The sequence below is a fragment of the Siminovitchia sediminis genome (assembly GCF_042680885.1).
In the GTDB taxonomy this organism is placed as follows: domain Bacteria; phylum Bacillota; class Bacilli; order Bacillales; family Bacillaceae_C; genus Siminovitchia; species Siminovitchia sediminis.
Genome location: NZ_JBHUEO010000007.1, coordinates 1 through 57,671 on the forward strand (window position 1 = coordinate 1; position 57,671 = coordinate 57,671).

The 57,671-nt window shown below is 42.5% G+C and carries 49 protein-coding genes, 1 pseudogene and 1 riboswitch (1 of these 51 running past the window's edge); of the genes and pseudogenes, 32 read left to right on the forward strand and 18 right to left on the reverse strand.

All coding sequences use genetic code 11. The annotated features are described in order from the left end of the window. The 3 genes and pseudogenes from ACFSCZ_RS04275 to ACFSCZ_RS04285 form a co-directional block, all read left to right on the forward strand. Positions 1–255 (forward strand): annotated as a pseudogene (locus tag ACFSCZ_RS04275) (ectoine/hydroxyectoine ABC transporter ATP-binding protein EhuA); the annotation flags it as partial. Between the two features lie 506 nt (positions 256–761). Further along, a complete protein-coding gene (locus ACFSCZ_RS04280; RefSeq protein ID WP_380772528.1) occupies positions 762–1,235 on the forward strand; it encodes a N,N-dimethylformamidase alpha subunit family protein in 474 nt (157 codons plus the stop codon). 69 nt (positions 1,236–1,304) lie between these two features. After that, entirely contained in the window at positions 1,305–3,590 is a 2,286-nt protein-coding gene (locus ACFSCZ_RS04285; RefSeq protein WP_380772529.1) for a N,N-dimethylformamidase beta subunit family domain-containing protein, read from the forward strand. Positions 3,591–3,902: 312 nt separating this feature from the next. Here ACFSCZ_RS04285 and ACFSCZ_RS04290 read toward each other — a convergent pair whose 3' ends face one another. Beyond that, the gene (locus ACFSCZ_RS04290) at positions 3,903–4,763 is read right to left on the reverse strand and encodes an N-acetylmuramoyl-L-alanine amidase family protein (RefSeq protein ID WP_380772530.1); all 861 of its coding nucleotides are present in this window, start codon (positions 4,761–4,763) and stop codon (positions 3,903–3,905) included. An 11-nt stretch (positions 4,764–4,774) separates the two neighbouring features. Next, positions 4,775–5,818, reverse strand: coding sequence for a YARHG domain-containing protein (locus ACFSCZ_RS04295; protein WP_380772531.1), 1,044 nt, complete (start codon positions 5,816–5,818; stop codon positions 4,775–4,777). Between the two features lie 244 nt (positions 5,819–6,062). On the opposite strand from ACFSCZ_RS04295, the gene ACFSCZ_RS04300 reads away from it, so the two are divergent. The 14 genes from ACFSCZ_RS04300 to ACFSCZ_RS04365 all read left to right on the forward strand — a co-directional run bounded on the left by ACFSCZ_RS04300 (position 6,063) and on the right by ACFSCZ_RS04365 (position 23,018). After that, positions 6,063–6,629, forward strand: a complete 567-nt coding sequence (locus ACFSCZ_RS04300) for a TetR/AcrR family transcriptional regulator (protein ID WP_380772610.1) — start codon at positions 6,063–6,065, stop codon at positions 6,627–6,629. Between the two features lie 90 nt (positions 6,630–6,719). Next, positions 6,720–7,664, forward strand: a complete 945-nt coding sequence (gene speB, locus ACFSCZ_RS04305; protein WP_380772532.1) for an agmatinase — start codon at positions 6,720–6,722, stop codon at positions 7,662–7,664. Between the two features lie 44 nt (positions 7,665–7,708). Beyond that, on the forward strand, positions 7,709–9,064 hold the full coding sequence (locus ACFSCZ_RS04310) for an APC family permease (RefSeq protein WP_380772533.1): 1,356 nt from the start codon (positions 7,709–7,711) through the stop codon (positions 9,062–9,064). A gap of 52 nt (positions 9,065–9,116) precedes the next feature. Next, entirely contained in the window at positions 9,117–10,745 is a 1,629-nt protein-coding gene (locus ACFSCZ_RS04315) for an amidohydrolase (RefSeq protein ID WP_380772534.1), read from the forward strand. A gap of 266 nt (positions 10,746–11,011) precedes the next feature. Further along, complete coding sequence (gene nhaC, locus ACFSCZ_RS04320) at positions 11,012–12,454, forward strand: Na+/H+ antiporter NhaC (RefSeq protein WP_380772535.1); 1,443 nt, start codon at positions 11,012–11,014, stop codon at positions 12,452–12,454. A 109-nt stretch (positions 12,455–12,563) separates the two neighbouring features. Then, positions 12,564–12,800: a hypothetical protein gene (locus tag ACFSCZ_RS04325; protein ID WP_380772537.1), complete on the forward strand. Its 237-nt coding sequence runs from the start codon at positions 12,564–12,566 to the stop codon at positions 12,798–12,800. Between the two features lie 63 nt (positions 12,801–12,863). Beyond that, positions 12,864–13,910 carry an ABC transporter substrate-binding protein gene (locus ACFSCZ_RS04330; RefSeq protein WP_380772538.1) on the forward strand — a complete coding sequence of 349 codons (1,047 nt, stop codon included), beginning with the start codon at positions 12,864–12,866 and terminating at the stop codon, positions 13,908–13,910. A 40-nt stretch (positions 13,911–13,950) separates the two neighbouring features. Beyond that, positions 13,951–15,228 carry an NAD(P)/FAD-dependent oxidoreductase gene (locus ACFSCZ_RS04335; RefSeq protein WP_380772539.1) on the forward strand — a complete coding sequence of 426 codons (1,278 nt, stop codon included), beginning with the start codon at positions 13,951–13,953 and terminating at the stop codon, positions 15,226–15,228. Between the two features lie 21 nt (positions 15,229–15,249). Next, the gene (locus tag ACFSCZ_RS04340; RefSeq protein WP_380772540.1) at positions 15,250–16,335 is read left to right on the forward strand and encodes a C45 family autoproteolytic acyltransferase/hydolase; all 1,086 of its coding nucleotides are present in this window, start codon (positions 15,250–15,252) and stop codon (positions 16,333–16,335) included. Positions 16,336–16,615: 280 nt separating this feature from the next. Beyond that, positions 16,616–18,157, forward strand: a complete 1,542-nt coding sequence (locus ACFSCZ_RS04345) for a GNAT family N-acetyltransferase (protein WP_380772541.1) — start codon at positions 16,616–16,618, stop codon at positions 18,155–18,157. Between the two features lie 61 nt (positions 18,158–18,218). Continuing rightward, positions 18,219–19,286 (forward strand): ABC transporter substrate-binding protein, encoded by a 1,068-nt coding sequence (locus tag ACFSCZ_RS04350; protein ID WP_380772542.1) that lies wholly within the window; start codon positions 18,219–18,221, stop codon positions 19,284–19,286. A 70-nt stretch (positions 19,287–19,356) separates the two neighbouring features. Then, positions 19,357–20,979: an amidohydrolase gene (locus ACFSCZ_RS04355; protein WP_380772543.1), complete on the forward strand. Its 1,623-nt coding sequence runs from the start codon at positions 19,357–19,359 to the stop codon at positions 20,977–20,979. A gap of 15 nt (positions 20,980–20,994) precedes the next feature. After that, positions 20,995–22,338 (forward strand): APC family permease, encoded by a 1,344-nt coding sequence (locus ACFSCZ_RS04360; protein ID WP_380772544.1) that lies wholly within the window; start codon positions 20,995–20,997, stop codon positions 22,336–22,338. Between the two features lie 11 nt (positions 22,339–22,349). Then, positions 22,350–23,018 (forward strand): GNAT family N-acetyltransferase, encoded by a 669-nt coding sequence (locus ACFSCZ_RS04365; protein ID WP_380772545.1) that lies wholly within the window; start codon positions 22,350–22,352, stop codon positions 23,016–23,018. Between the two features lie 297 nt (positions 23,019–23,315). Here ACFSCZ_RS04365 and ACFSCZ_RS04370 read toward each other — a convergent pair whose 3' ends face one another. The 7 genes from ACFSCZ_RS04370 to ACFSCZ_RS04400 form a co-directional block, all read right to left on the reverse strand. Continuing rightward, on the reverse strand, positions 23,316–24,155 hold the full coding sequence (locus ACFSCZ_RS04370; RefSeq protein WP_380772547.1) for a polyamine ABC transporter substrate-binding protein: 840 nt from the start codon (positions 24,153–24,155) through the stop codon (positions 23,316–23,318). Next, positions 24,121–24,387, reverse strand: coding sequence for a hypothetical protein (locus tag ACFSCZ_RS04375; RefSeq protein WP_380772548.1), 267 nt, complete (start codon positions 24,385–24,387; stop codon positions 24,121–24,123). Before ACFSCZ_RS04375 ends, ACFSCZ_RS04370 begins: the two co-directional genes overlap by 35 nt. 302 nt (positions 24,388–24,689) lie before the next feature. Beyond that, positions 24,690–25,769: an ABC transporter substrate-binding protein gene (locus tag ACFSCZ_RS04380; RefSeq protein ID WP_380772549.1), complete on the reverse strand. Its 1,080-nt coding sequence runs from the start codon at positions 25,767–25,769 to the stop codon at positions 24,690–24,692. A gap of 453 nt (positions 25,770–26,222) precedes the next feature. Beyond that, entirely contained in the window at positions 26,223–27,317 is a 1,095-nt protein-coding gene (locus ACFSCZ_RS04385; protein ID WP_380772550.1) for a polyamine ABC transporter substrate-binding protein, read from the reverse strand. 80 nt (positions 27,318–27,397) lie between these two features. Beyond that, the gene (gene potC, locus ACFSCZ_RS04390) at positions 27,398–28,171 is read right to left on the reverse strand and encodes a spermidine/putrescine ABC transporter permease PotC (protein ID WP_380772551.1); all 774 of its coding nucleotides are present in this window, start codon (positions 28,169–28,171) and stop codon (positions 27,398–27,400) included. Then, the gene (locus ACFSCZ_RS04395) at positions 28,172–29,005 is read right to left on the reverse strand and encodes an ABC transporter permease (protein WP_380772611.1); all 834 of its coding nucleotides are present in this window, start codon (positions 29,003–29,005) and stop codon (positions 28,172–28,174) included. It lies immediately after the preceding gene. A gap of 80 nt (positions 29,006–29,085) precedes the next feature. Further along, positions 29,086–30,156 (reverse strand): ABC transporter ATP-binding protein, encoded by a 1,071-nt coding sequence (locus ACFSCZ_RS04400; RefSeq protein WP_380772553.1) that lies wholly within the window; start codon positions 30,154–30,156, stop codon positions 29,086–29,088. Positions 30,157–30,489: 333 nt separating this feature from the next. Between ACFSCZ_RS04400 and ACFSCZ_RS04405 the strand changes: the two genes are divergently transcribed. The 4 genes from ACFSCZ_RS04405 to ACFSCZ_RS04420 all read left to right on the forward strand — a co-directional run bounded on the left by ACFSCZ_RS04405 (position 30,490) and on the right by ACFSCZ_RS04420 (position 36,595). Then, positions 30,490–32,625 (forward strand): sigma 54-interacting transcriptional regulator, encoded by a 2,136-nt coding sequence (locus ACFSCZ_RS04405; protein ID WP_380772554.1) that lies wholly within the window; start codon positions 30,490–30,492, stop codon positions 32,623–32,625. A 215-nt stretch (positions 32,626–32,840) separates the two neighbouring features. Continuing rightward, positions 32,841–34,262, forward strand: coding sequence for an NAD-dependent succinate-semialdehyde dehydrogenase (locus tag ACFSCZ_RS04410; protein ID WP_380772556.1), 1,422 nt, complete (start codon positions 32,841–32,843; stop codon positions 34,260–34,262). A 215-nt stretch (positions 34,263–34,477) separates the two neighbouring features. Next, positions 34,478–35,134 carry a GNAT family N-acetyltransferase gene (locus tag ACFSCZ_RS04415; RefSeq protein ID WP_380772557.1) on the forward strand — a complete coding sequence of 219 codons (657 nt, stop codon included), beginning with the start codon at positions 34,478–34,480 and terminating at the stop codon, positions 35,132–35,134. Between the two features lie 108 nt (positions 35,135–35,242). Beyond that, positions 35,243–36,595 (forward strand): APC family permease, encoded by a 1,353-nt coding sequence (locus ACFSCZ_RS04420; RefSeq protein WP_380772559.1) that lies wholly within the window; start codon positions 35,243–35,245, stop codon positions 36,593–36,595. 146 nt (positions 36,596–36,741) lie between these two features. Here the strand turns inward: ACFSCZ_RS04420 and ACFSCZ_RS04425 are convergent, their stop codons facing one another. From ACFSCZ_RS04425 to ACFSCZ_RS04435, 3 genes are read right to left on the reverse strand one after another with little or no spacing between them, the layout of a single operon-like run. Next, a complete protein-coding gene (locus ACFSCZ_RS04425; RefSeq protein WP_380772560.1) occupies positions 36,742–37,284 on the reverse strand; it encodes a chromate transporter in 543 nt (180 codons plus the stop codon). After that, positions 37,281–37,889, reverse strand: a complete 609-nt coding sequence (locus ACFSCZ_RS04430; RefSeq protein WP_380772561.1) for a chromate transporter — start codon at positions 37,887–37,889, stop codon at positions 37,281–37,283. The genes ACFSCZ_RS04425 and ACFSCZ_RS04430 overlap by 4 nt, the downstream gene beginning before the upstream one ends. A 28-nt stretch (positions 37,890–37,917) precedes the next feature. After that, complete coding sequence (locus ACFSCZ_RS04435; protein ID WP_380772562.1) at positions 37,918–38,409, reverse strand: Lrp/AsnC family transcriptional regulator; 492 nt, start codon at positions 38,407–38,409, stop codon at positions 37,918–37,920. A 444-nt stretch (positions 38,410–38,853) separates the two neighbouring features. On the opposite strand from ACFSCZ_RS04435, the gene ACFSCZ_RS04440 reads away from it, so the two are divergent. After that, positions 38,854–40,407 (forward strand): gamma-glutamyltransferase family protein, encoded by a 1,554-nt coding sequence (locus ACFSCZ_RS04440; RefSeq protein ID WP_380772612.1) that lies wholly within the window; start codon positions 38,854–38,856, stop codon positions 40,405–40,407. 537 nt (positions 40,408–40,944) lie between these two features. Here ACFSCZ_RS04440 and ACFSCZ_RS04445 read toward each other — a convergent pair. Continuing rightward, positions 40,945–41,961, reverse strand: coding sequence for an LLM class flavin-dependent oxidoreductase (locus ACFSCZ_RS04445; RefSeq protein WP_380772563.1), 1,017 nt, complete (start codon positions 41,959–41,961; stop codon positions 40,945–40,947). A gap of 92 nt (positions 41,962–42,053) precedes the next feature. Here ACFSCZ_RS04445 and ACFSCZ_RS04450 point away from each other — a divergent pair, with 92 nt between their 5' ends. From ACFSCZ_RS04450 to ACFSCZ_RS04475, 6 genes are all read left to right on the forward strand, one after another. Next, entirely contained in the window at positions 42,054–42,353 is a 300-nt protein-coding gene (locus ACFSCZ_RS04450; RefSeq protein WP_380772564.1) for a 4a-hydroxytetrahydrobiopterin dehydratase, read from the forward strand. A gap of 89 nt (positions 42,354–42,442) precedes the next feature. Continuing rightward, positions 42,443–42,551, forward strand: a riboswitch (TPP riboswitch). Positions 42,552–42,611: 60 nt separating this feature from the next. Continuing rightward, entirely contained in the window at positions 42,612–43,229 is a 618-nt protein-coding gene (locus ACFSCZ_RS04455) for a thiamine phosphate synthase (RefSeq protein WP_380772565.1), read from the forward strand. Positions 43,230–43,234: 5 nt separating this feature from the next. Continuing rightward, positions 43,235–43,435: a sulfur carrier protein ThiS gene (gene thiS, locus ACFSCZ_RS04460; protein ID WP_380772566.1), complete on the forward strand. Its 201-nt coding sequence runs from the start codon at positions 43,235–43,237 to the stop codon at positions 43,433–43,435. Further along, the gene (locus ACFSCZ_RS04465; protein ID WP_380772567.1) at positions 43,432–44,205 is read left to right on the forward strand and encodes a thiazole synthase; all 774 of its coding nucleotides are present in this window, start codon (positions 43,432–43,434) and stop codon (positions 44,203–44,205) included. Before thiS ends, ACFSCZ_RS04465 begins: the two co-directional genes overlap by 4 nt. After that, a complete protein-coding gene (locus tag ACFSCZ_RS04470; RefSeq protein ID WP_380772568.1) occupies positions 44,202–45,215 on the forward strand; it encodes a ThiF family adenylyltransferase in 1,014 nt (337 codons plus the stop codon). Before ACFSCZ_RS04465 ends, ACFSCZ_RS04470 begins: the two co-directional genes overlap by 4 nt. A gap of 692 nt (positions 45,216–45,907) precedes the next feature. Further along, positions 45,908–47,533: a Na/Pi cotransporter family protein gene (locus ACFSCZ_RS04475; protein WP_380772569.1), complete on the forward strand. Its 1,626-nt coding sequence runs from the start codon at positions 45,908–45,910 to the stop codon at positions 47,531–47,533. A gap of 64 nt (positions 47,534–47,597) precedes the next feature. Here ACFSCZ_RS04475 and ACFSCZ_RS04480 read toward each other — a convergent pair whose 3' ends face one another. The 3 genes from ACFSCZ_RS04480 to ACFSCZ_RS04490 are packed head-to-tail and all read right to left on the reverse strand — an operon-like array spanning position 47,598 to position 48,599. Next, entirely contained in the window at positions 47,598–47,744 is a 147-nt protein-coding gene (locus ACFSCZ_RS04480) for a hypothetical protein (RefSeq protein WP_380772570.1), read from the reverse strand. 18 nt (positions 47,745–47,762) lie between these two features. Then, positions 47,763–47,918, reverse strand: coding sequence for a hypothetical protein (locus tag ACFSCZ_RS04485; protein ID WP_380772571.1), 156 nt, complete (start codon positions 47,916–47,918; stop codon positions 47,763–47,765). A gap of 57 nt (positions 47,919–47,975) precedes the next feature. Next, entirely contained in the window at positions 47,976–48,599 is a 624-nt protein-coding gene (locus ACFSCZ_RS04490) for a flavin reductase family protein (protein WP_380772572.1), read from the reverse strand. A 139-nt stretch (positions 48,600–48,738) separates the two neighbouring features. Between ACFSCZ_RS04490 and ACFSCZ_RS04495 the strand changes: the two genes are divergently transcribed. Next, entirely contained in the window at positions 48,739–50,043 is a 1,305-nt protein-coding gene (locus ACFSCZ_RS04495; protein ID WP_380772573.1) for a Zn-dependent hydrolase, read from the forward strand. A 152-nt stretch (positions 50,044–50,195) separates the two neighbouring features. Here the strand turns inward: ACFSCZ_RS04495 and ytxJ are convergent, their stop codons facing one another. Both ytxJ and ACFSCZ_RS04505 read right to left on the reverse strand, forming a co-directional pair. Beyond that, complete coding sequence (gene ytxJ, locus ACFSCZ_RS04500; RefSeq protein ID WP_380772574.1) at positions 50,196–50,531, reverse strand: bacillithiol system redox-active protein YtxJ; 336 nt, start codon at positions 50,529–50,531, stop codon at positions 50,196–50,198. Positions 50,532–50,693: 162 nt separating this feature from the next. After that, on the reverse strand, positions 50,694–51,773 hold the full coding sequence (locus ACFSCZ_RS04505) for a mechanosensitive ion channel family protein (protein WP_380772575.1): 1,080 nt from the start codon (positions 51,771–51,773) through the stop codon (positions 50,694–50,696). A gap of 186 nt (positions 51,774–51,959) precedes the next feature. Between ACFSCZ_RS04505 and ACFSCZ_RS04510 the strand changes: the two genes are divergently transcribed. The 3 genes from ACFSCZ_RS04510 to ACFSCZ_RS04520 all read left to right on the forward strand — a co-directional run. Continuing rightward, complete coding sequence (locus ACFSCZ_RS04510) at positions 51,960–55,136, forward strand: DEAD/DEAH box helicase (protein WP_380772576.1); 3,177 nt, start codon at positions 51,960–51,962, stop codon at positions 55,134–55,136. Positions 55,137–55,410: 274 nt separating this feature from the next. Beyond that, positions 55,411–56,877, forward strand: coding sequence for a catalase KatA (gene katA / locus ACFSCZ_RS04515; RefSeq protein WP_380772577.1), 1,467 nt, complete (start codon positions 55,411–55,413; stop codon positions 56,875–56,877). 311 nt (positions 56,878–57,188) lie between these two features. Beyond that, positions 57,189–57,671, forward strand: the beginning of a protein-coding gene (locus ACFSCZ_RS04520) for a threonine synthase (protein ID WP_380772579.1). The gene runs 747 nt beyond the window's last position; the window shows 483 of its 1,230 coding nt (coding positions 1–483); the start codon lies at positions 57,189–57,191; its stop codon lies beyond the right edge, outside the window.

The window sequence follows — 57,671 nt, forward strand, 5'->3', positions numbered from 1 at the left end:
GACGAAGTGACCTCCGCTCTGGACCCCGAGCTGGTCGGGGAAGTGCTTAATGTCATCAAGGACATCGCCCATACGAGCAATATGACGATGATTTTGGTAACACATGAAATGGATTTTGCCCGTGAGGTTTCTGACCGCGTCGTTTTTATAGACAAAGGAAAAATTGTGGAGCAGGGAGCGCCGGAAGAAGTTTTGGAGAATCCAAAAACCGAAAGGCTGCAGACGTTTCTTCAAACATTCCGTCATGGTTATTAAAACAGAAGATTGATATGCAGAAAAGCTGTACAGAAAGTCATGTATCATTGACCTTCTGTAACAGCTTTTTCCTTTTTATATTGGCTCTATACTAAATGTTGGGTCTCCGAACAATTTGCACAAAAAAACACACGCAAACATGCAGTTCTTTTATACTGGAATTGTGGAAAAACAAGCAAAGATTGAAGTTGCGTGCAAATGAATCTTACCATAAAAGTCCCCGGCCTTGAAGATGTATGGATCACTAAAGTAGAAGAAGTGGACGATCGCATTGCCCTTCGTGTAGAAAGGGTGTAAGGTTGCACAGAAGTCCAAGCAGCGGCAAGAGAATAAGTTGGTGGGTTATCGCAAAAAGTTTCATAAATGAATTTAAAATTTCAAAAATGAAAGTACATTTAAAAAATTAAAACTAAGGAAAGCGGAAAATCCGATTATAATATCTATTTTTGAACATTTTTGTTGGCGTGTTATTTGCAAAATATTAGAAATATTCAGGAGGGGGGTGAATGATGAATGTTAACATTAATAAATGGAAAGGAGGTGTACGTATGAAAGACATTTCTAATAATATTGGACTCACTAAGAGTAACGGTCGACTTTCGAACCCCAACGACTATCAGGACAAAGGTAACGATTGGTATGAATACTACGATAACAAACGACGTCATGAAATTCTTTCAATCCTTCGTAAACATCCTGAGATTATTAAAGAACATGAAGAGAATCCCCTAGGATATAGAAAACACCATAGCTTGTTGCTTCAAAGAGTCTTAAATTATTTCCGAATGCAACCAGTCTTGGGAAAATATTTTATCTATTCTGATGATTACTGGAAGGAATACCGAATTGCAGTGAACGTCGAACTCGGTCAAAGGCCCAAGATCCTGGAAGAACCGGTATTCGACTCTGAGGAGGAGGCTATGCATGCTGTGTTCTTGAAAAGAATAGAAGATCTGGAAAAACTCACGACAAGAAGCTGAAAGTTAATCAACTTTGCTTAGATCTCAAGAGTATTAAACATTTTTTCTTAGAACAGGAGCGTTAATAACATGTCAAAGATCAGTATTCGTGGTTATACCGATCGACCTAGCGTTGCATCGGGTGAATCGATTAAGTTTCATGTTTCGGCCGATTCTCCAGGTGAGTACCAGGTAGATATAGTTCGCCTCATTAATGGTGATACTAATCCGAATGGACCAGGGTTTAAAGAAGAAGTGGTTGAAGAAATCCCGAGTAGTATGTACCCTGCACGATTTCAACGTACTCAATTCGGAAGTTATATCGAGATTCCTGACAATGACAAGTTGCACATGCTGGGGTCCTTTTCAGTGCACGCATTTATTTGGCCGACAACGCCTTCGCGTGGACGCCAGGGAATTGTCTCACGCTGGGACGAGCAGAACCAATGTGGGTGGGCATTAACGATTGAGGACGGTTGCCTTGCATTTTCAATTGGTGATGGAAATGGAAATGTTGACCGTGTTATGAGTGATCGCCCCCTTTTTGAAAAAGTATGGTACTCGATTACAGTGGTATATGACGCTGATGCTAGAAAGCTATCACTCTATCAAAAATCAGTGATCAACCGTGTTAATAGCGTGTTTGGTCATGTCGTACCACTAGATTCAGACACCTCCGTTCAAATGAACACACAGATACATCCGCAAAATGCCAGGGTTCCAGTTTTAATTGCTGGTCTTACGGAAGCCAGATTTGGAGATGGTGGCCGAACATGGTGCATAGCTAATTACAATGGAAAGATAGATGCTCCTAAAGTCTACAACCGGGCTTTGAATGCTGATGAGGCACTCAGACTATCTAAGGGTGAAAATGTCGACCCTACCGCTCAGGCAGCCCATTGGGACTTCTCTTCAGGTATCGGAAGTAATGGTATTCCAACAGACCATGTTGAAGATATTTCTAGTAATAATCTCCATGGACAATGTGTTAATCAACCTGATCGTGGCATGACTGGTTGGAACTGGGACGGGCACGAAGATCACTTTATTCACTGTCCTGAGCAGTACGGGGCTATTTGGTTTCACGAGGATTCATTAGATGATTGTCGTTGGGATTGTGATTTCGAGCTAAAGATCCCTGAAAGTTTAAAGAGCGATTGTTATGCGGCACGTATAAGGAAAGGTGACGCTGAGGACTATATACCATTCTTTGTTTTACCACCACGGGGTACTGCAACGTCCAAGATCCTAGTTCTTTTTAGTACCTTTAGTTATCTTGCATATGCAAACGAACAGATTATACAGAAGGCTGATATAGGACAAGCAGTAGTAGGTCACGTCCCAGTACTTAACGAACACGAACTAGAGCTCCATGAGAACTTAGAAAACTACGGTCTATCAACCTATGACGCTCATGTGGATGGACGGGGGGTGATGTATAGTACATGGAGAAGACCTATACTTAACATGCGACCTAAACGTCGTCAAGGGTTCGGATCGGTTTGGGCATTCCCTGCTGACTTGCACCTTGTGGATTGGCTAAATGCCCAAGGTTATGAATATGACATTGCTACCGAACACGACCTCATGGAACAGGGGAAGGACCTCTTACAACGCTACAATGTAGTGCTTACTGGTTCCCACCCTGAATACTATTCAGGTGCAATGCTTGACGCATGGGAAGACTACTTGTGTGCAGGTGGACGTGGTATGTATCTCGCAGCAAACGGATTCTATTGGGTTACCTCAGTACATCCGGAAAAGCCATGGGTAATAGAGGTACGCAAAGAACTGGGTGTAACTGCCTGGAATTCACCTCCCGGTGAGTTATATCATAGTACTACTGGAGAGCGAGGTGGGCGATGGCGAGCCCGTTCAAGACCACCTCAAAAGATCTTTGGGACTGGCATGACCAGTTACGGATTTGATCATTCTGGATACTATGTTCAGATGCCTGATAGCCAAGATGAGAGAGCCGCTTGGATATTTAAAGGTATCAATCCTGATGAGAGAATCGGCGACTTTGGTCTCGTTGGTGGAGGGGCCGGTGGGTATGAACTCGACCGTTACGATCTTTCGCTCGGTACACCACCACACACATTACTTCTTGCGAGTTCGGAAGGTCACAGTATAAACTACACTGTAATCCCTGAGGACAAGGCCTTTCCACATGCTGGGATGAATGGTGGAGAGCATCCATTAGTCCGTGCCGATATTACTTACTTTTCAACTGCTAATGGTGGTGGAATGTTCAGTACATCATCAATTTCATGGCTTGGCAGTCTATCTGAGAATAACTACAATAATAATGTCTCGCAGATGACAAAGAATGTTTTGACGCAGTTCATGAAAGATGAAGCAGCTCCAGTCGTATGAGAAAGGCAAATAGTTCAGTAGAATAGCACTCAGGCTGTACTCTGTACGTTTAGCATGTCAGTCTCTAAAAAAAGAAAAGTTGCAAACTGCGAAGGCTGAAGTAGCAATTAAACTACAAACTAACATTAGTAGTACAAACCAAAGGCAAGGTTTGTACTACTACTATTTTTCATAGGAAGAAGTGCGCTTTTATTTTCAATAATTAAATCACAATAAACAGATGACCTGGCATGCATAAATGCTTGTAGAGATTAATGCCTACTTCATTTACAAGCTGAGCAGGGTAAGAATATGCCATACCTAATGTTACTGTTAATGGCTGGCGTAGTCGGCCACCCCTGCTGCCACCTGTAGAAGAAGATCGGATAAATATTTTTCATTTGACAACAAAAGGTCCTCTTCGGGATTTGTCATAAAACCGAGCTCCAGTAATATGACGGGAACCCGGGACCAGTTGAAACCAGACAAATCCTCTCTTGGAAAAAGCCCATTTCCAAGAAGGGTATAGTTCTTCTCCGATACCCGATGAACAATCATTTGCCCGGCTTGAAAGCTATCTTCATAAATTTTTGCTGTATAAGGATTGTTTTGACCGGGGACTAAAACAGAAAACCCTCTCGTATCCTGGTTTTCTGCTCCGTCTGCATGGATGCGGATAAAGAGATCCGCTTTGTTTTGATTAGCCATTTCTGCACGCTCTCTATTACTGATATCCACATCATGGGAAGTCCTTGTCATGACCACCTGAATGCCTTTCTTTTCCAAAAGTTCTTTAAGAATAACGGCAGCTTCTAAGTTCAGTACATACTCTGGTTTACCTGTAGTAACACCTGTTGTTCCATATGTTACTTTGTTCTTTGTTTCTGCAGCACCGGGGCCGATGGGCTCCTGTTCCAGATTGGCATTTGCCTGATGCCCTGGATCAATACAAACAAGAAAGGAGGACTTGCGTTTTGTCTCATTGGTCGCGGAATCAACTCGATTTGGCTGTTTTCCTTTGTGACTGGTCTGTTCGGCCTTTCCTTCTTCGCTCGTGTTTTCAGCTTCTTTCGGATATTGCTTTGTTTCATTTAACGTCTTCAGCAGGCCTTTTTCTGTTTTGGCATTCAAGAACAATAAAGTGGCCGAGACCAGTATTGTTACACATGCAAGAGTTATGATAAAACGACGCATGGGGGTTTCTCCTATTCGAACGACTTTATAAAATTGACATTATGCTCTTCAACTGCGGTTAGATCCCCTTTGTAGTTCGGGTTTCGAGTGTACCAAGCCTGTCTGTCAAAATAATTTTGAAGGTCCTTAGATTTAAAGATATATCCATGTCTGGCGTAAATTTCATTACGAGCCAGTCGGAGCTCCTCTTTGGACATTCCCTTGATATCCTCAAACTGCAAGTAAGCGTAGTCACTGTACGGAATTAAATAATAAGAGTATGATGGTTTCGAAGTTTCCACTTCTTTATAAACAACAACGGTTTCCTGTTTCTGCTCTTGGGATTCTTCCTTTTTATCATTGGTTTTGCCCGTGTTCATGGACACTTCAAACCTATCTTTTGTTCCTGCCAGATCTATCGTCAGTTCATCTTCTTTTTCATCGCTTACACCTTTAAAAGTGTACGATCCGAGCAAAAGCGGGCCAAATTCTATTTTATCCTCTCCGCTCTCCAATACGCCGATTTCCCTATCATTTAAGTAAACGGTAGAAGGCCCAACAGAACTTTTTAATACAGCATAGTAGCTTTTTGTATCTATGACATATTGATCAAAAAACAAAAATTTCGTACCGTTTTTTCTGGTGAAAAATATTTCATCCCCCAGGGCTTCGTTCTCCAGACTTAATTCAATATCTTCCAGAAGAGATGGGTTTTTATCTATTAATAAAAATAAGGCTTCCAGGCTTTGATCATTAATTTTCATCCTAGTGTCCTGAGGAACCATTATTTGCTTTAGCGTCTGTTTATCTCTTTGAATCAGTGCCTGTTTAAATTCATCTGCCGCTGCAGCTTCACTGTACTTCTTTGATAGCAGCTGATAGCCGGTGAAACAAACAGTCACTAAAATAATGAGTCCCGCCAAAATACCAATTTTTGCTGTGGATAGCTTTCCGGATTTGTTCCGGGAACTATCAGCAGCTTGATGAGACCTTGATTGCTGAAGCGGGTCACCGCATTTTAAACAAAGCTCAGCGTTTGATTTGTTCCGGTGCCCGCAGTTTTTACAATTTGTCATGATATTCCCCCCGTTTTATACACATCTCTTCATAAAAGCAACTTTATGCCTAGTCCTTTTCATCCAGCAAACGTTTTTATTTTACCATTACTGGATAAAAGTTCAATATAGCCCAGAATAATGAACCTCTCAATAATGATTTCGTATTCAACAAGACAAAAATTCGAAAAATTTTTCTTGTATATTAGTTCTTTAGATGCTAATATAAAAGAAACGAAAAGTGTTTTTTGGGTTTCCGGAAGGTGTGAGATGTATCAAGGAACGAATTTTAAAGGAATTTAGGGAAGAAGTTCGGCAGCAGGGTCTAAGGTTTTCAATGGATGATTTGGCAGCCAGGCTCGGTGTCAGTAAAAAAACAATCTATAAGTATTATTCATCAAAAGCCGAAATACTGGAAGAGATGATTGATCAAACGATTGAAAACATGGAAGAAAAAGCAGCGGCCATCATCCAGGATGAACAGCTTACTCTTGTTGAAAAGCTAAAAGGGGTTATGGCAGTGGCGCCTGATCATTATGATCTTACGGATGTAAGGATACTAAATCAGATGAAGCGGTTTTTTCCGGAGCAGTGGGAGAAGCTGGATCATTTTCTCCAAAGCGATTGGGATCAAATTAAAAGTCTTGTGGAACAGGGTGTTGAAAAGGGTTACATCAAAGACTATAACGTGTCCTTAATGATGAAGGTCATTATTGCATCCATTAATACGACACTGGACCAAAGTTTTTATTTGAATAACCAAATTACAACAGAAGAAGCCCTGGAGGATATAGTTGAGATTTTATTGGGTGGAATTTTAGAGAATAATTGATTTATGAATCTATTATTCTCTATCCTATGTTTGGAAACTCTAAAAACTAATTAAGTTTCCACTGACTAACACATAACCTGGAGGGATATCATGTATAAACCAGTTGTTTCTTCCATTACACCAGCCTATTCATTTATGAAGCTGGAACGAAAAAGAGATCTGGAAAATAAGGATTTTGCAGTTATAGGGGTACCTTTTGACATGGCTGCGACGAATAGAACCGGCCAACGGTATGGCCCGCAGCATATTAGGAATTTTTCAGGAATGCTTCGTCCATATAATCCTGATCAGCAGATAAAAATCTTTGACTACTGTTCAGGAGTTGACTATGGGGATGTCGAAGTTATTCCAGGAAATATTCATAAAACTTATCAAAATATAGAAAAAGAGCTAAACCTCATTTTTGAGAAAAAGATAACCCCGATCATGATGGGCGGGGATCACTCGATTACTCTGGCTCATCTGCGGGCTGCAGTAAAACAATACGGACCTGTTGCCCTTGTGCATTTTGATTCACACTGTGATACATGGGATGAGTTATTTGGAGAAAAGTATTCACACGCAACCCCCTTTCGCCGGGCGGTTGAGGAGGGATTGATTGATGTCAATCATTCTATTCAAATCGGTATGCGGGGATCGCTTTTTGAACCTGAGGATGTAGCCGGTGCCATGGATCTGGGTTTTAAAGTTTGGACGATGCGAGAGGTCCGAAATGCAGGATTTGAAAGCGTCATCAAAAGCATTCATGAAAGAGCAGGAAATCGGCCGGTATTTGTTTCATACGATATTGATTTTCTTGATCCATCGTATGCTCCGGGAACTGGAACGCCGGAAATTGGAGGTCCGACAAGTTTTGAAGGATTGGAATTTGTCAGAGAACTGGACGGACTGAATATCGTAGGGTTTGACTTGGTGGAAGTGCTCCCGGCTTATGACAGCGGTGACATTACTGCTGCAGCTGCAGCCAATATTATTTATGAAATGATTACATTAGTTGCGTTGAGAAAAAAGAAAAGGCCGGATTTTAAGATTTGAATACGTTTTCCGTAATACAAAGAACATGAATTGGAGGTCTTGATATGCAGCAACATTCATTAAATCGTACGCTTACCTTTTGGCCCCTTGTCTTCCTTGGATTAGCTTTTATGACAATGATGATTATTTTTACCACATATGGGATTGCCTCACAAGTTACTCAAGGGATGGTACCGGCTGCATACGTCATTGTACTTGTAGCAATGCTCTTTAATGTTTACAGTTATGGAAGAATGGTCAAAGTATTCCCTTCCTCGGGAACATCGTATGCTTATGCCCAAAAAGCGATTCACCCAAATGCAGGTTTCTTTGTTGGCTGGGCAATCATGATGGATTACTTGTTAACGCCCATGCTCAACTATTTAGTCGTTGGAATCTATTTATCAGCTGCCTTTCCGGGTGTTCCCGCCTGGATATGGATCATTTTGTTTATCGCTCTTATTACAACAATCAATGTATTCGGTTTAAAGATAGCGGCTAATGTCAATTTTTTGCTGGTGGCATTTCAAATGTTGGTTGTAGGCATCTTTGCTATTCTATGTATCAAGCAGATTGTCGGCGGAATGGGAACCGGAACATTATTTTCATCCCTGCCATTTTATCAATCGGATGCCTCATTTTCAGCTGTAACTGCAGGTGCAGCGATATTATTCCTGTCTTTCCTTGGTTTTGATACCATCACAACTTTTAGTGAAGAAACGATTAACCCGGAAAAGACTCTTCCTAGGGCAATGTTTGCAGTTGTATTAATCGGTGGAGGATTGTTCATAGCATTATCTTACATTATTCAAATGGTGTACCCGGATTTCATGAGCTTTAACGATGTGGACGCTGCGGGTTTTGAAGTGGTAGCAGCAGTTACAGGGAACTTATTCACATCTATATTTCTGGCAGGGTATATTATCGCCTGTTTTGCATCCGCAATGGTTTCACATGCCGGCATTTCCCGTTTTCTGTATGCCATGGGACGGGATGGCGTACTGCCAAAACGTTTCTTTGGCTATGTAAGTCCAAAGCGCAAAGTTCCGCTGTTCAACATCGTTTTAGTGGGCCTTATTTCTTTACTGGCTTTAGTGCTGACAATGGATCTATTACTTGCCTTTATCAACTTCGGTGTTTTGGTTGCATTTGCTTTTGTTAATTTATCTGTGATATCACATTATTTTATCAGAAATAAACGGAGGAATTCCGTTAAGGAAGTTGTTTTATTTTTGATCCTCCCTCTTATTGGTTTCAGCATTAATGCTTGGCTTTGGACGAACTTGGAAACAAGTGCATTAATATTGGGTGGAAGCTGGCTGTTGATCGGCTTGATTTATTTGGCATTTCTCACGAAGATGTTTCGAAAACCCACCCCGCAAATGAATTTGGAGGACCATGACCAATCCAAAGCTGTGTAAAAGATTCCTATCTACCGCTAGAACAGATCATCATGGAAAGGATAAAACACACATGACGAAAAGAACAGCAGATCTCATAATAACTAGCAATGCAGTATTTACAGGGCTGTCGAATCAGCCCGAACCAGCGTCGATTGCGATTGTAAATAATAAAATATCCGCCATTGGCTCTGAGGAAGAAATAAAAAAATACGCGGGGGAGCAGACGAGGATCTTCCATTACCACGATCAGCTGGTGATGCCCGGTTTTCATGATTTCCATCTTCATATCATGCACGGCGCAGTCTCCTTATTGAGTGTAGATTTATTTTCTGCGCGCTCAGAGAATGAAGCATTAGAGATGATTGGAAAATTTGCGGAAGACAATCCAAACCATCCATGGGTAGTAGGTTTTACATGGGACTCAGGTTACTGGGAAAGTCAGAAATTGCCGGATCGATATGCATTGGACCGTATTCTCCCTAATCGTCCTGCGGTGATGTTTCATGCAGAAGGACATTATGCATGGGTAAACTCAAAAGCACTGGAAATTGCAAATATAAACCGGTTTACAGAAAACCCTTCCTATGGCATAATCGGCAAATTTGAAAATGGGGAACCTAACGGAATTTTATATGAAAAGGCAATGGAGTTTGTAACGAAGCATGCCTTTGATTATACGAGGGAACAAAAAGCAGCGGTTTTTCATCACTTTCTTTCTGAGGCTGCACGACTGGGAATTACCGCTGTCCATAATATGTACGGAACAGATTCATTGAGTGTACTGGATGACTTTGATCTATTTAAAGAATTCGAGGATAAAGGAAGACTAACCACTCGCATCCATCTTTGGCCTGCCTTAAACGGCGATTTGGCAAGTGCTGAAAAATTGCGGGAGAAATATTGCTCTGGAAAACTGCAATTTTCAGGACTAAAGCAATTTATTGATGGCGTGGTCACATCCCGTACGGCATATATGCTTGAACCCTATACTGACAAGCCGGATGAAAGGGGAGAGACTGCTTTTCCTCCGGAATTAATCAAAAAGTGGGTCGTTGATGCAGATAAAGAAGGATTTAGTGTTCGATTTCATGCCATTGGAGATGGTGCGATCCGCCTTGCTCTTGACGCATATGAAGAAGCCCGGAAAGTAAATGGGCCAAGAGACTCAAGACATGCAGTTGAACATGTGGAAGTCATTCACCCTGATGACATCTATCGGTTTAAAGAGCTTGGTGTCACAGTATCCATGCAACCCGACCACTTTGCCATGTCGGAACGGGGAGTGTATACAGAAAGGATTGGAAAAGAGCGGGAGAAGAACGTATTCCTGATCAAAACGTTATTGGATTCAGGAGCAAACATAGCATTTGGCACTGACTTTCCAATTGATATCCTCAATCCGCTTTTACAGATTTACCGGGCAGTAACAAGGGTTGACAGCAGCGGTAAAGATATATGGCATCCGCATGAACGAATTACTCTGGCTGAGGCGCTGAAAGCCTATACCATTGGATCTGCCTATGGATCTTTCAGGGAAAATGAACTGGGGACACTGGAAGAAGGCAAACTGGCAGATATTGTTGTCCTAAAAGAAAATCCTTTTGACATTCCTGTTGAGAAGATTCCTCATGTTGAAGTTGAATTGACGGTTACTGATGGAGAAATTGTATATGAAAATACAAAAGAAACCGTAAAGTAATTTAAGTGCACAGAGATATGGCAAATTCCATGCTCTGTGCATTTTTTTTAGCCTGTCCTATACAATGAAATAGTATATTACTTAAGTCCTGTTCAAAGTTTAAATAGTATTTTGAACGAGCTAATGCAAATCCGCAATGATTATGCATATATGAATAACTCAAACCATCTTAGATGAAAGAAAGCGCGGTCATAACCAGTTTAAAAGTTGGCACACAAGTTGCATTGATAAATGATAACGCTTTAATTATTTGGGAGGTACTATCCTTGAGTACACAACAAGAACATACAGAGAAAAGAAAACCTACTTTACTGGTTGCCCTGATTCCAATCGGTTTTATGATTATTGCTCTTTTTACCGGAATCTTCATTTACGAATCAGATCCTCATATTCCGCTCTTGCTCAGTGCAGGAGTAGCAGCCGTTGTTGCTATATCTCTTGGCTATAAATGGAAGGAAATAGAAGAAGGCATGCTGGATGCTGTCCGTTTGGCGCTTCAAGCCATTGTTATTTTGATGGTCATTGGGGCCATTATTGGCTCATGGATAGCCGGGGGAGTTGTCCCTACTATGATTTATTATGGCTTGGAGATTCTTTCCCCCGGGTATTTCCTTGTAGCTGCATGTGCCATTTGTTGTATTGTGGCCATAGCTTCAGGTAATTCCTGGACTGCAGCGGGTACTATTGGAATCGCAATTATGGGAATTGGTCATGGTCTTGGAATGAATCCTGCCATGGTGGCAGGCGCCGTAATTTCCGGTGTGTATTTTGGGGACAAAATATCTCCGCTTTCTGAAACCACGAACTTGGCACCGGGGATAGTGGGGGTAGAGTTATTTGAGCATATAAAGCATATGCTTTATACGACAATACCTGCCCTTGTTATTGCATTAATTATATATGCAGTTATGGGTATGAAGTTTGCGGGTCAAGGAGCTGAAATCTCTGAAGTCCAATTGCTGCAGTCACAGCTTGCTGACATTTTCACGATTTCTCCTTGGCTACTCATCGTACCCGGGTTCATCATTGTCATGATGGTTTTTAAGATTCCTGCACTTCCGGGATTGACGATTGGTGCGTTCCTGGGAACCATGTGTGCCATCGTTGTACAAAATGTCCCATTGGGTGATGCAATCAACATTTTATATTATGGATATTCCATTGATACAGGAGTAGAAGTGGTGGACAGTCTCTTAAATAACGGAGGCATTGAGTCTGTTTTGTATACGGTTTCTTTAATAGTGATTGCCATGTGCTTCGGCGGCGTGTTGGAAAGGGCAGGGTTCTTTGAGGCCATTGTCCGTGGGATTATGAAGCTCGCAAAGAGTACTGGCAGCTTGATTGCGACCACTGTTGGTACAAGTATATCGGCCAATATTATCGGATGCGATCAGTACCTGTCCATCATTGTTCCGGGCCGCATGTATGCCGCAGAGTATGAACGCAGAGGGCTGAAGGCCAAAAATCTTTCCCGGGTTTTGGAAGACGCTGGTACGATGACATCGCCTCTGGTTCCATGGAACACATGCGGGGCTTTCATGGCAGCAACACTTGGAGTTGCTACATTGAGTTATTTGCCTTTTGCCTTTCTATGTTTGCTGAGCCCGATTATTTCCATTATTTATGGTTTTACAGGGTTTAAAATTGAATATAAAGATGAAGTAGCTGCCCAAGCACAAAGCAAAGCAAAACACCATGCAGCCGGTTAATACGGCTGCTTGTCCTTTCAGTAAAATTAACTAAAATTTAATTCTTTTCAAACATGATAGCGATTGCCGTAAATTACAAAACCCGTCGGAAGGGAGAGGATAGGGTTCGATGAAGGAGATGATCTTAAGTCCTTGTAATGGTATTTTGGTTGCCTTTTACATTCGTGAAGACCTTGTTCAAAAAAGCTGTTCAACATTTTTAAAAATTAAACAAGAAGATGGCACCATCATTGAATGCAGAAAAACATATCCTGGGAAGGTGGCATCAGTAGAAGTAAGAGAGGGGGAGGAAGTCGTGAAAGGAATGGTGTTGGCATATGTAGAAGAGTATGCTATTGAAATTTAATAAATGAGGCTGGCTTTAAAAATACTTTCATAGAGATTTATACATTAAAGGGGGAATGTACAAATGAAATGTAAAAAAGTTAGTTTACTTTCACTAGTATTGGCAGTTATGCTGGTCATTGCAGGATGCGGAGGCAGCAGCGCCGGAAGCAAGAATGAAAATGAAGTCAATATTTTAAACTGGTCTGAATATTTGCCGGATCATCTTATTGAGCAGTTTGAAGAAGAAACAGGGATCAAGGTCAATTATAGTACCATCTCGTCCAATGAAGAACTGGTAGCCAAGCTAAACGTTGGAAATGCTACCTACGATTTGGCAGTCCCTTCTACTTACTTTGTTGAAGTGCTGATCAAACAAGGAATGCTGGAAAAAATCAATAAGGAAAACATCCCAAACTTGAAAAATATTGATGAACGTTACTTAGGCTGGGATTTTGATCCCGATGATGAGTATTCTGTTCCATATATGTGGGGAACAGAAGTGATTGCTTATAATGAGGAATTGGTAGATTTTGATATTAAAAGCTATAAGGATTTGTTTAACCCTGAATTGGAAAACAGCCTTGTTGTCGTAGATGATCCAAGAACTATGCTCGGAGCCATGCTCGCAATGCTGGGTTATTCTCCCAACAGTACGAATGAGGAAGAAATTATGGCTGCTGGCGAGGAATTAAAAAAGCTTATGCCGAATATAAAAGCTTTTGACAGCGATAGTCCCAAAAACCTTTTAGTGAGCGGGGAAGTCAAAGCCGGAGTCGTCTATGGTGCTGAAGCTGCTCTTGCAATGAGGGAAAACCCAAGCATTAAGGTAGTTATACCAGAGGATCATTTAAGCTTATGGCAAGATAATTTTGTCATTCCAAAAGATGCGCCGAATAAAGAGAACGCGGAAAAGTTCATTAATTTTATCCTTCAGCCGGAAGTAAGCAAAGAAATCACAATGGATTATCCATACCACAATCCGAATAAAGAGGCATTAAAACTGTTGCCTGAAGAGGTGCAGCAGGAGCTCCAATTAACGGATGAAGAGTATGAGAGAGGCTCGCATGCAGTAGATGTGGGGGAAGCCATCCAATATTATGACCGTGCATGGTCTGAAGTAAAGCAATAAAAGCTAGGTCGATGGTACACGTACTAGAAGGAGTGGAAGCATGATCAATAAAACGTTATGGGGCGCAACAGCGAATGAGCATAAAAGAAGGCCTGTGCAACAGGGAGAAGAAACGTGTGATGTAGTCATCATAGGGGGAGGTTTTACAGGCCTGTCCGTTGCGTACCATTTACAGCAAAGGAATGTCAAAACCATCGTACTTGAGGCAAACACGGTGGGGTCCGGAGCCAGCGGAAGAAATGGCGGAGAAGTATTAATCGGTTATGTAAAGACGATGCAGGCGCTGGCCGAGAAGTACGGCAATGATGCAGCCGGACAGATGTTTCAAATGTCCATTGACAGTATTGATTTAATTGAGGGAATTATTGATCAAGAGGAAATACAGTGTGATTTTTTCCGGAATGGGAATTTGCTGGCAGCCTATAAACCTTCCCACTTAGATGGTTTACGGAGGGAACAGGAGTTTTTATACAAGGAATACGGTTTTGAAACAAAAATCTTGGAAAGATCCGAAATGCGTACAGAAGTAGATTCTGACTTCTATCATGGAGCTCAAATTGATGAAAAAAGTGCCATCTTTCATCCGTTGAACTACTGCCTTGGTTTGGCAAATGCTGTAGAAAAGTACGGAGGTACGATATATGAACATTCAGAGGCCATCCGTATAAAACGTGAATCTCACGATAAGGTCATCGTTGAGACCAATAATGGGCGAATTGTTGCCAAACAAGTTGGAATGTTCGTTAACGCCTACACAACGGGTGTACACAAGCAGATTCAAAAATCTGTTGTTCCTGTAGAAAGTATTGTGCTGGCTACCGAGCAACTGCCTGAAGATTTATGTAAACAGCTGATAAAACATAACCGGGCAGCAAGTGATACAAAAAACCTGTTATATTATTTTAGGCTGTCTGCTGACAACCGTATGGTATTTGGAGGTTCCGGCCGGACGGCAACCAAAAGGGATGCACGTATGCTGTTTGAAAATTTGCAGGCAGGAATGGTGGATGTGTTCCCGGCGTTAAAGGATGCCAAGGTGGAATACACCTGGAGCGGAAAAGTTGGTTTTACGATTGAAAGAATTCCATATATTGGCCAGTTGGAGGATGGTACCCACTTTGCCTTTGGATATGCAGGACACGGGGCGGCCATGTCAACCTTGCTGGGCAAAATTGTTGCCTTAAATATGCTAAATGAAGGAGACATAAACAACCCTCTGGACCGCTCGAATTTAAAGCCGATCCCCTTTCACCGGATGAACGCCACCGGGTTGGGTATCATGAAATATTACTTTAAATTTTTAGATTATATCTCTTGAGGGGAAAGAAGGATCGAACCAATGATTAACCAACTGGATCTAGAAGGAACACCAAGAGAAATAGGTGAAAAACATGGCCGTGAAGGAAAGGAACAGATTCAGGTCAGTCTTGAAAGCTATGAAAAACTCTTTTACGGTTTTCATCAAATCAGCTGGAAGGAAGCGCGTGATCGAGCGCTCGATCATCTAAAGGCTATTGAAGACTATGACAACGAGCTGATTGAGGAGATGGAAGGTGTTGCAAAAGGGGCCGGAGTGGATTTCGAAGATATTTTGACATTAAATTCCCGAAGTGAGATTGCACTTACAGGCAGAAAAGACAGGATGTTTTCCGACGGGTGTACGTCGATTGCTGTCTCAGCACCTTCCAGCAGCGAAACAATAATTGGCCAAAACTGGGATTGGAGGGGCAGCCAGATTGCGAGTCTTCTGCTGCTTCGCATAAAACAAAAAGGAAAGCCGGATATTACGATGGTCACTGAGGGAGGGATTATTGGAAAAATCGGCTGTAACTCTGCTGGTATAGCTGTCTGCCTGAATGCATTAATCACAGACAAGAAGTCCAATCATGTACCGATACACCTTGGTTTAAGAGCAGTATTAAATTCTGACTCCCTGCACGAAGCACTTTCAAAAGTGGATGGCGGACAAATGGCTTCTGCCGCAAACTTTTTGATTGCAAGTCATGAAGGGGAAGGGCGTGCTCTTGCGGCCAATGTAGAAGTTTCTCCTTTTGGGATAGATGTTATGGCAGAACCAAATGGGGTTGTCGTTCATTCCAATCACATCCTTTCGAGTAAGCTGCCTGAGCGGCTTACAGATCTGAATGAATTTAAGAATGTTGACTCGCTGATCAGGAAACTCCGTGCAGAGCAGCTGGTCCATACCGCGCTTGCCAACGGTGAAATGATTAATGAGAACAGCTTTAAGAAATGGTTCACTGACACATTTAATTATCCGAACTCTATTAATCACTTTCGGAATCCCAATGTACCGGAGCACCGGCGTAATGAAACAGTATTTTCTATCATTATGAATCTGTCTAAAAAAAGAATTTTGTTTTGCACGGGAAATCCGGTCTTGGATGGTTATCAAGAGGTTGAATAGAGATTCCAAAGAGATCGGGCTGGGGCATAAACGAAAAGATTCAAGCTGCCGACGAACATATACTGCATGAGCCTTGAAATATACACAATCTCTGCAGGAGGAAAGGCCCCGGTGAGCCCTGCAGTGCAGTAGTAGAAGGAAGCTCACCGGCCTCCCGCGGAAAGAGAAATCTTTTCCGGAGACGGTGGTATCGGTCAGTTTGGATGTGTCTTTGATTAAAAACATTTTTGTCTAAGCCTTTTTGATTAAAATATTTCCTGAAAGGAAGCTGAATTTACTTATGAAAGCGGATCTTTCTAATATTGAGAAAGAAATCGTTGTTCGGAACATGAGAGAGGACGATATTGAGGAAGTAGTAAAAGTCGCCAACCTTAGTTTCGGAATTCCGGGAGTGGCTTTTGAAGCGAAGCACTATAAAAGCCATATTCAAATTTTTCCTGAGGGACAATTTTGTGTAGAATACGGCGGAAAAATTATTGGAGCCTGCTCCAGTATCGTTATTAATTTTGAAGAATACCCAGAAGAACATACGATAGATGAGATCTCCGGTGACGGATATATCCGCAACCATAATCCAAACGGTGTCAATCTGTATGGACTGGATGTGGTCGTCCATCCGGACTACCAAAAACTCAAGATTGGCCGCCGGTTGTATGAAGCACGCCGAAAGCTTTGCCGTAAATTAAACTTAAAAAGCATTATTTTTGGCGGCCGTATGCCAAATTATTACAAGTATGCCGACCAATTGACACCAGAGGAATATGTCGAACAGGTGATCCAGAAAAAATTGTACGATCCCGTCATTACTTTTCAAACGATGAACGGTTTTCAGTTTAAAAGAGTATTGCCCAACTATTTACCTGATGACAAAGCTTCTTTAACGAATGCAACATTAATGGAGTGGGTCAATGAAGATTACGTTCCTCCGTCTGAGCTGGATTATAGGCATTCATTACCCGTCCGAATTTCTTCTATTCAATATGATTTTAAAAAAGTTGATTCTTTTGAAGACTTTGCCAGGCAATGTGAGTATTATGTCCGTAATAGCTCGAAGGTAAGGTCCGACTTTGTTGTATTTCCGGAAGTCCTTACGATGCAGCTTGCAGCATTCTCAAATGAAAAGTTTCCAAGCGGCCAGGCACAAAAGGTGACGTTTTATACAAACGAATACATTGGGCTGTTTTCCGGATTGGCTCTCAAATACAGCATTAATATTGTGGCCGGATCGCACTATGAAGAGGAAGACAATAATATTTACAATGTGTCCTATTTATTCAGGCGAAACGGTACAATGGACAAACAGGCTAAACTTCATATACCGCCATCTGAAAAAAGCTGGATTGGTGTTCAGCCGGGTAAAGAACTTCGGGTGTTTGACACGGATTGCGGTAAAATCGCCATCCTGATCGGATATGACATCCAATTTCCTGAACTTGCCCGCCAGGCTGCTGATCTCGGGGCAAATATCATATTTACTCCGTTTGCAGAGGAAAACAAGCAAGGATATTTGCGGATCCGATATTGTTCACAGGCAAGAGCAATAGAAAACCAGGTATATACTGTGATTTCAGGAGCATCCGGCAATTTGACCAACGTTACAATGGCAGATGCCAGATATGGACAATCCGCCATCTTTTCTCCAATTGATTTTTCCTTCCCGAATGATGGAGTAGTGGCAGAAAGCTGCCAAGATAAAAATTCTGTTGTTGTGGGAGATGTTGATCTGGAAGTATTGCGAAGAAATCGTGAGATCGGTACTGCTACCCCATTTAAAGACAGAAAGAGGAAAGAACGAGCAGCAGGCTCTCCTGCTGTGACATAAAAATGATACAAATTGTGTCTATTGAAAGTTTGATAAATAATAACAAGGGGGAAAAGTTGTCTTGAAAAAACGGATCAAGCCATTAATCGGATTTGTAACCGCTCTCATGGTGTCCGGACTGGTTTTGGCCGGATGCGGAGGCAGTACCGGAGGATCCAAAAAAGAAGAGGTCAACATCATGAACTGGTCAGAATATCTGCCGCCTCATCTGATTGAACAATTTGAAGAAGAGACCGGCATTAAGGTGAATTACAGTGAAATTTCATCGAACGAAGAAATGATTGCCAAATTAAATGTCAGCGGTGGAGAATTTGATCTTGCGGTTCCGTCCACATATTTTATTGAGGTGCTGATCAAAGAAGATAAGCTTGAAAAAATCAATAAAGACAACATTCCTCATTTGAAAAATATAGGGGAGGACTATCTGGGCTGGGAATTTGACCCGAATGATGACTACTCTCTTCCATATATGTGGGGGACAGAAGTCATTGTTGTAAATGAGGAGCTTGTTGATGATGAGATCGAAGTGACCTCCTATAAGGATCTGTTCAATCCGTATTTTAAAGACAGCCTTGTAATCCTTGATGACCCCCGTACGATGCTGGGTGCCATGCTCAGTATGCTGGGATATGACCCCAACACCACAAAAGAAGAAGAAATCGTTGCCGCAGGGGAAGAACTGAAAAAGTTAAGACCCAATATAAAGGTATATGACAGCGATAATGCAAAAAATCTTTTAATCAGTAATGAAGTAAAAGCAGGAGTTGTTTACGGAGCAGAAGCTGCGCTGGCGATGAGAGAAAATTCAAATATTCAAGTCATTATCCCGGAGGACTTCCTCAGTTTATGGCAGGATAACTTTGTCATTCCAAAGGGAGCAAAGAACAAAGAGAACGCTGAAAAGTTCATTAATTTCAGTTATGATCCCGAGGTCAGCAAAGAAATTACATTGGATCATCCTTATGTAAACCCTAATGAAGAGGCAATGAAGCTGCTTCCGGATAATATCCGAAAAGAAATTGAAATGACCATTGGGGAGGGAGTCAACCATCCTAAAGGTGCTCATGCGGTGGATGTGGGAGAAGCCCTTCAAATATATGACCGCGTCTGGTCTGAAGTGAAGCAATAGTTTGCGACGGGATGGTGTTTTAACCGTCCCTTTGCAAATCAATCCGATTAGAAAGTGAGAGGGGAAGCGATTGGAAAAGGCAAATATGATCATTCAGGGTAATCGTATTTTTACTGGAAAAGGGCTCATGGAAGGGAGTATTGCCATCAAGGATGACACTATTATAGAAGTGGGGAGCGAGGTACAGGCGGAGCGGTATAAAGGCAGTGATACAAAGGTATACAGGTTTGACAACCAAACCATAATGCCGGGATTTCACGATTTTCATATTCATCTTACACTCGGCTGCTTGTTTGAAGACTATGTAAACCTGGCAGATGCAAGATCCGCCGAAGAAACGGCACAAATGGTCAAACGGTTTGCCGACACCCGTCCGGAGGATGAGTGGATTCTCGGATTTAGCTGGTACCACATTTTCTGGGATAAAAAAGAAATGCCGGATCGTACGATTTTGGACAAGGTCATCCCTGACCGCCCGGTATTTTTATTAAATGCCGAATGTCACGGTGCATGGCTGAATACGAAGGCATTGGAAGTTGCGGGAATCGATGAGCATACTGAAGACCCGCCATTCGGCAAGGTGATCAGGGATGAATCCGGCCGGCCTACAGGAATTTTACTGGAAACAGCTATGAAGCTTGCTGTTGACAAGGCATTTCATATACCGGAACCCAAAGCCAGTCAACTGATGGCGCGTTTCTTGGCTAAAGCAAATCGATTGGGCATTACCTCTGTCAGCGATATGCTTCCTTTGCCGGGTTTTGAAGTCGGTGATTTGTCCCTGTATCAGAAATTTGAAAAAGAAGGGAAGCTTACGGTCAGAACCTTTTTCCTCAGCCCTTTACATGGAGACTTGCAAAAGGCAAAAGAACTTCGAGATAGGTTTACGTCGGATGTGTTGAAATTTACAGGATTAAAGCAGTTTCTGGATGGCGTTGCCGCCACTTATACTGCCTTTTTAGTTGATCCATATTCAGATCAACCTTTGGAAAGAGGGGAGCCGTTTCTTCCTCCGGGTCTGCTGGAGGAATGGGTTACCGAGGCAGACAAAGAAGGCTTCCGGGTGCGTTTGCATGCCTGTGGGGATGGAGCCGTGCGCCTGGGGCTGGATTTATATGAAAAAGCCCGGCAGAGAAATGGGAAACGTGATTCCCGTCATACAATTGAACATATTGAGGTTATTCATCCGGATGATATCCGTCGTTTTGCCGAACTAGGTGTGATTGCCTCTATGCAGCCGGAGCATATGGCCATTACGGAAACATTTGAAGACAATATTTACTTGACTCGGATGGGCAAGGAAAGGGACGCCTATACTTGGCCGATTAAAGCTTTATCAGAAGCAGGGGCTCATGTGGCGTTTGGATCAGACTTCCCTGTGGTGGAAATCAACCCGATGCTGGAAATTTATCGGGCAGTTACTCGGAGGTTTAATGATGGAAAACCGGAAGGGGGGTGGAATCCGACAGAAAAGATCTCCTTGGAACAAGCCATAAGGCATTATACATCAGGACCGGCATACGGCAATTTCATGGAGGACAAGCTGGGGACATTGGAAAAGGGAAAGTTGGCTGATGTCATTGTAATGGACAGGGATTTATTTTCGTCAGAACCAAATGAATTATTGGAAGCTAAAGTGCAGATGACCGTAATGAACGGAAACATTGTATATCAACAGACAGAGCATAACTAAACAAGGGGGAGTTTGATGAAGAAAGACACAGAGTTTAAACAGGTACTGACACTGTTCCCTGTAGTCCTTTTTGGTTTGGCATATATGGTACCGATGACTGTATTCACCACATATGGCATTGTATCACAATTGACATTGGGAATGCTGCCGGCCGCCTATGCGATTACCTTATTGACAATGTTGTTTACAGCATACAGCTATGGGAATATGGTTAAAGCCTATCCTTATACAGGTTCTGCTTATACGTATGCACAGAAATCACTTAACTCACATGCAGGTTTTTTTACCGGCTGGATCCTGCTGTTGGATTACCTGTTCCTGCCCATGATTAATTACCTGGTAATCGGCATCTATTTAAATGCAGAATTCCCTTCAGTTCCCAACTGGGTTTGGGTCCTGCTGGCGATCTTAATTGTTACCTTTATTAATGTACGGGGAATTAAAGTTGTCACAAATGTCAATTTCTTCTTAATTGCATTTCAGATTATTGTCATTGCTTTTTTTCTCATTCTTTCGGTAAAAACGATTTTGACCGGAGGAGGAACAGGAACGCTTTTCTCCACACTCCCATTTTTTAACCCGGAAGGCTCTCCTTCTTTGGTATTTGCAGGAGCGGCTATCTTATGCCTTTCCTTTTTAGGCTTTGATGCTGTAACCACTCTGTCGGAGGAAACGGTTGACGCCAAAAGAACGATACCTAAAGCCATTTTTCTTGTAACGATTATCGGAGGAGTCCTGTTTATCATCGTCTCTTATGTTGGACAAATGGTATATCCGAACTATATGTCATTCGAAGACCCGGATTCGGCACCACTGCAAATTGCTGTATTTATCGGAGGAAACCTGTTTAAAGCCATGTTTCTAGCGGGATACGTACTAGGCTGTTTTGCGTCTGCTGCCAGCTCCCATGCAAGTGTATCCAGACTTCTGTTTGCCATGGGCCGTGACACGATTCTTCCAAAGAAAATATTTGGTTATATATCTCCCAAGTATAGGACACCTTTGTACAGTACTGTAATCGTAAGTTTTCTCGCTTTGTCATCCTTGGTATTCTCATTGGATACTGTGGCATCGTTTATTAGCTTTGGTGCCCTTGCAGCCTTTACCATTGTTCACATTTCAGTCATCTCACATTATTTTGTTAAACATAAGCGCCGGTCTCTCAAGGAATCAATCCTTTATTTGGTTATTCCGTTTATAGGGATTGTTCTATGTCTGTGGTTATGGACGAGCTTAAGCCGTGATGCATTCATACTGGGCATCGGTTGGTTTATTATCGGCGTTGTTTATCTGGCCTATTTAACAAAAATGTTTAAGAACAAGCCGCCTGAATTAAATTTTGATGAAAAAGCTTCCTAGGAGGAATTCCTTTGTATAAAACTTGGTACGTCTTTGATGGTGATAAACCTATTCAGGCTGTTATCAGAAACTATACAAAGAATGATTTTCAGGGGTTAATCGAGGGGCAAAAGGAAAGCTTTCCCCCGCCTTTCCCGGAAGATCTCTGGTGGAATGAGAGCCAGCTGAGCGAGCATGTTGAAAGATATCCGCAAGGGGCCCTGTGTGTAGAGATAAAAGGTGAAATTGTTGGTTCTATCACCGGATTAAAAATTAAATATGATCCGAATGAACCGGAACATACTTGGTCAGAGATCACAGATGATGGCTATATTCGAAATCATGATCCATACGGAAATGCTCTCTATATCGTGGATATTTGCGTAAAGCCGGATTTTCGTAACCTGGGCCTTGGAAAGTGGCTGATACAGTCAATGTATGAAATTGTCGTTTATGAGCGTCTGGAACGGCTTATTGGCGGAGCCCGAATGCCCCGATATCATCTATACCAACAGAAAATGACCGCTCAAGAATATGTAAATCAGGTCATGGAAGGCAAGATCAAAGACCCGGTCGTGACCTTTCTGCTGCATTGCGGCCGATCCCCTGTACAGGTTTTGCCGAATTATCTTGAAGATGAAGAATCATGCAACTGCGCGGTATTAATGGAATGGAAAAATCCTTTTATAAGGCTTGTATAATACTTCGAAGGTATGTCAAGGCTTGCCGGCAGATACATGTCTACATGCAAAAAAGCTGGGGAATTCCGGAATAAGCAGAGGGGATATAGTTTTCGGGTAAGTCTTTAATGTAAAAATAGGTCTCCCAATAAGAAGCAGCCATGTCCTATGCAGCAAAGTCTTTCCCATCCGGCGTTTGAAAAGATTGGTTTATCCTGCTTTAGTCAAAGAAGAAATCCGAACGATAACTCAAAATTTGAGCTCGTTCGGAATTTTTTAGTTGAATGTTGGAGTTGTCACTATGGGAACATCTTCATACTATTGTTTTACCTCTGACCAAGCGCGGTCACAGTCCTTGACAGCTTCACCCAGGTCTTTCAGAAATTCACCTTTGGCCAGTTCTTCCTCGGGAGGGTTGACGGCAGGGTGATTCAGTATTTCATCATCAATCAGATCATGCGCAGCTTTGTTTGGATTAGAATAGGGGAAATCTTGTGTAATTTCCGCACTGATTTCGGGGCGCAAAACAAAATCAATAAAAGCTTCTGCTGCTCTTTGATTTGGCGCTCCTTTAGGGATAATGAAGCAATCAATTCCGAGATACATACCTTCTTCCGGAAGAACTGTCTCAATAGCAGGGTTTTCACGGTGGGCAAGATATGCTTCCGCACCCCATACAATACCGGCTTTAGCCTCTCCATTGAGGAGCATCGTTTTTTGTGTGTCACTGTCAAACGCTTTAATATTTGGGAGTAAATCGATTAGAAGTTCTTTGGACTTTTCGATCACTTCCGGGTCAGTAGAACTCATGGATTCGCCCTGCATTTTATTGGCAATTCCCATCATAACTCTTTGATCATCCAATACTACCAGGGAATTTTTAAATTCAGGCTTCCAAAGATCTTTATAACTGGTAATCTCAGTATCTACTGTATCCTTATTATAGGCTATAAAAGCTCCTCCCCACATATAAGGGACAGAATGCTTGTTACCGGGGTCAAAAGATTTATCCGGAAATTGATCGTCAATGTTATTTAAATTTGTGATATGGTCATGGTTCAGCGGTTCAAGTAAACCTTCTTTTATCATGACTTCTACCATAAAATCTGTTCCCACTGCGATATCATACCCGGAGGCCCCCCGCATTGATTTTTGCAAGCATCTCCTCATTAGATGAGTATGTACTGTAATTTACTTTGACTCCATATTCCTCTTCAAACTTTTCAATCACACTGTCCGGCATGTATTCCGACCAATTAAACAGATTTAACTCTCCTGCAATTTCTTCTTCATTATTTTTGCTTCCTGCTGCTTCTTCAGTGTCCGATCCCGGATTTGTCCCGCAGCCTGCCAAGACTAAAGCCATCAGCAATATATATACAATGGCCAAGAAAATAATGTAAAACCTTTATTCGACATAGGTAAACTCCTTTCTAGGCAAACTACAATCCTTACATTGTGGCTTTAAGAAAAATCATTATTTATTGTAGCCAGAACAGTACTGTATTTATTAAAACCCGTCAGAAATGACGGCAAGTGAATATCATCCGCTTCTGCATGGGAGGCTGGTGATACCTCCCTGTTCTGCCGCATTGCGAGGTATCACTGGGATCTTTCCTCCCTCAGGAATCCTAAGCATATTTCCTGCATTGTTCATCTATAGTTGAAGTCCAGTTATGTCCCAGTTTCATATTACTGACTTCCTTTTGCTTCAGACCAAACACGGTCATAAAGTTGAATGGCTTCACCAATGTCTTCGATGTATTCCAGGCGCTCCACTTCTTCTTCCGGAGGATAAATGGCAATATTATTTAATATATCCTCGTCGATTAATTTCCTGGCCTCTTTATTCGGGTTAATATATGGCTGGTGCTGAGCAATTTCTGCGCTGATTTCAGGTTCCAGAATAAAGTTAATAAATTTTTCAGCCAGCTCTTTATTTTTGGCATCCTTAGGGATTACCCAGTTATCCATCGTAATCAGAAGACCCTCTTCAGGAATTATTGTTTCGAAGTTGGCTCCTTCTCTTTGGGCGAGTGCAATCTCAGGTCCCCAAACCAGTCCGCCGGCAGCTTCTCCATTTACCATCATTTGCTTTGGACTGTCGCTGTCAAAGGCTTTAATGTTAGGCAGCAATTCAATCATTTTTTCTTTTGCTTCTTCCAGTTCTTTCGGATCAGTACTATTGGCACTGTAGCCAAGTGATTTCAAGATCATTCCGATGATCATCCGCTGGTCATCCAAAACAACCAACTGATTTTCTAACTCAGGACTCCAAAGGTCGGTGTAGCTGGTAATTTTTGAGGGGTCGAGACCAATGGCATCAGGGTTGACACCAAGTGACAAAGTATTGCCCATAAAAGGGACTGAATATTTGTTTCCGGGGTCAAAGTCCTGGTCAATATAATCATCAATGAGATATTCAAAATTGGGAATATTTGATAAGTCAATAGGCTCAATCATGTCGCGCTCAATCATGGAAGGGACAATATAGTCGCTAGCCATTGTCAAATCATATACGCCTCCGCCTGCTGCTACTTTGGCCAACATTTCTTCATTGGAAGAGAACATGCTGTAGTTTACTTTTACACCGTATTCTTCTTCAAATTTTTGAATAGTGATGTCAGGTATGTACTCAGTCCAGTTAAATACATTCAGCTCTTTTGACTCTTGACCGCCGGATGAATTACTGCTTCCGCATCCGGATAAAAATGTTATAACTAACAGGGAAGTGATTAAAACGGCTGCAATCGTCTTTACATTTCTTTTCATAGCTTTCCTCCTAAAGGTTATGGTTGTAAAACAATGGGAATTTTCTTACTTTTGAAGTGTTATTACAATCTAAGTTGTGGGGTTCAGCGGCTGCGCATCCAGCTAATGTATACCTGTCAGATCACTTTCTTCTCTCGCGCAAAGCCGCAGTCTTTTAGTTCGATACACATGAAGTATGGCAGCAAAGGTACTTGTCTTCGATAAAGACAAAAAGTGCTGTCTCATTGAAGCGGGAGAACCGGAAATGTGCTTCGCAGATCTTCCACAATCTTACCAAGAAGCTTTTTCAAGGAGGCTACGTTTTGAGCCTGCCAACGGTGCAAGGCCTTGAAGCGTCATTGTCTTATCTGCCTGTGAATGCCATCGGCTTAAGCACCGATTTTGCATATCGCCGATAAGCAGTCACTTTGGCAGTCCCCAGCCATATTTGCTGATGTCCGGATTCGATTCTTTTTACTGTTTTATCTCCGACCAAACACGGTCGTATTCTAGGATGGCATCTTCAATATCTGTAAAAAATTCACTCTTGTTTAAAAATTCCTCGGGTGAGTATACAGCAGGATGATTTAATATTTCTTCGTCAATCAATTCATGTGCTGCGATATTCGGATTTGCATAAGGAAAATCTTTAGAAATTTCCGCGCTGACTTCCGGTTGTAATATAAAGTCAATAAATGCTTCAGCATTTTCTTGATTGGGCGCACCTTTTGGAATAACAAAGTTATCCATCCAGATATTCGTTCCTTCTTCAGGCAAAACCGTTTCAATGGCTGGATTCTCTACTGAAGCAAGATACGCTTCTGCTCCCCATACAATACCTGCTTTTGCCTCACCGTTTACAAGCATTGTTTTCGGACTGTCACTGTCGTATGCTTTCACATTCGGCAATAAATCCATCAGAATGTCTTTTGATTTTTGAATAACTTCCGGATCTGTTGCATTCATAGATTCCCCTTGAAGTTTGTTTGCGATGCCGATGAGAACTCTTTGGTCATCCAAAACAACAAGGGAGTTTTTAAACTCCGGATCCCACAGGTCGCTGTAGCTTGTTACTTCCTTATTGACGGTGTCCTTGTTTACGGCGATGACGACATTTCCCCACATATAAGGAATGGAGTAGTCATTTTCAGGATCAAAGCTTTGACCCAAAAATTGTTCATCCAAGTTGCCCATGTTGGAAAGGTTATCCTTGTTGACAGGCTCAAGCAGATCTTGCTTTTTCATAATTTCAACCATGTAGTCACTGGCAACAGAGATATCATAACCTGCTGCTCCAGCACTGATTTTGGCAAGCATTTCTTCGTTGGATGAATATACATTATAATTAACCTTGATTCCTGTTTCTTCCTCAAATTGCTTGATGACGCGGTCGGGCATATACTCGGACCAAATAAATAAATTAAGCTCGCCTGAAAGTTCACCATCTCCTTCATCTGCAGATCCGCCGGTCTCTTCTGAATTGCTTCCGCAGCCTGCCATGAAAGTGCCTGCTATCAGTAACCAGATAAACAGGAAGATGTACTGTTTCTTCTCCTTTAATAAGTGCACAACATTTCCCCCTTTAGTATAGATAAAATAATATTTGTAAAAAGATGCCGGTACAGACTAAAAGGCACCGGCACTATTTCTTATTTATTCAATCTCAGCTGTGCAAATACCGCGATGGAAAGGGTGATGACAAGCATCAGGGTTGACAATGCATTGATCTCAGGTGATACGCCGAATTTCACCATGGAGAAGATTTTTAACGGCAGGGTCGTACTGCTCGGTCCTGCAACAAAAAAGCTGATGATGACATCGTCAATGGAAAGGGTAAAAGACAAGAGAGCGCCCGCCAGAATTCCAGGGCCAATAATAGGCAAAGTGACTTTGGTAAAGGTATGCCATTCATTAGCCCCAAGATCCCGGGCGGCTTCCTCCATGGACGGATCGAAGCCTTCCAGTCTTGCCCTGACAACAACAACGACAAACGGTATACAAAATGTCACGTGAGCGATGATTAATGTCGTGATCCCCAACGGCATGCTGACGAGTGCGAAAAATGCCAACAAAGAGATCCCCATGACAATTTCCGGAATAACAATGGGCAGGTAGAGCATCCCATCCAGAGCTGTCTTTCCCCGGAAGTGGAAGCGATACATGCCGACTGCTGCAATCGTACCAATCATTGTTGCAACAATAGTTGAAGCGAAGGCAACAGTCAAACTGTTTTTAGCAGCCTCCAAAATGTCGGTATTTTGCATCAGTTTCGCATACCATTCAAAAGTAAAACCTGTCCAGACGGCATTTAATCTGGATTTGTTAAAGGAAAAGATGATTAATACAATGATTGGAATATACAAAAAGCTGTAAATCAATAAAGCATAAATAATGGATGATAAGCTTTTTAACCGGAAGTTCATCTACAGCACCTCCAGTCCTTTTTTATTGCCGCCGACCCTCAAGTAGATGAGGATAAATATTAATGTCAGAATCATTAATATCATGGATGCGGCAGAGCCAAACGGCCAGTCCCTTGCGGTGAGGAATTGGTTTCTGATCAAGTTCCCAATTAACAGCGATTTTGAACCTCCCATTAAATCTGGAATAAAGAATAGTCCGAGTGTAGGAATAAACGTAAGCAAACAGCCGGCTACCACACCGGGCATTGTTAACGGAAGCGTAATTTTCGTAAAGGTTTGCCAAGGTTTGGCCCCTAAATCACTGGCTGCCTCCAGGTAGGACTTATCCAATTGTTCAATAGATGCATATAAAGGAAGCACCATAAACGGGAAAAGGGTATAAATCAATCCAACCATTACTGCGCCAGAGTTATAGAGCATGGCCAGAGGCTCTGAAATCAAGCCTATTTTCATCAGAATCATGTTAATGACGCCTTCGGTCCGCAACAGTACAATCCATGCGTATGTCCTGACTAATGAATTGGTCCAGAATGGAACCATGACGAGCATTAATAAAAGTGCCCGGTATTTTTTTGGTGACCTTGCTATGATATAGGCAAATGGATAACCAAAAACAAGACAAAAAATTGTGGTGAATCCGGCAATGACAAGAGAATCCCACAGTATCTTTAAGTAGAGCGGGTCGAAAAACCGGGTATAGTTTTCAATAGTAAACACATAATCAACACCCCCGTACAGACCCCTTGTTGCAAAACTGATCAATAATATAAAAAGCAGCGGGAAAATGAAAAATAAAATAAGCCAAAAGGTCACTGGCGAAAGTGTCCACGCCATACCAAGGAGGCGGCCGGTATTTCGCCTTTTTTTCTTGGTGACAACAGAACTTTTATTTGCCGGAGCCAGGTTCGTTTCCATTACGCAATAACCACCGCCTTATCAGGTTCCCAATTGATAAATACATCTTGATCAACAGCAAATGAATGGGCTATTTCCGGGGTTTCGTTAACAATTACTTGTTGTCCCCCCGGAAGGGAAACTACAGTTTTAATGACAGATCCAACATAAATATGTTCAACGACTTTTCCGGGAATGGCAAAACCGGCCCCGTTTGCTTCGCCGTGAAGGTGTACTCTCTCCGGACGAATGGCCATGGATATTTCCTCATCCAGTGACAGCGGATTGGCAGGAACAATAGGGATTTTATGGCCGGAAAGATCAAAGTAAGCGTGCTTCTGATCTATTTCAACAACTTTCCCTTCGAATAAGTTGGTTTCACCGATGAAATCGGCTACAAAGCGTGATGCAGGCCGCTCATATATTTCATCAGGGGTACCAAGCTGTTCAATGATGCCTGCGTTCATCACGGCAATTCGGTCAGACATCGTTAAAGCTTCTTCCTGGTCATGGGTTACATAAATGAAGGTAATTCCTAATTGTTGCTGCAAGTGTTTCAGCTCCACCTGCATTTGGCGGCGCAGTTTCAAGTCCAACGCTCCCAAAGGCTCATCCAAAAGGAGTACTTTAGGGCTGTTAACAAGTGCCCGGGCAATTGCAACCCTCTGTTTTTGACCGCCGCTCAGCTGGTCAGGTTTACGTTCCACAAAGCTGTGGAGCTGCACCAATTGAAGCGCTTCCATAACACGGCGCTTAATCTCTTCTTTGCTTACTTTTTTCATTTTTAGTCCAAAGGCCACATTATCGAAAACGTTCATATGTGGGAACAAAGCATAGCTTTGGAATACCGTATTTACATCCCGTTTATGTGGAGGAATACTGCTGACTTCTTTCCCGTCGATAATGACTTCTCCGTCGGTAGGCTGTTCAAAACCTGCGATCATACGAAGGGTTGTTGTTTTTCCACACCCGGAGGGCCCCAGCAGGGTAAGAAACTCCCCGGCTTTGATATCCATATGAATGTTCTGAACCACAACGTTATCGTCAAAGCTTTTGACTACATTGTTTAACTTCACCATTATTTCACTCAATGCTTTACCACTCCTTTTATCTGGTTGCTCTGGTCAGAATATTATGTTTCGGTGAAACTTAATTAATATTTATGCAAGTTATATGCCAAAAGTTTCATACGCTTTTTCATAAGAAATAGTGGAAAATGTAAGAATAATAGAATAAAAATTATGATAATATGCATAAATTATTCGCTTTAGAATAAAAAATACGCAATCTAAGGTTATGCAAAATAAATACAAGTAATTCAAATTTGAATAAAAAATTAAAAATTACATACTCATATGATTATTTTCTGGTATAATAGTCCATATATCCTACAAGAATAGACAAAAAAGAAAGGGGGACCCAGTGTGTATTCTATCTCAAAAGAGATTATACAGCCGATTATCAAGCTTTCTGTAGATAAACCCGAGCAAGAATGGCGCGCCCTTTTGTCGGATAAAAAGAACCGGTTTATATTTTTGGAAGAAGACGGGGAAGTGACATCCTATATCCATTTGAAGGATCTTTCCATGAATGAGCGAAACGATGGGAATTTGAGTTTGAAGCAAGTGAAGCAGTATGCCGTGCCCATTTCAGAATTGAGAACGCTAACAGAGAATCTCTCATTTTCTTCTATTTTCCAAGTGCTGGGCAAGGAATTTTCTTTGATAAAAAATGAAAGCGGTACAATTACAGGTTATGTATTAAGAGAAGACTTGATTGTTGAGCTTTTTAAACTGGAGAATGAGGACTCGAACCTGTTAAAAGTCTTGTTAATGTTCATTCCGATGGGGATTTTTATTGTCGATAATCACGGCGTTATTGTGGACTATAATGAGTCGGCCCTTGAAATGACCCGCTTTAAAGCGAATCAGGTTCTTAATCAGTCTGCTGAATCTATTTTTGATGCCGACCATTTAAAACATGTGTTTCAAACCGGTGAAACCGTTTTAAACCAAATACAAGTAACAAATGAATCTGGAATTCTGGTGGATTACAGCCCTATTATCAATGAAGAAAAGAATGTTGAAGGGATTGTAATTATTGTTCAAGATCTGCCTATGGTGGAGCAGATGGCCATGGAATTGGAGTCTGTCAAAAACTTAAACAAAGATTTAAATGCTATTCTTTCCAGTATATATGACGAGATACTTGTAGTGAATGCTCAGGGGAAGTTAATCCGTTACAGTGAAAACGCTATTCCTGAATTTTGGGGAGCGGATTTAAAGGACCTCGTAGGAAAAAATATAATTGAACTTGAGAAGCAGGGTCTGTTTATGCCCTCTGTTACACGCCTTGTCATGGAAAAGAAGAAAAAAGTCTCGGTTGTCCAAGAGACGCCAACCGGAAAAAAAGTATTGGCTGTCGGAAATCCGGTGCTCGATGAAAATGGCGAGATTGAAAGAATAATAGTAGCATCCCGTGATATTACGGAAGCTGCCCGCCTTCGGGATGAGCTCCGTGAGATAAGGAAGATTTCTGAGCAATACAAGCAAGAACTTGATGAAATAAAAACGCAGGAGCAATTGAGCCGAAAGCTCATTTACCGAAGCCAGAAGATGGAAGATATTATGTCTCAGGTACACAAAGTTGCCAAGTTTTCATCAACCGTGCTTATTCAGGGAGAATCAGGCGTTGGAAAAGAAGTTATAGCTCAAGCGATTCATCAATTGGGTGCAAGGAAAGACAGGCCGTTTTTAAAGGTGAATTGCGGAGCGATCCCCGAAACCCTTTTGGAAAGTGAGCTTTTTGGTTATGTGAAAGGTGCATTTACGGGAGCGGATCCGGGAGGAAAAGAAGGATACTTTAAACAGGCGGATAAAGGTGTATTGTTTCTTGATGAAATCGGCGAGATGCCTCTGAGGCTTCAGGTAAAGCTGCTCCGTGTTCTCCAGGAAAGAGAGGTTTCACCTGTCGGAAGCACGGATGCGATTCCGGTCGATGTCCAGATTATTGCTGCCACGAATAAAGACTTGAGGGACATGGTGGCTGAAGGGTCGTTTCGTGAAGATCTTTTCTACCGATTAAATGTCATTCCTATTCATATTCCTCCGTTAAGGGAGCGGCATGAAGATATCCCGTTAATTGCTTTCCACTTTTTGAAGCAGTTTAATGAACTGCACGGAAGCAGTTATCATCTGACGCCGGATGCATTGAATTTGCTGGAAGCGTATACGTGGCCCGGAAATATACGGGAGCTGCAAAATATCGTGGAGCGTCTCATTGTCACAGCCGATGATGAGGTGATCGACGCCAGTATTGTAGGACAGGTTCTAAAGCTTAATGAACCGATGACTAAGGTGAAGCCGATTATCACTAACATTATGCCGCTTCAAGAGGCGTTTGAAGCTGTGGAAGAGCAGTTGATTACACAAGCAATGAATATCTATAAAACGACAACAAAAGCGGCTACTGCGCTCGGGATCAGCCAGTCATCCGTCAGTCGGAAGTACCAGAAGATTTTAAGCCGAAAACAGGAAAGAGAAAATATAAGCATTGGTTAATGCGGGATATGCAATTTTGCATAAAACTATTCCTTCTAGAATAATAGAGTGCCGGACGGCTGGTGGAAAGGGTACAACTAATGATGGAGATGTTCGTGTTTTTAAGCAGTAGAGACAGCTGATAATGGGTGGCATATTTATTGCATATGAATTTAATTAAGGAGTTGCAGGGAGAAATATTCTCCCTTGATTATTAATTTGGAGGAGGTTTCAAGATGTATTACATTAATGGTGAATGGCTTGAATCTGAAAAAAAACTAGAGGTGACCAACCCTGTAACATTAGAGGTCATTGACACAATTTCTACTTGTGGAGCGGAAGAAACAAAAACAGCAATTGCTGCCGCAACAGAAGCTTTTAAAACGTGGAAGAAAACAACAGGCAATGAAAGAAGTGAATACCTTTTCAAAACCGTCAAGCTCATGAGAGAAAGAGCAGATGAGCTTGCACAGATTATAACACTTGAAAACGGCAAGCCGCTTCCGGATGCAAAAAATGAAGTTCGCAGTGCCATCAGCTACCTTGACTGGTATGCAGAAGAAGCCAAAAGAATCTATGGAGAAGTGCTGCCGGCCTCGCATCGGGATAAAAGTCTGATGGTTGTAAAACAGCCTGTAGGGGTATGCGGTGCAATTACTCCTTGGAACTTTCCTCTATCCATGATTACCAGAAAAATAGCACCGGCTCTTGCTGCAGGCTGCACGGTTGTTCTTAAACCGGCAAATCAGACTCCTTTATCTGCCATCAAAGTATTTGAGTGCTTTCATGATGCAGGTGTTCCCAAAGGTGTTGTAAACCTTGTCATTGGCCCTTCTCAAGACATCGGCAAAGAGCTGACATCAAGCCCGGATGTCCGCAAGCTTACATTTACAGGATCCACACGTGTCGGGAAAATGCTTGTTCGTGATTCGGCGGATACAATGAAAAAAGTATCCATGGAATTGGGCGGACACGCTCCGTATATCATTTTTGAAGATGCAGACATTGACCTGGCTGTGGAAGGTGTAATGCTTTCCAAGTTTAAAAATACCGGTCAGACATGTATCAGTACAAACCGTGTATATGCACATAAAAGCATTGCAAAAGAATTTGCTGAAAAATTGGCTAAACGTACAGCCGAGCTTAAGATTGGTGATGGTTTAGAGGAAGGAACGGACGTTGGTCCGCTTATTAACGAAAGTGCATTACAAACAATGAAAAATCAGGTGGAAGATGCTGTTAAGAAAAATGCAGAAGTAGTGGCCGGCGGTAGGGTATATAACTACGATAAAGGTAGCGGTTATTTCTTTGAACCGACAGTTTTGTTGAATGCCACAGACGACATGGTGATCGCAACAGAAGAAACTTTTGGTCCGATTGCGCCTGTATTCACATTTGAGACGGAAGAAGAAATTATCGAAAGAGCCAACAGTACTTTGTATGGATTGGCGGCTTATTGTTATACGAAAAATTTAGGCCGCGGATTAAGAATGATGAGAGAGCTTGAATTTGGAATTATTGGAATTAACGATCCGACTCCAATCGTCATCCAAGCTCCATTCGGCGGAATAAAGGAAAGCGGGATGGGCAAAGAAGGCGGGAAATTCGGATTAGAGGAATATTTGGAGGAAAAATTCGTATCCATTTATGAAAACTAACAATTAAGGGTACATCCGGCCATTTGTATTTTTCCGGCACCGATGTAATAGCACTTGGCATCATTTCCCTGACATCCAAATATAAGCTTCACGATTCTTAGCCGGAAGCTGAACAACCTTTTATTGAAATGTGGTGCCGATGCTGGTTAATTATATTTTGGATTGTACGTAAAGCCATTTTGCGTACAATCCCTTTAGGAAAGGAGGAGCTTTCTTTGAGTAAGGATCTGGAAAAGGCCTTGGAGCAAATTGGTGCAAGGTTTATGACTTTAGATGACATTTACAATGTAAATAAGATGGCCGTCATTGGTTTTGGAGATCCGGAAATCCCATTTAAACCGGAACACCTGGCGAGCCAGATTAAAATTTTTCCCGAAGGTCAGGTCGTCGTAGAGCATGATGATGGAAGTATAGTAGGTTCATGTTCAAGTGTCATTGTGAATTTTGAAAAAGACTATGGGGTAAATCATTCTTTTGATGATATTTCAGATAACGGATACATTCGCAATCATAACCCAAAAGGCAGAAACCTTTATGGAACTGAAGTAGTCGTGCACCCTGATTATAGGGGGTTAAAAATAGGAAAACGTCTTTACCAGGCGAGAAGAGCGATCGCAAAGGCATTTAATTTGGAGAGTATTCTTTTTGGAGGACGCATCCCAAATTATCATAAATATGCAGATCAATTAACAGCAGAGCAATACGCACAAAAAGTTGTGGACGGAGAGATCTATGATCCCGTCATGACGTTCCAATTGAAGAACGGCTTTGAATTCAAGGCGATTTTGCCAAACTATTTGCCGACTGATCCGGAGTCCATGAAATATGCGGCTTTATTGGAATGGAAAAATCCGGATTACAAACCACTGTAAGCGTTCGTTATTTCGGATTAACCAACAGTTAATCCGAAATAACGAATAAAAAATATTAGCAGGAACCTATAGAAAAAAACAAAAAAGTCGGGGGAGGCTCATCGTTTAATGGGGACAAACACAACACTGAAAAGATCACTCGGATTATGGGCGATCGTCGCTTTAGGTTTAGGCTATATGACACCTACTGTAGTATTCGATACTTTCGGAATCGTTTCGAAACAAACGGGCGGACTTGTCCCCTTGGCATATGTAGTCGGATTGATCGTTATGCTTTTTACTGCGATCAGTTATGGGAAAATGGTAAAAGTTTTTCCGAGTGCCGGATCTGCTTACACTTATACAAGGGAAACAATGGGGCCGCGAGTTGGATTTTTGGTAGGTTGGGCTTCATTACTTGATTATTTACTACTTCCTCTTGTAAACGCTGTCATTATTCGGTTATATATGGAAGCCTTACTCCCTGATGCCTCTCCTTGGATATGGGTGATCGCATACGTGGCCTTTGTAACTATTGTCAACGCTGTCAGCATGAGGTCTACATCCGGCGTAAACTTCATTTTGGTTGCTTTCACTATGGTGCTGATGGTTGTTTTTATGATACTAGGTTCTATACAGCTTTATAAAGGGATGGGAACCGGCACACTATTTACTATTCAGCCAATGTTCCAGGCCAATATGGAAATAGCTGCTGTTTTAACCGGTGCTACCATCGTTTGTTTCTCTTTTATCGGGTTTGATGCGATTACAATGTATACCGAAGAGGCAAAAGACATCAACTTGATGCCTAAGGCGATTGCTTTAACTGTCCTGATCGGGGGCGGGATTTTCTTTGCCGGCGCCTATTTTGCCCAAACGCTGTTTCCGGATGTTTCGGTATTTCATGTTGTGGATGATACACTGCCTGAAATTGCCTTGTATGTAGGCGGTGTTGTGTTCCAGCTCATTTTTTTATCGGGAGCTTTTGCAGCAACTGTTGCTTCCGGACTGGCATCTCATGCCAGTGTTTCGAGACTGATGTATGTGATGGGAAGAAATGGCGTTTTGCCCAAAAAGCTGTTTGGCTATGTACACCCGAAATTCAGAACACCTCTGTTTAATGTAATATTTGTCGGTCTTGTCAGTTTGCTGGCCATGGGACCAAGTCTGGAATTAGTATCTGCCCTCATCAACTTTGGTGCCCTGATCGCTTTTTCCTTCGTTAACCTGTCTGTAATCGGATATTTTGTTTTCAAGAAGAAACAATACCAAACTCCGAAACAGGTATTTTCATACGTGATTATGCCGGGGATTGGTGCCTTGTTAACAGGGGTCCTCTGGGCGCATCTGCATGCCGATGCTTTCATCGGAGGAGTCATTTGGGTGGCGACAGGTATCGTCTATATGCTGGTAATGTCCAAAATATTTAAGAGGGATGTAACAAAGCTTGGAATGGACGCCGCTGATGATCTGACGGGGTGACAAGCAATACATTTAACCAGTCTTTTGGTTTTCGTCCCTCCATACCAGTTTCGGTGTGGTGATGCACTTCGAAAAGAAGGAAGGCCCGGCCAAATCGCCGGGCTACCTTTACATATCTGAAGTATTATCCCCGGAGGATTAGGAAGTTATGCTATAAAATGCGGAAGGACTGCTCCTCCATAAATAAAAGCGGCAACTATCATGATGGCTGGATGAATTTTCCACCAAACAATGGCAACCAGTGCTACCAGCCCGATAAAAATGGACTGCCACATGCCGATAGACTCAAAAGAAACTGTACTGAACTGCCATGTCAGCTGGATCATCATTACCGCAATAACTGGCTGTACAAGCATAGTCATCCCTTTGACAATGGGCGATTGTTTAAAATGATTTAATACCTTCAGTAAAACAATTATAGCAATGGCGGATGGAGCAACTGTGCCGATAGTGGCAACAATCAGTCCCAGCCAGCCGGCCTCCTGGTAGCCTGCAAAGGCTGCAATCTTAGTGGCAATCGGTCCAGGCAGGGCGTTGGCAACGGCAAGCATGTCTACAAACTCCGTATTGGTCATCCAGCCGTAATGGTCTACCACTTGTTGCTGTGTTAAAGGTATGGTGGCGGGACCTCCGCCATATCCCAGAATGTTGGCAACAAAAAAGGCCCAAAACAAATCCCAATAAATCATGACGACATTCCCTCTCTATTCTCCTCTTTCTTCTTTTTTTCCCACCTTTGATTGGCCCAATTATAAACTTTTAAATGGACCGTACCATATGCTAAAAAGGTAATAATGACGATAGCCGGATGAAGATCCAATACGCCGAGCAGCAGGAAGGCAAGAACGCCGAATCCAACCCCGATCACTTTACCGAGACCGCCCCATGTTTTTGCGCAAAACTCGTAGGCGGTAATACCAAGCAGTACCGCAATCACCGGTCTGACCGCTGCAATCATTCCCGCAACAATTACCGATTCTTTCATCGAATATAGGGCGCCCAATAGAGCCACTATAGCGATGGAGGTAGGCAAAATATGCGAGAGAATGGCTACAACTGCACCTGCAGTTCCTTTTTGCTGATAGCCAAGCTGAGCGGCCAGCTTGGTGGCTATGGGGCCTGGCAGTGCATTTGCAAAAGCAAGCAGCTCACCAAATTCTTTATCGCTCATCCAGTTATATCGTATGACCGCTTCATGGCGGAATAACGGGATAACAGACGGTCCTCCGCCATATCCGAAAATACCTACCCTTAACATAGCCCCTGACAGCGTTCTGTATCCTTTTAAGTCCATTTTTCATCCCTCCCCGAAATTCGTAACATTAAAGCTTTAAGCCCATTCTGCTTTTATAACGTTTTAACAGCATTTGCGTATCGACACGCATAATTCCTTTTGTAGAATAAAGAGTTTCAAGCAGGAACTCTTCCATTTCCTTCATGTTTTTAAAAACTCCGTGCATATGCAGCGTGCTTGGTCCTGTCATATGATAAAGACTTGTGACGGCAGGGTGAATTGCCAGCTTCTCGGCAATTTCATTTAAATATTTAGGCTCTACATCCACGTTGAAAAAGGCAGACACCTGAATACCAACTTTAATAGGGTTGACTACTGCGGTGAAACGTTCAATGACTCCGTCTTCAATCATTGCTTGGATGCGAGACTGTACTGCCACTCTGGACAAACCGATTTCCTTGGCAAGGTCAGTATAGGAGATCCGGGCGTTCTCCAATAAAATTTCTATAATCCTTTTATCTGTTTCATTTAGTTTCATCTTTGGCATATGGTCAGATTCACGGCCATTTTCGACTGTCATGATTTCCATCCCTTTTCAGTTCATTTTTTTCAAAAAGTATAATATATTGAAAAAATGCTTTCGTTATGGACCACTATAATCTATGTAACATACAAAATCAATAATAACTAACGAAAAACATTACGATATTTATTCATGTGATTAATTTCTGCGGGTTTTCCAATCGTATAGAAAGGAAGAATCGGCTAGATCCAACAAATAGAAAGTGATAGTATATTTTTATTTTAGTTTCGAAAGTTATATTATAACTTACTTTTCTATTTGTCCATTTTAACATTGACAATGTTCCGAAAATTGGGTACGATAGGAGGGACATAATATACCTGTATTGTAAGCAGATATTTTGGTTGAAAGCGCTTATCTACAGGCGGAGGAGAGAGACAATTGATACAATTTAACCATTTATCACATCCGTATCCGGTAACAAGAAATTCCGCGTATGCTATGAATGGAGTAGTTGCTACCTCGCAGCCTCTTGCTGCCCAGGCAGGACTGGAAATTTTACAAAGAGGCGGTAATGCAATAGATGCGGCTATTGCAACAGCAGCATGTCTGACAGTTTGTGAACCGACATCCAATGGGATTGGCGGAGATGCATTTGCACTTGTATGGACGAATGGAAAACTTCATGGGTTAAATGGGAGCGGAAGGGCGCCTAAAAGTTTGTCCATTGAAAAAGTAAAAGAATTGGGATATGACCAAATGCCAAAGCATGGGTGGCTTCCGGTTACAGTTCCTGGAGTGCCCGGAGCATGGGCTGAGCTTTCCAGGCGGTTTGGTAAGCTTTCGCTGACAGAGGTTTTGAAAGATGCAATTGCTTATGCAGAGGAAGGCTATCCGGTGTCACCGACGTTAAGCCGATTTTGGAAGAAAGCCTTTGTGGAGTACAAGGAGATTTTTAAGGATGATGTCTTTAAACCGTGGTTTGATACATTTACTCCAGAGGGGCATGCTCCTGCTCCGGGAGATGTTTGGAGATCACAGGATCACGCGGATACCTTGCGGTCTATAGCCGAAACGAATGGAGAATCATTTTATCGCGGAGAGCTGGCGGAGAAAATTGCGGCATTCGCAAAAGAAACAGGAGGCTTCCTGACTGAGGAGGATCTGGCGGAATACAAGGCGGAATGGGTAGACCCGATCAGTATTCATTACCGCGGATATGATGTGTGGGAGATTCCGCCAAATGGCCAAGGCATTGTTGCCCTCCAAGCCCTTAATATATTAAAAGGGTTTGAATTTACTGCTAAAGAATCGCTTGATACATATCACAAACAAATTGAAGCAATGAAACTCGCTTATGTTGACGGGTATCAGCATGTAACAGAACCGGAGTATATGAGATATTCGGTTGAGGAGATTTTAAGCGAAGCTTATGCTGAGGAGAGGCGCAGGCTGATTACGGAGGAAGCTTGCCTGCCGGAACCCGGTGAGCCAAATGCAGGAGGTACCGTCTATCTGGCTGCTGCAGACAAAGAAGGAAATATGGTTTCTTTTATTCAAAGTAACTATATGGGATTCGGTTCAGGTCTGGTGGTGCCTGGTACGGGCATTGCCCTTCAGAATCGCGGGAACAACTTTTCATTGAATCCGGAACATGTGAATGCCTTGGAGGGCGGAAAGAAAACGTTCCATACCATAATCCCCGGATTTTTGACAAAAGGAGGTCAGGCTGTAGGTCCTTTCGGTGTAATGGGAGGTTTTATGCAGCCCCAGGGACATGTCCAAGTCATTATGAATTCTATTGATTTTGGCCTCCATCCTCAGGCTGCCCTTGACGCGCCGCGCTGGCAGTGGATTGGAGAAAAAACAATTGAAGTGGAAAATCGTTTTCCCCATCATTTTGCGGAAGGCTTGGCACGCCGTGGACATGATATACGAATTGCTTTGGAAACAAATAATTTTGGCCGTGGGCAAATTATTTGGAGAAATCCGGACACAGGGGTCATGATTGCTGGAACGGAATCAAGGACGGACGGAGCGATAGCAGTATGGTAAGCAAAAAAATGGAAGTGCATGATGAGTGACCGGCAAACCTGACAGACATGCGTAAATGCCTTGTTCAGGACAGACAAATGAGCTGATACTCAAGGGAGGCTGGCTAGAAGCGCAATGGGGAAGCAGAGGGGTTGAAGCTAAACCATGGACTCCCCAGCTATGAGATAAAAAATAGGAAAGTCCTTAGTGTACTTGTTTATTTGCGCAAAGCTGGACGGGACGGCTCAAACGTATTCATTTTGTCTTCCGAATAAATTGATTCATCCCTGCCCGATGGTACTCAGCAGGCTTAGAAACGCGATATTCTTAAAGAAGCTCGCGTTTTTTCAGCAAAATATAACTGCAAGAGGCTTCCTGGTTCTGCCGCTCATTTGTACTCGTACAAGGCAGCGGAACTAGAATATCCTATCAGTCTGAGCCGGACAAAACGATCCCTGTTTGAAGATCTTGGAGATCAATCATCCGTTCATTTTAAAAACAGAGTAAGTTCTGAATATGTTATCCGGAACTTACTCTGTTTATTTGGCGTACAGACCTCTATTCCATCAATTCTCCTACAATTTCATATGAACGTAAACGGTCTTTCTGATAGAATATTTGTGAATTGATAATGACTTCGTCCGCTTTGGTATTATCGATTAACTCTTCCAACTTCTCTTTAATCATTTCAGCAGTACCGACAAATGTATAGCCGCTATCAAGAGTTTGTTCGACTGCTGCCCGTTCGTAAGGTGACCAGACCTCATCGATATTATCAATTGGCGGCAGCAATTTTGTCGGCATGTTTCTCCGAAGACTGAGGAATTGCTGCTGCTGGGAAGTGGCTAGCCAATGAGCCCGTTCTTCTGTATCGGCAGCAATGATATTAACACCTACCATGGCATGCGGCTTTTCCAGTGTCTCGGAAGGCTGAAAGTTATCTCTGTACAACTTCAATGCGGCCAGTGTATATTGTGGAGCAAAATGACTGGCGAAGGAAAATGGCAATCCTTTAAGGGCAGACAGTCTGGCGCTGAAATCACTGGAGCCCAGCAGCCAGATAGGGATATTCAGCCCTCTTCCGGGGTAGGCGCGAACATGGCCGGCCGGATGGCCGCTAAAATAATTTTGAAGCTCTTCCACTTGCTGGGGAAACTCTTCAGGTCCCGTGTTTAATGTCCGGCGCAAAGCAAATGCTGTAGCCTGGTCGGTACCGGGTGCACGACCAAGACCAAGGTCTATCCTTCCCGGATACAGCGACTCAAGTGTACCGAACTGTTCCGCTATGACAAGCGGGGCATGGTTTGGCAGCATAATCCCGCCGGACCCGATGCGCATCGTTTCGGTGGCACCTGCTATATGTCCGATTAATACAGAGGTAGCCGAGCTGGCGATTCCCGGCATATTGTGATGTTCTGCCAGCCAGTAACGGTTAAACCCCCATTTTTCAACGTGCTGGGCAAGCTCTGCACTATTCTTGAATGAATCGGAAGCCTCACTTCCTTCTGTAATTGGAGCTAAATCTAAAACGGATAATGGGATTCCATGGAACTTTTTGGCGGTTGGAGAAATCAATACAGTCACTCCTTCAATATCTCTTCAAGGAAATGATAGAATGTTTATAAAGAAACGTCCAATGATCTGATTGGATAAAGGAGGGGGAAATAGTGGAAAGATTGACGGAAGAGGAAATTCGTAATAAATTGGCTGAGTATAAAGATTGGGAACGCTTAGATGAAAGGTGGATTGTCCGAAAATATCGGTTTAGAGACTATTTGACGGGGATATCTTTTGTTCAAAAGATTGCTGAGGAGTCTGAAAGAAGGCAGCACCACCCTTTTATATCGATTGACTATAAGTTGGTAACGGTGAGAATTACTTCATGGAGGGCAAAAGGATTAACAAATCTGGACTTTACAATGGCAGGGATATATGAACAGTTTTATGAGCAGTTAAGCAGTAAATGATAAAATTTTTCTATTATTGTTAGAAACTTTCGTATACTTCCATAATTTTTGTTTTCATGGTAATATAATGGTAATCAACATTTTTATATGTGAAACGCTAGGGGAATCCTTCAAAAGGACTGAGAGAAGAGTGGCACTCTGATACCCTTATCACCTGATCAGGTTTGCGCCTGCGTAGGGAAGTGATATGTTGTATTGCTTATCATACCACTTTCCTATGCGAGAGTGGTTTTTCATTTTTATAAAGGGGGGGATGGTGTGGAATTAGTGGCTGTTACCAATGACCGGCTGGAGGTTAAGCAGCTTGCAGGTATCATGTGTGAAGTAGCGCCAATAGTTGATTACTTCATCATAAGGGAAAGGTCAAAAACTGCTGCGGATATCATAAAGCTCATGGGTTATTTAACCCATGCCGGCATCGAAAAAGACAAGTTGATTATGAATGACAGGGTGGATGTGGCAGTGGCTGCGGGAATTAAGCGAGTGCAGCTTCCTGGCCATGGATTAGAAGTGCAGCAAGTAAAATCATGTTTTCCTGATATTCAGGCCGGCAGGTCGGTTCACTCGCTCAAGGAGGCTGCAGAAGCCATCGGGGCAGGCGCTGATTGGCTTATATATGGACATGTTTTTGAAACGGACTGTAAAAAAGGGGTTCCTGCCCGCGGTTTTCAGGAATTACAAAGGATTGCCGGTACGGTGACCTCCAACATATACGCAATAGGAGGAATCAAACCGTTTCACTTGAAGGAACTTCACGAGGTTCAAATAAAAGGTGCAGCGATCATGTCCGGAATTTTTGACAGTCCCACACCATATGCCGCCGCTAAAGAGTATAGTGAAGCCTGCCGATTACAACATTCAGTTGAAAGGAATTGAATGGAATGACTATTACATTAAATGGAAACGATTATAAGCTGCCTGCCGGGGTAACCAATATTGCGCAGCTTCTGGAGCATTTGGAACTATCCAAACGTATTGTAATTGTTGAGGTCAATAAAGAAATTATTCAAAAAGAAGAATATGACCGCCCAATCAGGGATCGGGATGAAGTCGAAATGATCCATTTTGTTGGAGGAGGATGAAGATGTTAAAAATCGGGGAAAAGACCTTTCGGTCAAGACTGTTATTGGGAACAGGGAAATATCCTTCGTTTGAGATTCAAAAAGAAGCTGTACGAGTCTCGGAGGCCGAAATATTAACGTTTGCTGTTAGAAGGATGAATGTATTTGAACCCTCTCAGCCAAATTTTTTGGAAATGCTGGATTTAGAAAAGTATACGCTGCTTCCGAACACGGCAGGAGCAAGTACGGCAGAGGAAGCTGTCAGAACTGCAAAGCTGGCGAAAGCTTCTGGATTATGTGACATGGTAAAAGTGGAAGTGATCGGCTGTGACCGTACTCTGCTGCCGGATCCTGTTGAAACGTTAAGAGCTTCAGAATTGTTGTTGGAAGAGGGCTTTACTGTTCTTGCCTATACTTCAGATGATGTGGTATTGGCGAGAAGGCTTGAAGAACTGGGTGTGCACGCAGTCATGCCGGGAGCTTCTCCGATCGGATCAGGAAAAGGGATACTTAACCCTCTCAATTTAAAATTTATTATTGAACAGTCGACAGTGCCTGTGATTATAGATGCGGGAATTGGCTCACCCAAAGACGCGGCCTATGCCATGGAACTTGGGGCAGATGCTGTCCTGTTAAATACTGCTGTTTCAGGTGCCAAAGACCCTGTAAAAATGGCTGAGGCAATGAAGCTGGCAATCAAAGCAGGCCGTCTTGGATTTGAAGCGGGAAGAATTGAGGAAAGGGATTATGCGGTCGCAAGCAGTCCAATGGAAGGGTTGCTTCCAAATTGATGGATCGATATTCCAGGCAGGAGTTGTTTGAGCCAATTGGCAGCGAGGGCCAAAAAAAGATCGGACAAGCCCATGCATTGATTATCGGAGCAGGCGCACTCGGATCCGCCAATGCAGAAATGCTTGTCCGCTCAGGCATAGGGCGCCTTACAATTGTAGACCGGGATATTTTGGACTGGAGTAATTTGCAGCGGCAGCAGCTATACACGGAGCAGGACGTTAAGGACCAGCTGCCGAAGGCAGCAGCTGCCAAGAAGCGCCTAAGTGAGATCAACAGTTGGGTCGAAGTAGAAACGATTATTGCCGATGTAACAGCAGACAATGCAGAGGAACTGACGAAGGGAAAAACACTGATTGTGGATGCAACGGACAATATTGAGACCAGGTTATTGATGAATGATGCTGCCTTGAAAAGAGGAATACCCTTTTTTATGGGAGCTATTGTTGCCAGCTATGGCCTGACCTATTCTATCGGGTTGGGAGACTTCCCTTGTCTGCATTGCCTGCTTGATACGCTGCCCCCACAAACGCTTACTTGTGATACAGCAGGCGTCATCAGCCCGATTGTTCAAGTGGTGGCCGCACATCAAGTAACAAATGTATTTAAATATATAGTAGGAGAAAAAGTGGACAACCGGTTGAAGTCTTTTGACTTGTGGTCAGGAGATCAGGCGGCAATTGATGTGGCTACTCTCCGCCGAAAGGATTGCCCAAGCTGTTCCAAACAGGCTGATTATCCGTTTTTATCGAAAAAAAATCAGACGAAAACAGCAGTATTGTGCGGGCGGGATACCGTCCAATTAACATTGTCACGCAGCAGGAATTTAGAGTTGCGGGAAATGGCTGAATCGATCAGTCCGATCGTTACGGATCTAATTTCAAATAAACATTTAATAGCTTGCCGATTTGATGGGCACCGTGTGGTTTTATTCCGTGACGGCCGCATGCTTGTCCACGGAACAAAAGATATCATTAAAGCAAAAACGGTCGCATCCAAATTGATGGGTTGAATATTTGTTAAAAGCATTCCGAATGGGAATGCTTTTTTGTACGTTTAGCGGGATATTTGGCAGGCAAAAGTACAACAATAAGAAAATATAGCTGCATGCATAGAGGAATGTGTCTTAAGAATCATCCTTTGTTGAACTGAAACATAGTTCCGGCTCAAGCCTGGGGCAAGGAGCCCGGCAGCGCTTATTAAAATATTATTAGGCGGCGATGATTGGCTCAAGGCCCCCTGAATGCCGATAAAAATAGGGGCCGGTCGCCAAGCCGGATTCAAAAAAGTCCTAATGACTTCATAACCAGGCTCCTGGACCGAGTGGATCTTGATACTCCCAAGCATCTACATATAGCTGAAGTGATTCCGGAAAACAGTCCCTTAAGATCCGTTTAAAGAATAAGAGGGTAGGGGAAAAGTAAACAATTGCTAAGATTGCTGACTCACAGGCCTAAATCAGGTATGCGGCGTTGAAAAATGTTGGTTTGTAAAGAAAAGCACCAAAAGTGTAAAGATACTTCAAGTGAAAGAAAGACGTGCGAACATACATAAACATTGAGTTGAAAGGGATATGGGGTATAAATGTTTTTTGATCGTTGTAACAAAATCTTTACATTACTTTCATTTACTTTTTACAATTTCTTAATTATTATGAGGAAGGGATAAAATACTGTCGAAAGACGTAAAAAAAGGGCTGAAGAAATGGACTTGCAAACATTACTTTTCATGTTTTTCGGAGGACTGGGGATCTTTCTCTATGGCATAAAAACGATGGGGGACGGTCTGCAGAAAGTTGCTGGTGACAGACTCCGTGATTTGCTTGACCGATTTACGACCAACCCATTTTTGGGTGTTTTAACCGGTATTATTGTGACAGGCCTCATTCAGTCCAGTTCCGGAACAACGGTACTGACAATCGGGCTCGTTACAGCAGGTTTTATGACACTGCGGCAGGCCATTGGAGTCATTATGGGCGCTAATATCGGAACAACCGTTACAGCGTTCATTATTGGGATTGATATTTCAGAGTATGCCTTGCCGATAATTGCACTTGGTACTTTTCTTATTTTCTTTTTTAAAAATCATAAGATTAATAATATCGGGTCTGTGTTTTTCGGATTTGGAGCCTTGTTTTATGGCTTGAGTCTGATGGGAGACGCGATGAAGCCGCTCCGCAGTGCGCAATTTTTTACGGATTTAACTGTAAGTCTGAGTGAACATACACTTCTTGGGGTATTGATTGGTACTATTTTTACAGTGATTGTCCAAAGTTCATCAGCTTCCATTGCACTTCTTCAAACACTGTACGATCAAGGTGCCATCTCCCTTCATGCAGCCTTGCCTATCTTGTTTGGTGATAATATTGGAACAACGATTACTGCTGTGTTGGCATCCATTGGTGCAACGGTTGCTGCGAGGCGTGCGGCACTGACTCACGTGATGTTTAACGTAATAGGTACGACCATTGCTCTCATTTTGTTTATCCCATATTCGAATTTTATTGAATATTTGCAGGCAGCTTTGGATTTGAATCCAAAGATGACCATTGCCTTTGCCCACGGAACATTTAATATAGCAAATACCATCATTCAATTTCCTTTCATTGCTGTGCTGGCATGGATTGTGACAAAACTGATTCCGGGCGAGGATACAATGATTGAATATAAGCCAGTCCATCTAGGGGAAAAGTTTATTCGACAGTCTCCATCCATTGCCCTCGGACAGGGGAAAAAGGAAGTTATGCGTATGGGTAAAATTACGGAGCAGGGGCTTAAAGAGGTTACTGATTACTATCAGACTAAAGGGAAAAAACATCGGGATGTACTTCCTCAAATTGAGGATGCCCTGAACAATCTGGATAAGTTAATCACAGACTATCTCGTACAAATATCATATCATTCCCTTTCGGATCAAGATTTAAAGACACACAGCTCTTTATTAAATACAGTTATTGACCTGGAACGCATCGGGGACCATATCGAAAATATTATGGAACTGGTGGATATCCAAGATAAAAATAAAGTTAAATTTTCAGAACCGGCACGGGACGATTTAGAGAGGATGTTTGAACTGACGGCTTCGACCCTTCGTCAAGCCCTTCAATCGCTTCAAGACGATAATGAGTCTCAGGCAAGAGGCGTTTTGGCGAATGAGCGGCTGATTAATAAAATGGAGAGGGATCTTCGGAAAAAACATATTCAGCGCCTTAATGAAAATCAGTGTACGGGTACAGCCGGGATTGTTTATGTTGATATCGTCAGCAATCTGGAAAGAATCGGAGACCATTCCGCCAACATTGCTCAAGCTGTGATTGGGGAAGAATCCTAGGCTTTTGATTGTTAATAAATATTAAAACAGACTGGGTGATCAGAGATCATCCAGTCTTTTGTTGTCAAAGGTGTTTATTATTTTGATAACGTTCATTTCTTTTCGTTTGCTCGGGGATTTCGTTGTTGTGTTTTCGGTTTTTCATGGAGTATCGGACGTCTGCTCTCGTCATATTATTATTCGGTGCAGCTTCTTCATTCCATTTGCCCATACTTTTCATCCTTTCGCATTAATCGTCTCTTGAATCGTCCTGTGTATCGTTAGAAGAAACAGATGCTATAAATCCATATCCCGTCGGGCTCCACTCCAAAGTTTCATCTATTGGTTTTCTTTTCTGCTTGAAATGGGGCGTGTAGTCTGTCTTTTCTCGGTCATCACCTTGCATGGGGACCCTCCTTACATGTGTTTTTCAATATTTATTGTCCCCATCACCTATAAAAAATTACTCTGCTTTATTTAGGCTGAATACTTCCCTGATCAATGCGTAATCAGTCCCTGCCAGGCGGGCTACAGGTTTCAGAGTTTCTGTACATACATACCCCTTATCAGGATCATACACTTCCTGATCGATATGCACGCAGATAATTCGAGCCAATAGGAAATCCAAAACAGTCAACCCATCATCATTTTTAATTTCATGATGCTGGTCCAGCAGGCACTCAAAGCGTACTTTCGCCTCCCGAATACCCGGAACACTAACTTTTGTGCTTTCTGTCGTATTCAGCCCAGTCAATTCCAGCTCACTCCTTGCGGCAGGAAGGAGTGCTGCTGTTTCGTTGATGTCCCGAATGATTTCTTCTGTCCCGATATGTACAACCAACTCACCGTTTTCTATGGCGTTGCGTGCCGTATCCTTCATTCTGTTTCCTTTCCTCCTGTCTATGGACAGGGAAATGAGGGGAGGGTCGGTGCTGACGGCGTTGAAAAAGCTAAAAGGTGCTGCGTTTACAATTCCATTCACGGTAGACGAAGTTGTCACGAAGGCAATAGGCCGTGGAACAATCGCTCCTGCCATCAGTTTGTACATCTCTTTTCCGCTTATATCACCAGGGTTCAGGCTAATCATACACACACCTCTATTTATTGAACATTCTGATATAATTACTCTTATTTTACACATCTTTAGCGAAAAAGAAAATATGTATCTTTTGTCCGTGCATCTTCCATCCTGTATCCTACTATGTATAACATATCTTTAGAAAGCGGTGTGGATATTGGAAAAGGTTTTTTCTAAGGTGCGATTGCTGGATGACCAGGAACATTGTACTTCTTATGAAGGTATCGATCCAATCGAACTGGCTGAAAAATTATCGGAGATTGCCGATATTGGCCGTACAGATCAAGGGGGTGTATCCCGATTCCCTTATACGGAAGAAGAAAAAGAGGCGAAGCAGCGTTTTAAAGAATGGATGGAAGACATCGGCTTAACAGTCTATGAGGATGCGATCGGAAATTTGTTTGGAAGGCTGGAAGGAGAACATCCAGAGCTTCCGGCAGTGTTGACAGGCTCCCATTTGGATAGTGTTCCCAATGGTGGTGCTTTTGACGGTCCGCTAGGGTGCTTGAGCAGCCTATTAGCCGTCAAGGCGCTCATTCAAACCAATTCCAGGCTTAAAAGGTCAGTCGAAGTCGCTGTATTTGTTGATGAAGAAGGGGCACGATTTAATAATAGCCTGTTTGGCAGCAGGACATTCATGGGCGAAGTCAAAAAGGAAGATTTAAAGCGTTTGAAGGATCAACAAGGAATCAGTTTATATGATGCGATGGTAAAGAACGGCTTTGACCCTGAGAAAATTTCTTCTGCTTTTCGTGATCCGGAAGAAATTTACGCGTTTTTGGAACTGCATATTGAGCAGGGAAAAAGATTGGAGACTAAAGGCAAAAATATTGGCGTAGTCAACGGCATTGCAGGACCGGTATGGACATCATATACTTTTTACGGGGAAACAGATCATGCCGGAAATACTCCGATGGAATATAGAAAAGATACGGTGGCAGCTGCTGGAGAATTTATAACAGTTGTGGAAAAGTTACCGGGATCCTATAGTGAGACAGCAGTGGCAACCGTAGGAAAAATGAATATTTTTCCTAACGGGACCAATGTTATTGCGGGTAAGACCGAAGTAATGGTAGACGCCAGAGATATACATATAGAGGCAAGGGAACAAATGCTGCAGGATATGAAGAGAGCTGCTCAGGATATTGCAGACAGGCGAGGACTTGAAGTAAAGGTCAGAGAAGAAGTAAATATCCCTCCCGTTTTGGTACCTGACAGCATTCAGGATGCTGTTCGTTCCGCCGCTGAAAAGAGCGGGCTATCTACGCTGAATATTCCCAGCGGGGCGGGACATGATGCCATGATTATGGGGAAATACGTACCATCGGGAATGATATTTGTTCCCAGCCATCGGGGGAAAAGTCATTCTCCGGAAGAATGGACATCACTTCCGGATTGTGTCAATGGTGTACAAGTCATGAAAGAAGCATTGAAACAACTGGCTAATCAATAAACCGGGGGCCACCGGTTCGAAGATGGCACTCAAACCTCCCCTGGATTTTGCCTTCATCTGAAATCTTCAGAAGGAAGCGGTCCGGGATAATAACCCAAATAAGCAAGGTGAAGATCTGATATCATCACCCGCTTATTTGATCGTATATCGGATTATTTGTTACTTTCCAAAGCTTCTTTCATATTATCACCTGTAATGTTCCAATGAGATGTATTCCAGGTGGCTTTTCCATCTTTTAGAAGGAAAATTTGCGGTGATTCGTGCTTGATTTGCAGGTCGTCCGCCACTTGATTGGAAACCGGGCGGCTTTCACTGACAATTAAATAATATTTATCCAAATCTGTTGAAAACTCCTGGTACTCTTTATAGGCATTCGCACTAATCGGACAGGTATTGCTATGTTTAAACATAAAAACAGGCTTTTCCTTTGATTCATTTAATATGTTTTTCCATTCTTCTTCAGTTATGATTTGTTTGAGCTCTTCCATTTTTATCATCCTTTCGCGTAGATTCAGGTGAATGTCAAGTTCAAGAATTTGAGCTGCAGGCCCCTTTTTTAACAGTCGTACAACAGCTGTCGTGCCAGGGTTCTGCCGTCAAAGTCTTAAACAAGTGCTTCCACTAATGTTATTATCCCAAAAAATTTCCTGTCAATCACCTTTACTGCTTGATAAATTTTCCTCCATGATATAGTCCGCCACTTGAATCTTGTTCTTATAAAAAGATGAAATGATGAGATGCCTCACTTTGCTTTCGATCGTTTCCTTCATCCGGGCATTTTGTAAAGGAATTTCTACGGAGAATATCAGGCTTCCTTCCTTTATGTCCTTGAATGTAACAACAGGAGGGGGAGTTTGCAAAACGCCTTCTTCTCCTTCTGTTGCCAGCACAGCGGCTTCATGTAATAAAGCCTCTGCTTTCTTTGTATCGGTTCCATAAGCCACGGCAACGGAAATATCCGTGCAGAGCTTTTCATCCGCAAAGTTTTTTACCATATTTTCAATCAGATACTGGTTGGGGATGACAAGTGTCCCTTCTTTATATAGTTTTACAGAAGTGGAGCGGAGTTTAATTTTTGTAACAACCCCTTTTTGGCCATCCACTTCAATGACTTCTCCCACTTCCAAAGGCTGCTCAAACAGAATAATTAGTCCTGATACAAAGTTGGCTGCCACGTTCCTGAGCCCAAAACCTATTCCAATCCCAAGTGTGCTTAATACAACAGCAATAGCCCTCCAGTTGAAGCCTACAATGGCAAGGCTTGAAATGACAGCAATAATCATGACGGTATAGTAGAGGAGACGATTAATCGTGTAGCGGGTACCTATATCTATATTGAATCGATTATAAGCCAGCGGCATAATATAGGAGTTAAACGCTTGGACCAAACGGTTCGCAAGCGTGATGATCATAAAGGCTACCAAAATCAAAAATAGGGAAACGTTAATTCCTTTTACCGAATAAATTGGTGCAAACAGCCATTTCTCTTTTGAAAAGTAAAAGATAAATAAAATGATCGTACCATAGAATGCCAGCCAATTGAGAATGGATTCTGCTGTAGGAATGAAATTGTTTTTAGAGTTTTCTGACCGATATATTTTTCGGATAATAAATAAAATGAGTGATTTGGTTCCAAAAATCAACAAGGCATAAATAAAAAACAGAATGATATCCATGACAGATACATTTTTCAAAAAGTCCAACCTATGCTGAATCTGATGGTCTGCCAAGAATGAATACCCCCTGATTTGACGTTTCTTTTACCTTCATTCCCGGTTTATATAAGGGCAAACAACCTGATTTTCAACAAATAGGAATGAAGGTGAAATTATGATAAAATAGATGGGATATTCATTAAAAAAGCAATAAAAATACATTATAGATTATATGGGATAGAAAGAAGGGTTTATGGCATTTTGGCACTTTTACAAAAGAACCAAGTGGCAGAAATGTTTCACCCGACCATTTACAGGCGGGGAAGAGAATACTATTTTCAGGGCCGAGTAGGCAGACTGAATTTTGATGATAGCAGCGGAGTTTGCCAGACGTATGTTCAAGGAACTGAACCTTATCTGGTGGAGGTTAATGTAAGCAAACTGCCGGAAAATATTGCGGTGTACTGTGATTGTCAGGCATTTGAAAAATATTATGAATGTAAACATATTGTAGCCGCCATGCTTGAAATTTGTGAGAAACAAGACGAGGTGATGAAAGATTACGGCAGGTCATATGGCGGGAAATACCATGCTGCAGCTGACCTCATTCAATTGGTGGACGAGACAGTCTTAACAGGGTATTCCATGCCAGTTATCGGGACAAAGCCGTTAAAATTAGAATATCACCTGGATTTTTCCAACCCTCATGCACTTTTTATTGAACTGAGGGCTGGGATCGATCATGCATACGTTGTTAGAGATGCAGAGGAATTTATTCAAAATGTCAAGAACGGGCAGGAGCATCCTTTTACAAAAAAGTTTACCTACAGCCCGGAAGACCATAAGGTCGATCCGTTGGACAGGGATATTTTACATGAACTCCATTTGCTCATTGAAAATGAGAAGCTGTATGCAGAAGGCATGAAGACATATTATTCAAATCACTCGATTTTTTCTACGCCAAGATCGATCATGATTCCGCCATTGTTTGCCCGGTCATTGCTGGATAAAATAGCCGGCAGACATGTAACCGGGAAACTGGGAGGGCAAACGTTTGACAGGATTGAGATCATGGAGGACGATTTTCCTTTCCAATATGAGCTGGGTAAGAGCGAAAAAAACGATTTGGAATTAAAACTCCCGGAGGTGGCCCATGCGGTATACATGGAGCCGTATGAGATGGTTTTTTTGGAAGGTAAAATTTATTTTCCAGAGGCGGATTTACTTCCTTTTATTGAAAAAATGATTAAAATCCAAAAGAGAAACAGTGTCATTTCCATTGCTGCAGACCAGGCGGATGCGTTTGTATCAGAAGTGCTTCCACAACTGAAAAAGCTGGGGACGGTTGAGGTTGCCGAGCAGGTAAAAGAGCAAATCATTCAGGTTCCCCTCACTGCCAAAGCGTATATTGATTTGGTAGATGACACCATCACAGCAAGGCTGGAATATCATTATGGCGGTCTGGTTGTAGATCCTTTTCATCAGCACGAAGAGGATGGAAAGATTTTAATCCGGGATGTCGAAAAAGAGAAGGAGATCATGCATATCATCGAAAATGCAGGGTTGAAATATAACGGAAAGGAACTTCACCTCCAATTGGATGAGGAAGAGCTTTATGATTTTCTGTTTGTTATCCTGCCTGCATTGGGTGAGCGTTGTGAATTATTCCTTACTAACCATCTCCGTGCAATTGTTTCGGCGGATCAGCCGGTTCCACAAACACGGATTCAAACAGAAGAATCAGCCGGACTGCTGGAGATTAGTTTCCAGCTTGATGGGATCGATGAAGATGAAATAGCCGACGTGATGAAAACGGCCATGGAGAAGAAGCGATATTATCGCATGAAAAACGGAGGATATGTATCGCTGGAAACTGAGGAGTTTCGATCGTTGCAGGAGCTTTTTGAAGATTTGCATGTGGATCGCCATGAACTTGATCAGGGAAGCGTCCGTGTTCCGACCTATCGCGGTGTCCAAATTGACGAAGCTCTTCAGACCAGAAAGGATTATGACTCCTCATTTAAAAAGCTTTTGGACCGGTTAAAACGGCCCGAAGAGCAGACCTTTCCTCTTCCTGAAGGCCTAAAGGCTTCAATGAGGGAATACCAAAAAACCGGTTATCAATGGTTCCGCTCATTGTCCCATTATCATCTGGGCGGAATTTTAGCGGATGATATGGGCTTGGGAAAAACATTGCAAAGCATTGCTTATTTAGTGGCGGAAAACGGGGAAAAGCGCCATTTGATTGTAGCCCCGGCATCCCTTATCTATAACTGGCAAAGTGAATGGAGGAAATTCGCTCCGGTTATCAGGACAGCAGTAATAGCCGGTACACGGGAAGAAAGAGAAAAGATATTGGCCTCTGACGAAGCGGATGTATACATTACCTCTTATTCTACGTTAAGGCAAGATATTGACTTATATCAACATGAGCAGTTTCATACGCTGATTTTAGATGAAGCGCAATTTATCAAGAACTATACAACAAAGTCTGCCGCAGCAGTAAGACGGATACGTGCGACGAGAAAATTTGCTTTGAGCGGTACGCCTATTGAAAATTCGGTAGAAGAGTTATGGGGCATTTTCCAAGCGATCATGCCGGGGCTGTTTCCGGGTTTAAAGGAATTTAAAAAAATGAAACCGGAAAAAATCTCCCGCTTAATCAAACCGTTTATTTTAAGAAGGTTAAAATCCGATGTGTTAAAAGAGCTTCCGGAAAAAATTGAAACTACCCATATTACAGAGCTTTCCAAAGAACAAAAGGAGCTGTATCTCGGATATTTGCAGCGGATTCAGAAGGAAACGGCTGCATCTCTCAAGGGAGAAGGTTTTCAAAAAAGCAGGATGAAAATATTGGCAGGAATTACAAGGCTCCGGCAATTATGCTGCCACCCTTCTCTATTTTTGGAAAACTATGAAGGCAAGTCCGGTAAACTGGAGCAACTGATGGAGACCATTGAAACATCTCTTGAAAATGGGAAGAAGCTTCTCATTTTTTCTCAATTTACAAGTATGCTGGACATTATCCAACAGAAACTGTATGAAGCAGACTATTCACATTTTTATCTGAATGGACAGACGCCTGCGCAAGAACGGCTGAGAATGAGTGAGCAGTTTAATCAAGGAAAAACATCTATTTTTCTCATTTCGCTAAAGGCGGGAGGCACTGGCTTAAACCTAACGGCTGCCGATACAGTGATCTTGTATGACTTATGGTGGAATCCTGCAGTAGAAGATCAGGCAGCAGGAAGAGCGCACCGTTTCGGGCAAAAAAACGTCGTTCAAGTGATCAGACTGATAACAAAGGGAACGATTGAGGAGAAAATTTATGAATTGCAGCAGAAAAAACGGGAACTGATTGAGCAGGTGATCCAGCCCGGTGAAACGATGCTCTCCAGTTTATCTGAGGAAGATATAAAGGAAATATTAAGCATGTAAGGCGAGTAAAAGCAGCTGTTTTCACGACAGTTGCTTTTTTATTTTTGAAGGAGCGTATGCAAGAAGTCGGATGAGGTATAGAGTGATTCATAAATGAAGAAAAGAAGATATATTTTTTAATGGACGGAATATAGTTCCTATAGTGGCTGTTCATCTACTGTTATACAGTAAAATATAACTAATATTAAATTATAATAATTATAACTTGAAAATGATTATTGATCATGTTACGATGTACTTACATTAAAATTATTATAAATAAGGCGGGATGATAATGGCAAATAACGATCATAAATTAACAACAAGCTGGGGAGCTCCGGTAGGGGACAACCAGAACTCCATGACAGCCGGAGCAAGAGGTCCGACATTAATTCAGGATGTCCACCTTTTGGAAAAGCTGGCCCATTTTAACAGAGAACGGATTCCTGAGAGAGTGGTCCATGCAAAGGGTGCCGGGGCACATGGCTATTTTCAGGTGACCAACGATGTCTCGAAGTATACGAAAGCAAAATTTTTATCTGAAGTAGGCAAGCGCACGCCAATGTTCATTCGTTTTTCGACCGTTGCGGGAGAATTGGGATCTGCAGATACAGTAAGAGATCCACGCGGATTTGCGGTGAAGTTTTACACAGAAGACGGAAACTATGACCTTGTAGGCAATAACACGCCTGTATTCTTCATCCGTGATGCGATTAAATTCCCGGACTTTATCCATACTCAAAAAAGAGACCCGCGTACACATTTGAAAAATCCAAATGCCGTGTGGGATTTCTGGTCTTTGTCACCTGAATCTCTTCATCAGGTCACAATTTTAATGTCTGACAGGGGAATCCCTGCTACATTCCGTCACATGCATGGGTTTGGAAGCCATACGTTCAAATGGACAAATGCAGAAGGCGAAAGCGTTTGGGTGAAATATCATTTTAAAACCGACCAAGGAATTAAAAACCTTGATGTACATCTCGCTGCAAAATTGGCAGGAGAAAATCCTGATTATCATACGGAGGATTTATTTAATGCGATTGAAAATGGAGATGATCCATCTTGGACATTATATGTGCAGATCATGCCGATTGAAGAGGCAGATACGTATAGGTTTGATCCATTTGATGTGACAAAAGTATGGTCGCAAAAAGATTATCCATTGATTGAAGTGGGACGGATGGTATTGAACCGCAATCCTGAAAATTATTTTGCGGAAGTAGAGCAGGCGGCATTCTCGCCGGGAACTCTTGTACCGGGAATCGATGTCTCACCGGATAAAATGCTCCAGGGACGGTTGTTTGCCTATCATGATGCACACCGTTACCGCGTCGGGGCCAATCACCAGCTGCTCCCGATTAACCGTCCAAAAACTGAAGTAAGCAATTATCAGAGAGACGGTGCGATGCGCTTTGACAACAACGGCGGCGGCTCTGTCTATTATGAGCCGAACAGCTATGGTGGTCCAATGGAATCTCCGGCCGACAAACCTGCTCTATATCCTGTTTCCGGAGATGCGGCCAGTGTCAGCTATGACCATGATGATCACTATACACAGCCGGGGGATCTATATCGCCTAATGAGCAAGGATGAACGCGAACGGCTTGTAGCCAACATTGTTGCTTCGATGAAACCTGTGGAAAAAGATGAAATTAAGCTGCGTCAAATTCGGCATTTCTATAAAGCTGATCCGGAATATGGAACAAAAGTCGCTGAAGGATTAGGGCTGAAAGTTCCCTCGGATGAAGTGAAACTATGATTGGACAGAGAGCCGCGAAAAGCAGCTCTCTTTTTTTGTCTGTTTATGAGAATTCCCGACGTTCATTGGTCCTGGACTGGAAAGGATGAAGTCCTTCACGGATCCAATTAAACATTACAACCATTGATACCATCCAGAATGCTTGGATTAATAGCTGTAATAAACCTGTCTTTGTATTCGCTCAAATATTTTTTTAATCGGCCGGCTCCCTCACTCATTTACTTTGCCAGGTTAAATAGTTTCGGCGGCTGATCCTGTTTGATAATAAGACGGATATGCAGAGCATAGGATAGGTTGAGGGAGGATACGTTATGAAGTTCAGTTATGTTACGCAGTTAACCTGTTCCAAGTGCTCTCGGGCATACAGTCCGGATATTGTTCAGCAGCTATGTGTGTGCGGCTCGCCCCTGCTGGTCAGCTATGATTTCAAGACTCTGGCAAAAATGTTAAAGCCAAGTGATCTTGTAAAGAGAAAACCTGATCTCTGGCGGTATCATGAACTGCTGCCGGTAAAAAGCCCGGACCGTATCGTTTCATTGGGGGAAGGAATGACCCCTCTGCTTCGAATGAAGAAGTTGGGGACCGATATGGCTCTGTCCCAGTTATACATGAAAGACGAAGGTTTGGTCCCGACAGGAACATTTAAGGCGCGCGGAGCAGCCGTGGGAGTATCGAAAGCAAAAGAATTAGGAGTGAAAGGATTGGTGATGCCAACCAACGGAAACGCCGGAGCAGCCTGGACACTCTATTCTTCCAGGGCAGATATTCAGGCTGTCATTATCATGCCAAAAAGT

Excerpts from the sequence above, each read along its gene's own strand:
- ACFSCZ_RS04280 (WP_380772528.1), top strand. The coding sequence starts at position 762 with ATGATGAATGTTAACATTAATAAATGGAAAGGAGGTGTACGTATGAAA.
- ACFSCZ_RS04285 (WP_380772529.1), top strand. The coding sequence starts at position 1,305 with ATGTCAAAGATCAGTATTCGTGGTTATACCGATCGACCTAGCGTTGCA.
- ACFSCZ_RS04290 (WP_380772530.1), bottom strand. The coding sequence starts at position 4,763 with ATGCGTCGTTTTATCATAACTCTTGCATGTGTAACAATACTGGTCTCG.
- ACFSCZ_RS04295 (WP_380772531.1), bottom strand. The coding sequence starts at position 5,818 with ATGACAAATTGTAAAAACTGCGGGCACCGGAACAAATCAAACGCTGAG.
- speB (WP_380772532.1), top strand. The coding sequence starts at position 6,720 with ATGTATAAACCAGTTGTTTCTTCCATTACACCAGCCTATTCATTTATG.
- ACFSCZ_RS04310 (WP_380772533.1), top strand. The coding sequence starts at position 7,709 with ATGCAGCAACATTCATTAAATCGTACGCTTACCTTTTGGCCCCTTGTC.
- ACFSCZ_RS04315 (WP_380772534.1), top strand. The coding sequence starts at position 9,117 with ATGACGAAAAGAACAGCAGATCTCATAATAACTAGCAATGCAGTATTT.
- ACFSCZ_RS04325 (WP_380772537.1), top strand. The coding sequence starts at position 12,564 with ATGAAGGAGATGATCTTAAGTCCTTGTAATGGTATTTTGGTTGCCTTT.
- ACFSCZ_RS04330 (WP_380772538.1), top strand. The coding sequence starts at position 12,864 with ATGAAATGTAAAAAAGTTAGTTTACTTTCACTAGTATTGGCAGTTATG.
- ACFSCZ_RS04335 (WP_380772539.1), top strand. The coding sequence starts at position 13,951 with ATGATCAATAAAACGTTATGGGGCGCAACAGCGAATGAGCATAAAAGA.
- ACFSCZ_RS04340 (WP_380772540.1), top strand. The coding sequence starts at position 15,250 with ATGATTAACCAACTGGATCTAGAAGGAACACCAAGAGAAATAGGTGAA.
- ACFSCZ_RS04345 (WP_380772541.1), top strand. The coding sequence starts at position 16,616 with ATGAAAGCGGATCTTTCTAATATTGAGAAAGAAATCGTTGTTCGGAAC.
- ACFSCZ_RS04360 (WP_380772544.1), top strand. The coding sequence starts at position 20,995 with ATGAAGAAAGACACAGAGTTTAAACAGGTACTGACACTGTTCCCTGTA.
- ACFSCZ_RS04380 (WP_380772549.1), bottom strand. The coding sequence starts at position 25,769 with ATGAAAAGAAATGTAAAGACGATTGCAGCCGTTTTAATCACTTCCCTG.
- potC (WP_380772551.1), bottom strand. The coding sequence starts at position 28,171 with ATGAACTTCCGGTTAAAAAGCTTATCATCCATTATTTATGCTTTATTG.
- ACFSCZ_RS04395 (WP_380772611.1), bottom strand. The coding sequence starts at position 29,005 with ATGGCGTGGACACTTTCGCCAGTGACCTTTTGGCTTATTTTATTTTTC.
- ACFSCZ_RS04410 (WP_380772556.1), top strand. The coding sequence starts at position 32,841 with ATGTATTACATTAATGGTGAATGGCTTGAATCTGAAAAAAAACTAGAG.
- ACFSCZ_RS04420 (WP_380772559.1), top strand. The coding sequence starts at position 35,243 with ATGGGGACAAACACAACACTGAAAAGATCACTCGGATTATGGGCGATC.
- ACFSCZ_RS04425 (WP_380772560.1), bottom strand. The coding sequence starts at position 37,284 with ATGATTTATTGGGATTTGTTTTGGGCCTTTTTTGTTGCCAACATTCTG.
- ACFSCZ_RS04430 (WP_380772561.1), bottom strand. The coding sequence starts at position 37,889 with ATGGACTTAAAAGGATACAGAACGCTGTCAGGGGCTATGTTAAGGGTA.
- ACFSCZ_RS04435 (WP_380772562.1), bottom strand. The coding sequence starts at position 38,409 with ATGACAGTCGAAAATGGCCGTGAATCTGACCATATGCCAAAGATGAAA.
- ACFSCZ_RS04440 (WP_380772612.1), top strand. The coding sequence starts at position 38,854 with ATGAATGGAGTAGTTGCTACCTCGCAGCCTCTTGCTGCCCAGGCAGGA.
- thiS (WP_380772566.1), top strand. The coding sequence starts at position 43,235 with ATGACTATTACATTAAATGGAAACGATTATAAGCTGCCTGCCGGGGTA.
- ACFSCZ_RS04465 (WP_380772567.1), top strand. The coding sequence starts at position 43,432 with ATGAAGATGTTAAAAATCGGGGAAAAGACCTTTCGGTCAAGACTGTTA.
- ACFSCZ_RS04475 (WP_380772569.1), top strand. The coding sequence starts at position 45,908 with ATGGACTTGCAAACATTACTTTTCATGTTTTTCGGAGGACTGGGGATC.
- ACFSCZ_RS04480 (WP_380772570.1), bottom strand. The coding sequence starts at position 47,744 with ATGGGCAAATGGAATGAAGAAGCTGCACCGAATAATAATATGACGAGA.
- ACFSCZ_RS04485 (WP_380772571.1), bottom strand. The coding sequence starts at position 47,918 with ATGCAAGGTGATGACCGAGAAAAGACAGACTACACGCCCCATTTCAAG.
- ACFSCZ_RS04490 (WP_380772572.1), bottom strand. The coding sequence starts at position 48,599 with ATGATTAGCCTGAACCCTGGTGATATAAGCGGAAAAGAGATGTACAAA.
- ytxJ (WP_380772574.1), bottom strand. The coding sequence starts at position 50,531 with ATGGAAGAGCTCAAACAAATCATAACTGAAGAAGAATGGAAAAACATA.
- katA (WP_380772577.1), top strand. The coding sequence starts at position 55,411 with ATGGCAAATAACGATCATAAATTAACAACAAGCTGGGGAGCTCCGGTA.